The sequence below is a fragment of the Massilia aurea genome (genome assembly GCF_040790145.1).
GTDB lineage: Bacteria > Pseudomonadota > Gammaproteobacteria > Burkholderiales > Burkholderiaceae_D > Telluria > Telluria aurea_C.
The window spans coordinates 55449-113119 of the sequence record NZ_JBFMMP010000015.1 but is presented as its reverse complement, the minus strand read 5'-3'; the positions used below and the strand labels follow the sequence as shown (position 1 = coordinate 113119).

Below are 57671 nucleotides of genomic sequence, written 5' to 3'. Positions count from 1 at the left end.
TCAGATGAGGACCGGAATCACGACGAGCCAGCGGTGCGCCCTGCTCGCTCTCACCGCCACAGTGGCCGGCTGCGGGGGTGCCGCGCTCGCACCGCTGGCGGGTGTAGCGCTGGAAGCGGCTGGTTTGCGCAAGCCAGCCGCGCTGCCCGAATCGCAAAAGCCGCCGCGCAACGTGCCGCTGCGGATGCACGCGGCCACGCGCCTGAATCTGAACGAGCGCGGCCAGCCGCTGGCCCTCGCGGTGCGCCTGTACAAGCTGCGCCAGAAGGATGCGTTCGAGGGCGCGCCCTACGCCGCCTTCCTCGATCCGCAGCAAGAGCGCGAGCGCCTCGGCGCCGACCTGGTCGACGTGCGCGAAATCATGCTGGTGCCGGGCCAGCGCTACGAGATTACCGAAAAAGTCGCGCGCGAAGCGGGCCATGTCGGCATCGTGGCGCTGTTTCACAACCCGGCGGCCGGGCGCTGGCGCACGACGATCAGCAGCGCGGATGCCGAGCGCGACGGCGTCAACATCGGCTTGCACGCGTGTGCGATGAGCGTGGCGGGCGGACCCGTCAATGCATCGGCTGCGCTGGCGTCTGTGCGCTGTGAATAAATTCCAAAAACTTTCCTGCAAGCTAAACATTTTCGGACACCGAGCGAGGCCGACGTGAGCATGCCATCCAAGGTCTTATGGGACGAGGGATTGTTCCTGCGGCCCCAGCATTTCCAGCAGCAGGAGCGCTACCACGAAGCGCGCCTGAACCAGACCGCCTGCGCGCTGCACCCGTATTGCTGGGGCGTGCGCAAGATGACGGTCGATCTCGATGCGCTCAAGAGCGATGTGCTGCGCATCGAAGAGCTCTCGTTGCTGTTCCCCGACGGTGAGGTGTACCGGGCGCCCGATGGCGACATGCTGCCGCCGCAAGTACGCCTGGGCGACCTGCCGCCCGACCTGCAAACCGTGACCTACCACGCCGCCCTGCCCGCGCTGCGCAGCCATGGCGAGAACTGCGCGCCCGGTGTCGACGACGCGCCGGACGAGGTCGGGAGCGACCTGCGTTTCGCGCGCTTTGATCGCGAAACGCTTGACCTGTACAGCAGCGCGGCCGAAGCGCCGGTGACCTATCTGCGCAAGGCGCTGCGGCTGGTGGCCGACGGCGAAGCGCTCGAAGCGTACGAGAGTTTTCCGCTGCTGCGCCTGCGCCGCGTGGCCACCGGCGGCTTCGAACCAGACCCCTGCTTCATTCCACCGAGCCTGTCGATCGACGCGGTGTCCAGTCCCGGCGTCGGCCTGTATGGCGGACTGGCGCGGCTGATGGAAAAACTGCTGGCCAAGGTGGCGGCGCTGTACGGCGACCTGCGCGAGCCGAGCCGCAACGTGGTCGAGATTCGCGGCGGCGACGTCTCGTCGTTCTGGCTGCTGCACACGGCCAGCGCCGGCTATGCGGCGCTGGCCCATTACCTGCACCATCGCGATCTGCATCCCGAACGCCTGTATGGCGCGCTGCTGCACCTGGCCGGCGGGCTGATGACCTATTCGCGCAGCTACCGGCTGGAAGACCTGCCCTCCTACGTCCACGCCGACCCGGGCCCGCAGTTCGCGCGCCTGGACGGCATCATCCGTGACCTCCTCGACACCGTGATTTCTTCCCGCTACTTCACCATCGCCCTGCACCGCGACCGGCCGTCGTACTACCACGGCGCGCTCGACTCGGGCCGCATCAATGCCCAGACCACGCTGTACCTCGCGGTGGCCGCCGACCTGCCGGCGCTGCGCCTGGTCGAGGCGGTGCCGCTGCAATTCAAGGTCGGCTCGCCCGAAGACGTCGACAAGTTCGTGCTCTCGGCGCTACCGGGCGTGAAGCTGCTGCACGCGCCGCAGGTGCCCAGCGCGATTCCCGTGCGGCCCGATACCTACTACTTCGTGCTCGATGCGCGCGGTGCGCTGTACGAGGCGATGCTCAAGTCGCAGGCGATCTCGGTGTACGTCCCCAACGGGCTACGCGAACTGCGGCTCGAACTGATCGCGGTGTCGGCATGAGCGCGTTCATCGAACGCCGCGCCGCGGCCAAAAGCGACACCGGACAGCGCGCCGTTCGCACGCAGCGCCTCAGCGACATCATGTACGAGGGGTTCTATGCGCTGTTCCTGCTCAAGACCGGCTGCGGGCCGCAGGACAAGGGCGCCTTTGCCGACAACATGACCAGCTTCCTCGGGGACGTCGACCGCAACGCCAAGGCGCTGGGGATCGCCGCCGAGGATATCCTGGCCGCCAAGTACGCGTTCTGCTCGGCAGTCGACGAAATCATCCTGCGCTCGACCTTCGACGTGCGCGAGGCGTGGGAAACGCGGCCCCTGCAACTGCGCGTGTTCGGCGACCAGCTCGCCGGCGAGCACTTCTTCCACCGGCTGGAAGACCTGCGCGCGCGTGGCGAGAAACAGGTCGAGGCGCTCGAGGTCTTCCATATGTGCCTGCTGCTGGGCTTCCAGGGCCGGTATGCGCTTGACGGCAAGGACAAGCTGGATTACCTGGTGGCGCGCCTGGGCGACGAGATCGCCCGCATGCGTGGCCGCACGCGCGGCTTCGCGCCGCATGCCGGGCGGCCCGACCAGGTGGTCAACCGGTTGCGCAGCGACTTGTCGCTGTGGGTGCTGGGGGCGGTGTTCACGGTGGCCGGGCTGGGCGCATACGTGGGGTTCCGGACGGTGCTGGGCAACGACACCGCATACGCGCTGGCGCACTACAACGACCTGGTGAAGCTGCCGCCGAAAGCGGCGAATGTGACGATCACGTTGCCGTAGGATGGCCGGCAGCTTTGGCCTGCTGCCCTAAAACGTCGTTCCAGCGAAGGCTGGAACCCAAGTCCGGCGCGGGCCATAATAGCCTTTTCGGCCAGGCACTTAACTTGGGTTCCAGCCAAGGCGCCCGGCGAGGGCGGGAACGACGTGCTGATGGTACTGGCCGGCGTGTTGGCGCGCCTACTGGATCACCTTGAACTCGATGCGCCGGTTGCGCGCCTTGCCCTCCGGCGTGCGGTTATCGGCCACCGGCCGGTCGGGCCCTTCACCCGACACCGCGATCGACTCGGCCGCGATGCCCTGCCCCACCACGTATGACTTCACGGCCTCGGCCCGTGCCTGGCTCAGCGACAGGTTGCCGGCGCGCGAGCCGGCGTTGTCCGTATGGCCGATCACCTCCACCTTCACGCCCTTGAGCTTGTGCAGCGCCGCCGCCATCCCGTCCAGCACTGCCGTGCCACCAGGTGTCAGGGCCGCCTTGCCCGATTCGAATTCAATGATGCGGTCGGCCAGCGCCGCGTCGAGTACACCCTGCTGCGACGTCTGCACGCGCAAGCCGTTGTTGACCGTGTAGGTCGGGTTCAGGCTCGCCGCGATGTCGCCCGCGATCTGCTGGCGCTGGCCCTCGTTGGCCACGTCGCCGCGCAGGCTGACGTTGTTGCCGTCGACTTTCAGCTGGCCGCTTTTTACCAGGCGCAGGTTCGGGCCGATGAGGCGCGTGACGTAGGCGCTCCAGCTGGCAGGCGTCGACACGGTGCCAACCGACAGCTGGTCGACCACGCGCGCCGCGCCATACACGCCGCGCAGGCGTTCGAGCAGCGCCGCCTTGGTCGCTTCGTCAGCCACGGTGCCGGTGACCAGCACCGGCGCTTCGGTCTGGGCGTACGCCGCGCCATGCATCAGGCCCACGAATCCCAGCATTACGGTCAGGGTGCGAGGTGTCATGTCAGGCTCCGATAAAGGTTTTCATGAACAGCTCGCGCGCCAGCGCCAGCGGCAAGTCGGGCTGGGCCAGCTGGCTGGCCAGGGCGCGCACGTCGGCGTCGAACTGCAACGGCTCGTCGATCCAGGCCGTGTGATGCAGCCGCACCTGCAGTTCGGCGCCCACCAGCGGATCGATCATGGCACGCAGCGTCTCGGCCAGCGCGGCGCAAAAACCGACCACCAGCACCGGCTGCTCATCCTGGTGCGTGATGAACAGCGCCAGGTCGAAGCCGGCGCGGTGCAGGAACGGCGCGATCAACCCGAGCCAGAAGGCCGCTACCGGATAGCGCGCCGCCGCGTCCTGCGGCAGCGGCAGCACCAGAGACTTGTCGAGGGTGTTCGGCTGGCTGTGCATCACCGGCTGCAGCAGCAGGCCAAGCGCCAGCACCAGGCGCGACACACCACTGCCGCCACAGCCACCAAGGAGCGCGTCGAGCGAGCCGACCGTGCTGGCGTCGACCCAGCGCGCGTAGTCGTTCTCATCGCCCAGGCCGATCGCGCTGTCGGCGATCGCCTGCAGGTACGCAGCGGGATCGGGTTCGGCCAGCACTTTCGGGCAGATCTCTGCGAGGAACTCCCATAGTGGTGCGAATGCGACCGGACAATGCGCCACGAACGCGGCCGGGTCAGTCACGGCCAGCGTGCGCGTGGCCAAAAAGGGAAAGCGCCGGCCCGACTGGTCGTGGCTGGCCAGCAGGTGGCCGGCCACCGCGTGGTGGCGCGCCGGGCCGACCAGGGCAAACGAGAGTGGCGCCATGGCGTCGTAGTGAAAGCGCCAGCGCGCGTCCGACGGCAGCAGCGTCATCACCTGCGCCAGCCAGGCGTCGAGCATGCTGATCGCGGCCGGGTCGTGCGCCAGCTTGACGAAGTCGGCGCGGGCCGGCAGCTTGCCGAAATAACCGATCCGGTCGGGGCGCATCACTGGCCTCCCGTGCTGGCCAATGCCGGTGCAGCCGGCGCGGTCGGTGGCGTTGCATCGTAGCGGCCGACGATCGCCGGCGGCAGGCGCATGCCCCGGAAGCCCTGCCCCTGCGCCTGCCCGCTGCCGCCCGATTGCGCACTGCTGACGATCTTCAGGTCCACCGCCACCGTCACGTTATTGGCGCTCCAGCGCAGCTCGAACACGCCGCCCTCCTTGCGCGTGCGCTGGGCCGATTCGAACAGGCGCTGCAGCCCGAACTGGCCCGGCTGATTGAACAATTCCACCGTGCGGCCGTCGAACGTGACGGCCGAGACGCGCGCGCCCGACACGCCCTGCGGCCCCGGATGCACCATATTGCTCCAGCTGGGCGGCGTGTTGCGGTAACGGAGCTGCTGGCCGTCGATCTCCAGCGTGTATTCGAGCGTGCCGGGCGCCGTCAGTGGCAGCACCTGGAACACGGTCTGCGCCGCCGTGCCGGCCGCCACGCCATTGTTCGACAGCGGCGCGACCCAGGCCGGGAACGCCGCCACCGCCTGCGGCGCGAGCGAAATCCCGATGTCGGCCCAGGTGCGCGCGGCCAGCACGTCGCCGCGCCGCACCACGAGCGGTCCCATGGACGTATTGACGAACCTGGCTACCGCACCCTCGGGCCCGAACACCTGGCCGATCTCGCCCGGCGTGGCCTCGACGCTTGCCCCCTGCGCGAACGGATACTTGGTCGCCAGCGTGCGCGTGAACGGCTCCACGACCTGCGCCTGCCAGGTCTTGTTGATCTCGGCCTCGGACGGCAGCACGATCATCGCGAAGGTCTGCGTCAGCGGGCGCACCAGCAATGGCCGCAGCGCGCCCTTCTGGCTGTCGCTCATCCCGGTGAGCATCTGCTCGTCGACATAGCGCAGCGCCTCGGCCAGTTCCGAGCCGGTACCCTCGAGCGTCTGCTGCATGAACTGCTTGGCGCCCGGCCCCGGGTCGCCCTGGTTTTTCAGCGCGTTCAAACGCGTGCGCAGGCGCGACAGGGCATCGAGGTAACCGGTCATCAGGGACGCTTCCTTTTCTTTTGCGCCGACGAGGCGCGCCACGCCGGCGAACTCGCGCCCGATCGGCCCCGCGCTTTGCGGCCCTCCCATCAGCTGCGCGGGATCGATCGTGTCGGCCAACGTGCGCGCGTCGGCCGGCGCCTGGCGCAGGATCTTTTGCTTGATCCAGTCGGTGACGCCCCGTTCGGTCCTGGTTGCCGGTGCGCGCAGCCCGCCCGGATTGTCCCAGGCCGTCTCTTCGTAGATCGTGCGCAGCAGCTTGGCGATGGGCGAGGATTGCGGGTCGCCCAGGCGGTTCATGGCCTGTACGCTGCCGTCGAAGCCGCGCAGGTCGGTGATCGCCACGCCCTGCACGAACTTGACCCACTCGCGCGCGTAATCGGCCTTGTACAAATCCACCAGCGCTTTCTGGATCTGTTCCGGACTGCCCTCGAGCGTGAGGTCGTCGCGCGCCGTGGTCTTGAGCACCCAGTCGACGGTATTGAGTTCACGGTTCGAGGCGTCGCGGATCGCGCCCAGCACGAACTTGTCCCAGGCCGCGCGGGTGAATGCGCCGCTGACCGCATGGCTGCCGGCCACCAGGGGGCTATCCTGTTCGCCGACGATGCGCGCCACCGTCACCGCCGGGAAGCGCGTCGCGGCGCGTGTCTTGATGTCGGCGTACACGCGCTCGCGCGCCGGTGTGCCGCGCACCACGCGCCGCAGGTGCTCGCGGGTGGTGTCGAGCAGGCCCAGTTTGAGCGTCATCTGCGGCCAGGCCGGGTCGTTGATGTGGGCCAGGTGGAAAGTCAACAGGCGCTCGGCGCTGCGGATCATCTGCTCGCGCGGCATCGCGCCGCGGTTCGCCTCCAGCCAGCCGCGCCAGTAGCGCGTGAGCTGGTCGTTCAGGTGCCCCGGCTCGGCGTGGGTTTTATCGTCCAGCATCAGGTAGGTCTTGAGCGCGTTGTAGGCGTCGCCGACGTTCGAGGGCGACGCGTCCTGGTAGGGCTGGCCGGGTTTAGGCGCCGGCGTGGCGGCCTGGCGCGACGGGTCGAGGCTGGCCGCGTTGTTGTTCACTTCCGTGAGCATGGTCTCGAGGGCGCTCGTCACAGGTTCGACCATCACCGCGCGCACGCCGGCGAAGTATTCGTCGCGCAGCTTGCGCGCCAGCGCGTCGCCCTGGTACAGGCCGAAGCCCAGCGCCCACGGCTTGTCCTGGCTGTAGCCTTCGAGCTGCTCGATGCGGTCTTGCAGGATGTCGAGCGCTTCCAGGCGCGATTGCAGGTCGATGCGCCCGGCCTGCAATTTGCTCACCTTGTCGAGGTCGGCCTGTACATTGGCCACCAATTGGCGGTTGCCCATGTACGCCCACGACCAGCCGCCCATCGCGCAGCCGAGCAGGATGGTGGCGCCGAAGAACAGGCCCAGCTTCCAGCGCGCCGCCGACGGATTGGTGTAGCGCTTGACCAGGTCGCGGTCGGCGAAGATCACCTTGCGAAACAGGCCGAGCAGAAAGTAGCCCGACTGCTCGGCGGCCGGCTCGGCCACCGCGCCCTTGCGCTCAGCAAGGGCCAGGTCGAAGCGGCTGGCCACCCGCCGGCTCGACAGGTCTTGCACGCTGCCTTCCTGCAGCGCGCTGGTGAAGTAAAAGCCGCGAAACACGGGCTTGAACTGGTAGGTGTTTTCCTCGAACAGCGTGGCCAGGAACGCGCGCAGCGGCGTCTTGATCGCCGCGAATTCGAGCGGGAACGTAAATACCCCGGCGCGCAAGGTGGTGCTGCGGTTGGCGCCCATGCCGGCCAGGCTCATTTCCTTCAGGCCGTCGACCAGCTCCTCGAACTGCTCGTCGAAAAAGGCCAGCACGTCCTGCGGCGCGCTGCGGCGGTTGTAGCGCAGCGTGGCGCCCCAGATGCGTTCGCGCTCGGCCTGTTCGCTGCCATGAAAAAAGTCGAGGAAGCCGGCCACCAGGTCGACCTTGGTAAACACGACGTACACCGGCGGATGCACACCAAGGCGTTCGGTGAGTTCCTGCACGCGGGTGCGCAGGTTCTTGGCCAGTTCGTGCGATGCGGTGGCCGGGCCGGCGACCAGTTCGGCCACGCTCACGGCGATCAGGATGCCGTTGATCGGCGCGCGCTGGCGATGGCGGCGCAGCAGGTCGAGAAAGCCGAACCACTCGTCGCGGTCGTCGTCCTGCACCGAGTAGCGCCCCGCCGTATCGAGCAGGATGCCGTCGGTCGTGAAGAACCAGTCGCAGTTGCGCGTGCCGCCCACGCCCTGCAGCGCCTTGTTGCCGGGGATCGGGAACGTCAAGCCCGAACGCGCGATGGCACTGCTCTTGCCTGCCGCCGGATTGCCGATGACCATATACCACGGCAGTTCGTACAGCGCCGCCGCCCCGCGCGTCAGGCCCAGCTTGGACGTCTTGATCGTGCTGACCGCTTCGAGCAGGTGCTTGCGCAGCACGGCCACTTCGCCCTTGCCGGTATCGATCTTCGGATCGACCTCGGAGATCGCCGACGCCAGCCGGCTGCCTTCGCGCGCGCGCCAGGCGCGCCGGATCGTCCAGCCGATGCCCCAGCAGCCGAGCAAGGCCAGGCCAACGATGGCGGCCCACACGATGGCGATGTCCAGCGCCACGGCGCCGAGCACCAGCAGCGCCGCGACGGCGACGACACCGATCAGTATCAGCACGCGGCTGTCGGTTACGAACTTCCAGAATCGTGCCATGGCGGGGCCCAGGTCCGTTGAAAAAAGAGTCTCACAGGAAATGCTCGCATGCGCATCGCAGCCGTCGTTTGACAGGGCGCAACACGGTCCACATGGCTCACCTCTGCATTACCCCGCGCAGGCGTAGTTCAGTGTGGCCAAAATCCATCATCTTCCAGCGCCCGCCCCAGGTCAGCCCCAGCGACTCGGCCACCTGCCCGTACAGTTGATAGCCGCGCATGGCCCACGGATCCCGTTCCGAGATCACCAGCTTGCCGTCGCGCAGGAAAGCGCAATCGCCCGCCAGCCCGTACTGGTGCCAGCTCTGGAACGCGCGCGCATTGGTGACGTTGCTGCCGCTGGCCGCCAGCGCATCCTGGCGCGCCGGGCTTCGGTAGCCTTCGAGCAGCGCCATCTCGTAGCCGTGCTGCTCCCGCATGATCTTGAACGCCAGCAGCAGGCGCGCACTGAAATCGGGATGCAGCAAGCCCCAGTTGCGGCTGGCACCCACGAGCATCGGCCGCACCAGTTCGACTTCGGCAGTGGTAAATGTGTCGGGCGGCAGCGACACGGGCGGCACCAGCTGTTCGCCGGCCAACAAGGCTGCCACCTGCTCGTCGGGCATGGCGGCGCTGCCTTCGTACACCGGCAGCATGGCCGGATTGCTCAGCGCCAGCGCGAGCAGGGACGGAATCAGGATTACCGGCGCGCCGATGGCGACCAGCACCCGATGCCGGCGCACCGTGCACACCACGCGCTCGCGCACGGCCAGCGCGGCGGCGTCGCGCGCTGCGTGCAAGGCGCGCCCGCCCGCATGGCGCTTGGCGCCGGTACGCTGCGCCAGCGCGCGCAGGCCGCCGATGCTGCGCGCTGCCAATGCGCGACCCGTCGGGAAAAGTGCAAGCCAGATCAGGCCGGATGCGCCACAAACGTACAGAAGCGCGATAAAAATCAGCATCGGTACCTCCAGGATTGTTTCTAATCGGAACTAGAAAAATCCAATCTTAGGAGTGCTGCCGTGCGTCCACCCGACGAAAATCAAGCGAACCCCACAGAGCCGCACCTGCGGCCCAATCTGATGTCGTCGGCGCGGCGCGGGGGCAACGAGGACAGCATCCTGGCCAAGCTCGAGCGCGAGCCGGCGCGGCGCAGCGCAGCCGGCGCCAGCGGCGTGCGCCTGGCCTGGTACGGCGGCGCCGTCGCCCTCGCGATCGGACTGACGGGCGCCCTCGCCTGGCTCGCGGCCGGCCAGGACGGCCCGCCGCCGCTGGAGGTCGCGCGCGCCGAGATCGCGCCGCTCGTCCTTGCAGCCGACGAACCTGCCGCACCGATGGCGACCGCCACGATCGTCGATGCCGCGCCGGAGCCGCTGGCATATGCGGCGCCGCCGGTGACCACGGCCGACGTATTGCAGCACCCGGTGGCGCCGCCGCTGCGCCTGCTGAAACCGGCCGATGCCCGGCCAGCGGCGAGCAAGCCGGCCCGGCCTGCGGCGGCAGCCGAGCGCAGCGTGGCAAAAGCGCCACCCCGCGCCCGCGCACCCACGTCCCGCCAGGCGGCGCGAACCGCAAAAAATACCGGCCCGGCGCGTGCACCCGACACCCCCGACAGCGATGTCGCCCTGATCTCGGCCGTCATCTATCACGCCAATGGCCACGCCACGCCCGAGTTTGATGCCGGGCCGGAGCGCTGCGCCGACGACGCCTGTCGTCCCCGCCCAACCCGCTGACTATTAACGCCACGATCGCGCCGAAACTGCTGGATTCCTCGCCCGCCGGGGCTTATACTGTACATAAGCACAGTAAAGCAAGCGGTCATGATCAGGGTGTTGCCAAACGAGTTTTATTATCTGGACAATTTCCAGCGCGTTCTCGACTGGATCGGCGAACGCTATGCCGACCTGCTCGATGCGCACGAACGCGCCTTCCTGGCCGCCTTTCCCGCCCTGCCGCAGCCGGCGCGCGCGCTGTTCGTGCGCATGGTCATGCGAAAAGGCACGCTGTTCCGTGCCAGCAAACTGAACTATGCCGAGATCGGCTGCCCGGTCGAAGCGGCCGGCCACCTGCTCGGCACCGGCTGGATCGAAGCCGATCCCGCACTCTCGCTCGACGAACTGTTCGACCTGCTGTCCAAGCCCGAAGTGGCGCAGGCCTTTCCGCATCTGCGCCAGAAAAACGCGCGCAAGGGCGATCTGCTCGAAACCTTGCGCGCCGATGGTGCCGATGGTGCCGATGCTGCTTCTCTGCGCCGCTTTTCTCACTGGTATGGCGACTGCCCCGACGTCGCCTGGCGCATCCTCGTCAAGCCGCTGTGCGACCGCCTGCGCCTGGTTTTCTTCGGCAACCTGCGCCAGGGCTGGACCGATTTCGTGCTGTCCGACCTGGGTCTGTATCGCTACGAACAGATCGACATCTCCCCCGCCTCGCGCGGGTTTCGCCAGCGCGCCGACATCGACCACTACATCCTGCTGCATGCCTGTCGCGAGCGTTTCGCGGCCGGCGAAGCGGTCGAGGATGTCGTGCGCGACCTGCCCGAGCACGCGTTCGACAACGACTGGCTCGCCAGCCGCCGCGAAAAGCTCGTGTTCCAGATTGGCCAGCACTACGAAAAGCAGAAAGACTGGGATGGCGCTTTCGCCGCTTACGCGCGCTGCCGCTATCCCGGCGCGCGCGGCCGCGCCATCCGTGTACTGGAAAAACACGAGCGCTTCGACGACGCGTATGCCCTGTTGACCCAGGCCCAGGCCGCGCCCGAAAACGACGCAGAGCGCCAGCACCTGGCCCGCATCGCCCCGCGCCTGGCGCGCCGTCTCGGCCATGCGCGCCTTGGCCGCCTGCCGAAAGCCGACGTGCAGCGCATCGACCTGTGCCTGGCGCCCCCGAACGGCGAGCGCTGGGTCGAGGGCGCCGTGCGCGACCACCTGGCGCAAGAGCACGCGCCCGTGTTCTACGTCGAGAACGCGCTGGCCAATACACTGTTCGGCCTGCTGTGCTGGCGCGCCATCTTCGCCGCCATCCCCGGCGCCTTTTTTCACCCGTTCCACCGCGGCCCGGCCGACCTGTACAGCGCCGACTTTCATGCGCGCCGCCTGGCCGAATTTTCCGCCTGCTTCGCCGAGCTCGATTCCGGGGCCTATCGCGACACCATCCGCGCCACCTACCTTGCCAAGGCCGGCCTGCAGTCGCCGTTCGTGCACTGGGACGGCATCAGCCTCGAGCTGGTCGAGCTGGCCCTGGACTGCATCCCGGCCGCGCACCTGCGCAAATGGTGCGAGAGGATCCTGGCCGACGTGCGCGAAAACCGCACGGGCTTTCCCGACCTGATCCAGTTCTACCCGCGCGAACGCCGCTACACGATGATCGAAGTGAAGGGCCCGGGCGACCGCCTGCAAGATAACCAGCTGCGCTGGATCGAGTACTGCGCCGCGCACGCCATGCCGGTGACCATGTGCTACCTGGCGTGGGAGCTGGCGCCGGAGATGGCAGCCTAGTTTGTCCCTTGCCTACACCATCGCCGTGCGCGCCCTGTGCGAATTCACCGCCAAGGCCGGTGACCTCGACCTGCGCTTCACGCCCTCGCCCAGCGCCCAGGAAGGCATCGCCGGCCACGCCGTCGTCGCCGCGCGCCGTGGTGACGGCTATCGCGCCGAACTGCCGCTGTCGGGCGAATGGAACGGCCTGCGCGTGCGCGGGCGTGCCGACGGCTACGACGAGGGCGAAAACCTCATCGAAGAAATCAAGACCCACCGCGGCCGCCCCGAATCGATCCCCGACAACCACCGCCACCTGCACTGGGCGCAGGTGCGCGTCTATGGCCACCTGCTGTGCCAAGAGCGCGGGCTGGCCTCTGTGAACCTCGCCCTCGTCTACTACGACATCGGCAGCGGCGTCGAGACCGTGCTGCGCGAGCAGCGCGACAGCGCCTGGCTGCAAACGCATTTTGCCGGCCTGTGCGAACGGTTTTCCAGCTGGGCGGAGAAAGAAAGCGCGCACCGCGCCGCGCGCAACGACGCGCTGACCCACCTGCGCTTTCCGCACGCCGACTTCCGCCCCGGCCAGCGCCACCTGGCCGAGAGCATCTACCGCGCCAACACGAGCGGGCGCTGCCTGCTCGCGCAAGCCCCCACTGGCATCGGCAAGACGGTCGGCAGCCTGTTCCCGACCCTGAAAGCCATGCCGCAGCAAGGCATCGACAAGGTGTTCTTCCTGGCCGCGAAAACACCGGGCCGGCGCCTGGCGCTCGATGGCGCGGCCAGGCTGTGCGCCGCCACGGCCACGCCGCTGCGCGTGCTGGAACTGACCGCGCGCGACAAGGCGTGCGAGCACCCCGACAAGGCGTGCCACGGCGAAGCGTGTCCGCTGGCGAAGGGTTTCTATGACCGCCTGCCGGCCGCGCGCGCCGCTGCCGCCGAGGTGCTGGTGCTCGACCGCGAAGCGCTGCGCAGCGTGGCCCTTGAACACGACGTCTGTCCGTACTACCTGGGCAGCGAAATGACGCGCTGGGTCGATATGGTGGTCGGCGACTACAACTATTATTTCGACGGCGGCGCGATGCTGTACGCGCTGGCCCAGGCCAACGGCTGGAAGGCCAGCGTGCTGGTCGACGAAGCGCACAACCTGGTCAATCGCGCGCGCTCGATGTACAGCGCCGAACTGGATCGCGAGCTGCTGCGCGCCGCGCGCGCCGTCGCGCCGCCCGCGATCAAGAAGGCGCTCGAGCGCGTCGGCCGCGCCTGGACGAACGTCGACAAAGCCGCGCCGGCGCCGTACCAGCTGCTCGAATCGATGCCGTCGAAACTCGTCGACGCGCTGCAGGAAGCGTCCAGCAGCATCAACGAACACCTGGCCGCATTTCCCGGCCCGCTCGAACCGGACCTGCAGCGTTTTCACTTCGACGCCCTGCAGTTTGCGCGCCTGGCCGAGTCGTTCGGGCCGCACTCGCTGGTGGATCTGGCGCGCGACGCCGACCGCCCCACCCTGCGCGACTCGACGATCTGCATCCGCAACGTGGTGCCGGCGCCGTTTCTGGGCCCGCGCTTTGCCGCGTCGCATTCGAGCACGCTGTTTTCGGGCACGCTCGGCACCTGGCAGTACTGCACCGATACGCTTGGCCTGCCGGCCGACACGGCCTGGGTCGAGGTGGATTCGCCGTTCACGGCCAGCCAGCTCGACGTCCATATCGCGAAGGGCATCTCCACGCGGTACCAGGCACGCGCCGCGTCGGTCCAGCCGATCGCCGCACTGATCGCCCGCCAGTACCACGAACGCCCCGGCAACTACCTGGCCTTCTTCAGCAGCTTCGATTACATGGACCAGGTGGCGAGCGCACTGGCCAGGCTGGATCCGGGCGTGACAGCCTGGCGCCAGGAGCGCCGCATGAGCGAGACCGCGCGCCAGGGCTTCATCGACCGCTTCGTCGTCGGTGGGGCGGGCGTGGGCTTTGCGGTGCTGGGCGGCGCGTTCGGTGAAGGCGTCGACTTGCCGGGCGAGCGCCTGATCGGCGCGTTCGTCGCCACGCTCGGCCTGCCGCAGGTGAACCCCGTCAACGAGCAGCTGCGCGAACGGATGCAGACGCTGTTTGGCGCCGGCTACGACTACACCTATCTGTACCCGGGCATCCAGAAGGTGGTGCAGGCGGCCGGCCGCGTGATTCGCACCGAGCAGGATCGCGGCGTGGTGTGGCTGATCGACGACCGTTTCGCGCAGCCGGGCATCCGCGCGCTGATGCCGGCGTGGTGGGAGCTGGGTGCCCAGAATCTACGTTAGCAGCTCGCGGATGCGCTGGTACCCGCTGCGGCTGATCGGCAGCCTGACGCTGCTGCGCAGCACGGCGCAGTGGTTGTCCTTGCTGACCGGTTCGATGCGCGCGATCGCGCCCAGGTTGACGATGTGCGAACGATGAATGCGCACGAAGATGGCGGGATCGAGCTGCGCTTCCAGCTCCGCCAGGCTGCCATGCTTCAGATACTGCTTGCCTTCCGCGCACACAGCGACGTAGTCGTCCTGCGCCTCGATGTAGTCGACGCTGCCCGTTGCCACCACGTGCACGCGCGCGCCGTCGCGGATCAATATGCGCTCGATCGGGTTGTGGCGCGCCGCTGCCTCTTTCACCACCGCGCCGATCTGCGCCGGCTGTGGCGCCCGAGAGCGCGCCTGCGCCAGCGCTTCGTCCAGGCGCGCGCGTGAAAATGGCTTGAGCAGGTAATCGATCGCATGCACCTCGAACGCGCGCAGCGCGAACTGATCGTAGGCAGTGGCGAAGATGTAGTGCGGCTTGCTGCCGGCCAGTTCGACCACCTCGAAGCCGTCGAGCTTGGGCATCTGGATGTCCAGAAAAACCAGCGCGGGATCGAGTTCGGCGATTGCCTTGACCGCTTCAAAGCCGTTGGCGCATTCGCCCACGATCTCGACGTCCACGTGCGCCGTCAGGTATTCGCGCAGCACGGCGCGCGCCAGGTGTTCATCGTCCACGATCAAAACGCGCATCACCTTACTCTCCCATGTCTGCGGGCAGGATCAGGTCCACCCGGAATATCTCGCCCTCGCGTGTCGCATGCACGCTCGCTTCGATGCCATATGCAGCGTCCAGGCGCTGGCGTACATTCGCCAGGCCGACGCCGCCGCCCTTGCCTGCACCCGTGCTATCGGGATCGACATCGTTCTCGACCCGCAGTTTGAGTTGCGACCCGGCGCGCACTGCATGCACGCGCACCGCACCGCCCCCCGGTAACTGCCCGATGCCGTGCTTGACCGCGTTCTCCACCAGCGGCTGCAGGATCATCGGCGGCAGCAGGCAGCGCGCCGCATCGTCCTCTATCATGCATTCGAACGCCAGGCGCGGCCCGAAGCGCACCTGTTCGATCGCCAGGAAGCGCCGCGTCAGTTCGACTTCTTCGGCCAGCAGCACCTTGCGATGCGCCTCGAGTCCCAGCGTCTGACGAAAGAACCCCGCCAGTTGCAAGGTCATGTCGCGCGCCGCATCGGCATTGATGCTGGTGAGCGCGCTGATCGAATTGAGGCTGTTGAACAAAAAGTGCGGATCGATCTGGGTGCGCAGCATGCGCAGCTCGGCGTCCTGCGCCAGCAGTTTCAGTTCCAGTTCGCGCGTCTCGAGAACCCGCGCGCGCTCGAATTCCAGCGCCAGGTAATGCGCGCAGGCCGTGATCCCGTACAGCAGCACGCCCACGCCGAACATCACTGCCGTGACAGGCGGCGAGAGCGGTACGCCGCCCTGTGGCGCGAGCCAGCGCCACAGGGCGGCCCACGCCACCGCCGCCGCGCACCACAGCAGGGCCGCGCTGACGGCAGTGAGAAAGAACACCACCAGCACCGAGCGCAGCGACTTCTTCGCCAGCGGATACGCGCGGCACAGGTAATAACCCGAGAAGCCGCATACGCTGGCATACACCAGCATCAGCGGCAGCGCGAACAGCAGGCTGGCCGGCATGCCGGCGCCGGTGGTTGCATCGAGCAGGCCAGCGAGCATCAGGCCCAGCATCAGCCAGGCCGCCAGATACAGCGCGGCGCTGCGTCCCGCCCAGAACCCGCCGTCCATCAGTTACGGATTTCCACGCCGCCCATGATGGCGTAGCCGCGAATGACCAGGCGCTTGCTGCCATCGGGCGGCACCGCGGTCTTTTCTTCGAAGCCGCCCAGGATCGGGGTGCCAAGCAGGATCACGGTCCAGTCGGGCGGACACTTGATGGTCACGCCGCCCCAGAACGCGAACACATTGATCACCGCCTCGCCGTGGATCGAGGCGCTGCGCATATCGAGTTCGCACCCGCCCATCACCGCCGTGATCTCGCCGCCGCGAAAATCCTGCGTCGCCACGCGCCGCTCGTAGCCGCCCAGGATCGCCGTGATGTCGACTACCTCGCCGCTGCCTGTCCCATCGAGCATGCCGGCGCCTTCGCCTGCCGCGACGCCGCCCAGCATGCCACGGCTGCGCAGGGACTTGGACACCAGGTACCCGCCCAGGCCGATCAGCACCAGCGGCCACAAGGTGCGTACGCTGAAGTCGATGATGTCCAGCCGGTCGAGCATCAGCAGGATGCCCACGCCCACCAGGCCCGCGCCGAGCAGCGTGCCGCCCTGGCTGCGCGTGTCGCACAGCTTGACCGTGCCGACGATCACGAACAGCATTGGCCAGAACGAGAAGGCGCGGTGCATGTCGACCAGACCGAGATTATCGAGCAAGAACAACAGGCCCATCGCGATGACCAGAAGGCCAAGCACCACCTGCGCCGTCACGCCTTTGTGTTGCACGTTATTTTTCATGGCGGTTCACCTTCTGGTTGTTGATGAAGCGGCGCGCGATGAATGGATCGAGCACCAGCTTGATGCCCCACATCAGGATGAACAGCGGCCAGCTGTTGCGGAACGTGAGGCCAAAGGCATTTTCGAGCACCGCGAACAGCCACAGGCCGGTGAACGCCGTCCACAAACCGTTGCCGAATTCCTTCGGGCTCGGGTAGCCGATCGTCTGGCTGATGCCGGCGGCGACCAGCAACAGCGGTGCGTAATGCCAGTAATCGCGGGCGTTGATGTAGTACAGCCGGTCGAGCAGCACGACGGCGCCGACGACGATCAACAGCAAGCCCCAGACGATCTGCTTGCGCCAGCGATAGGATTCTTCGGATTGCATGGTGCGGACCTCCTTGTTATCGAACTGCGATCACGATAGCAAGACCGGGCGCGATGACGGAAGCGGTTTTCGGCGAATGGCGAATCCGGACCGGTGAGTGGCGAAGAAAGAGATATGGCGAGGCGAAAAAAAACCCGCCATGGCGGCGGGTCGGTTCTGCAGCAGGCGCCCGATCAGGCCGCGCTGGCGGCTTCCTGGCGTTTGAGCTGGCCTTTTGGCACATTGCGGTACCTGGCGCGGGCTTCGGCCTGGCGCACGGCTTCGCGCGCGATATTGGTACGCTTGGTCTCGAGGCGTTCTGCCTTGCCGCGATGCTGGGCAATGTGCTTGCTGCCGATTCGTTTGGTCATGACTGTCTCCTTGGGTGAACTATGCGCCGCGTCCTTGTCAGGACGTCGACGCGAAAACGTGTGCGAAGGCTAGTTGCGGGTCGGTACGATCTTGAGCGCCGCCGGGATCAGCATCGCCCAGCCAAGCTGGCGCCGGATTTCTTCGGGTGCCGGTGGCGGCTTCGGATCGCGCGAGCGACGCGCGAGATATTCGCGCACCAGGTGCTTGGGTGGATGTTTGACATCGTACACGGCAACCTCCGCTTCCTTGCTGACCGGCGCTGGCGCAGGGCCTGCGCCGGTCATGAAATTGGTGCCGATCCTCGAGGCGACCGGCTAACCTGTTGAGGTGTCGGATGGCTGCGAATTACTTCGCGCGTTCCTCACTCAGACAGGAGCATCTTAACGGCTGCGCCCGAACTTCACCGTTAGATGCCGCACACTTTACGCGTCAATACTGCCGAGTTATTCAACGACGCCCGATCAGAACTTGTAGCGCAGGTTCAGATAATACTGGCGACCGCTGACATCAAGCTTTTGCTGCTCTTCTTCGCTGTAGCGATACTGGGCGCGCTTGGCATTGGTCAGGTTGGTCGCGCTGAACGCGAGCTCCAGGTTGTCGGTGAAGTAGTAGTTGGCCGACAGCGCCAGCGTCGTCACCGCGTCGGCGTACGTCGGCGCGGTCGGCATGGCCACGCCGTTGATGACCGTCAGGCCCTGGCTGTTGGCGGTCGGCGCCGGCGCGGTGGTGCTGTTGACGTACTCGCCGCGGTAGTTCGCCACCAGGCGCGCCGACAGCTTGCGATCTTCGTAATACAGACCCAGGTTGCCGGTCCATTCGGATGCACCCACCATCGGCCGGCCGTCGTCGACCTTCGTCTTCGCGCGGCTGACGTTCGACGTGAAGCCGAAGTTGGTCTTGCCGAACGGCTGCTCGTACTGCAGCTCGATGCCGTTGATCTTCGCGCCCTGTTGCGAGGCCGTGTTGATGAAGAAGGACTTGACGGTCTGGTCGCGCGGATCTTGCAGGTCGATCGTGGTGCTGCCCACGGCGCCCGTCTTCGGATAGCCGTCGATCGACGAATGGAATACGCTCAGCGCCACGATCGAGCGCGGTGCGAAATACCACGACCACGACAGATCCAGGTTGTCCGCCGTTTGCGGTTCGAGGTCGGGATTCGGCCCCGTGACGCGGCAGCCGTTGGCGTCGCAACCCGGCGTGCCGAAGCCGCTGCCCAGCAGGTTGTAGTTCTGGCGCCCGATCGTGCGGCTCACGCCAAAACGCGCCAGCATGTCGTTGCCCATGTCGTAGCGCAGGTTCAGGCTCGGAAGCCAGTTGTCGAACGTGCGCTTGGTCGGCGTCTTGTAGTACATGACGCCGGCCGATGGATTGAAGGCGGTGCCGTCATAGAACGGGGTCGCGTCGCCGGCATCGGTGATCGCGCCCGGATATGCGGCGCAGGTGGTGGCCGGCTGGCCCGGCGCCACGCGCTGGCAGGCGCCGACGGGAATCGGCGTGGCGATATTGGCCTTGACTTCGGTGCGCGTGAAACGCACGCCCACATTGCCCGACCAGCGGTCGCGTTCCAGGTTGGCCATCACATAGGCTGCGCTCTGGCGTTCCTGCATGTCGATCTCGGAACTCACGCGGCGCTCGAACGCGTCGCTCGTGACCTTGGTGTTGGCGGCGATGTAGTCCTTGATCGCTTCCGGCGTGTACGTAAAGCCCGTGTTGTCCCAGCCGGCCGGACCGTCCAGGCCATCGCCGAAGTCACCGGGGAAGGCTTGCCAGCCAGTGGCTGGCGTCGGTGTGTTCGACGTCACGCGGCCCGTCACCGGATCGACCGTGATGGCGTTGCGGAAGGCCGGGCCGCGGCGCGCGCTGGTGCGCTTGTGGTCCGAGAAACGTACGCCGCTTTCCAGCGACTGGAAAATGCCGCGGTCGACGCGGTACTCGGCGTCGAACTGCGCGCTCCATTCCTTGTCGACGGTGCGCACGCCCGAGGCGGCGCGATCGACGATGGTGTAGCCGCTGCCGTCGGCGTTCAGGCCCGGCTGGTTGCTGCCGGCGTTCTGGTACTGGACGAACGGCGCGTCGTGCAGGCCGCCGAGCGCATACGAGATGCCGGTGCCGTAGCGGGCCAGCGTCAGGCCCTGATCGAGTTCGGTCGTGCCCACGCCGCGCGTGCTCGACAGCAGCGTCTTGACCGTGAGGTCATCGTTGACGCGGTACTTGGCGTCCAGGTCGAGGAACGAGCTTTCGGCCTTGGCGCCGTCGCGGAAGAACCCTTCCGAATTGCCGACGTATTGCGGCGTGGTCCCGTCGGGGAACACGATGTCGGCCGCCTTGAGCACCTTGAGCTGGTTACCGTAGATGGTGGTCTCGTTGACGATGACCGGGTTGCGGATCTGCGCGAACACCTGCTGTCCGTTCGAATTGGTGTTGGCGGCGCCGGCCACGGTGGAACCCAGCGGCGCGTTTTTACCGAGCAGCATCGAGTAGATCGCGCTCGAGGTCAGGCGGCCGTGGTTGTCGGCATCCATCGACGAATGAAAGCCCGTGAGCGTCACGTCGAGATCGCGGTTCGGCTTGAACTGCAGCGACAGCATGCCGCCCTTGCGGTCGCGCACCGATTCGACGAACTCGGAACTCATCGAACCAGGCAGGCGCACACCGTTCAGGTCCGCCGCCGTGTAGCCGGTGCCGGCCAGCGACGCATCGGTGATGCCTTTCATGGTGCTGGTATTGATCACGTCCCAGCCGCTGTTGGTGCCGTAGGCGAAGCGCGATACCGAATCGCGCCGCACATAGCGCTTTTCGGCAAACAGCGCGGCCAGCACGCCGAAGGTGCCGGCCTCGTTCTTCCAGTTGACCGAGCCGTTCATGTCCGGCGCGTAGCGGCCCGGCAGGTCGGCATAGCTGGCGCCGACGCTGACCACGCCCGAGAAATTCTCTTTCGCCGACAACGGCTTGCGCGTCGAGACATTGATGGTGCCGGCCAGGCCGCCGTCGACGATATTCGCCTGGGAGGATTTATAAACGACAGCCTGCTGCAGCACGTGCGACGGCATCAGCGACAGGCTGGTCGAGCGCGAGCTGGAGCCCTGGTCGGACACGTACCAGTCGGCGCTGCTGACGGCGTGGCCGTTGAAGATGATCAGCGACATGTCGGGATTGGTGCCGCGCATCGACACCTTCTCGGCCTCGTCGTAGTCGGTGCGCACCGCCACGCCGGCCAGGCGCTGCAGCGAATCGGCCAGGTTCTTGTCCGGCATCTTGCCGACGTCTTCGGCCGTGATCACCTCGACGTTGGCCGACGCATCGCGCTTGACCGCCAGCGAGCGGGCCAGCGAGGCGCGGATGCCCGTCACTTCCACGGTCTGCATCGGCACTGCGGCCGCGGCCTCCTGGGCCTGTGCCTGCTCTTGCGCCAAGGCCGGCAATGCGGCAAGGCTCCACACGGCCATCGATACGGCCGCGGCAAGCGGCTTCTGCTTGAACATCATCTCTCTCCCGGGAATGGTGCGACACTGGGTCACTGCTGTAAATTCACGATTGCTGGTGGCGAGTATTGATGATGGATTGCCATCATGAATAATCACTTGTGATCGCTTTCATATAACTCGAAGGAATGCGCGTTTGCAATGGTTCGCCCAGGTTATGGGCGGCTGCGCAGAATTCATTGGCCGCGTCGCGCGCAACGGATTAGCGTGACCCTTTTCCTCCTCACCTGATGAACGCCATGCGCCTCGCCTGCCTGCTTCTTGCCAGCGCCGTCCTGACCGGCTGCGCCAGTTCCCCCGCCTCGAAGGCCCCGATCCCCGGCGCCCCACCGCCGCCGACGCCGCTGGCGGCGCTGCTGGCCAAGCCGATCTACACCATGACGCCATTCGAGGCCGGCCAGTACATCCCGCATATGCACGGCGCCCAGCCCGACCTGCGCAAGCGGATCGCCGCGATCGGGCGCCAGAACAGCGGCCAGCCGTATTCTCTGAACCTGCTGGGCGAGTTCCCGTTCGAGATCCACGACAGCCTGCCGATGTACAGCCTCGAACAAAGCGATTGTGTCGTGTTTGCGGAACATACCTACGCCATGGCGCTGTCGCAATCGTGGGAAGAATTTTTCTGGATGCTGCAGCGGATACGCTACCGTGACGGCGTGATCGGCGTGGCCACGCGCAACCACTACACCGAGCTCGACTGGAACGTGGCCAACCGCTGGCTGCTCACCGACATCAGCGCCGAGCTGGCCGGCTCGACCGGCCCCGGCTACGACATGCGGGTCGACCGCGCGCGCTTCTTGCGCACGCGCCACAACACGGTGCGCGACATCCCGGTTGAAACGAGCCGCCAGACGTATGTGCCGAAAGACGGCGTGGCGGCCATCGTCGATCAATTGCAAGAAGGCGACTTCGTCAACGTGATCTCGACCCGCGACGGCGAGTACTGGGCCTCGCACGTGGGCCTGGTGGTACTCGGGCCGAACGGCGAGCGGCACTTCCTGCATTCGTCCGCGCCGAAAGTGCGCGAAGAAACGTTTGACGCGTATATGGCAAGGGTGCTCGCGCGCGAAGCGGACAATGCGCGCGCCGGCAAGCCCGGGCAACGCCTGGCCGGCTTCAAGTTCCTGCGCCTGAACGACGCGATCACGGTGCCGCCAATGGCGCCGCAACCACGGCCCGGCCGTCCGGGCGCATAAAATAGTGCATCAGGTTTCCGGCTTGCCGGGTCGGAAACGTCAATCCTCGTTTTATTCTGCAATTAAGAAATAGGGAATTGGAAATTACATTCCTGATCTCACTTCTATTTCTCTGCACTGCCATTCAGTTACGCTTTCGCTGTTTAGATCCCTGATCGCTGTTGAGTGACCTCAAGCCTGCCATGCAATCCGGATCGGATAATAAATTTTCAAATAACGGTTAATCAATTCAATGAAATCCTCTTCACGAGGCGCTGCTCGAATGGCATGTTGAATTCGACCGTGTCGTGAATACATTTCTTCGATTGCAGCACCCCGTTGTGGATTATTTCAGCGAGAAACTGATTGCCATGTCAATTCAACGTGTCCGCCGGTCCAGCCAGCTCTGTGCACGCATCATTTCGATGCATCGCACGACCAAGGTTGGCCTCACGATCATGGCAGACCTGATTGCACTGCCAATCTGTTTTTTAATCGCAATGATATTGCGCGGCGGCGATTTACATCTGGCAAATCAATTCGGCGTCGATTCATATTTACTGGTCGCCATATTGACCATCGGCGCATTCTGGCTATCCGACTTGTACCGCGCCGTCATTCGCTTCATCGACCACCGCTTATTAACGCTGACCGGCCTGGCGCTCGCCGTCGCCATATTATGTGCCTATCTCACGCTGCTCATTCTCGATGAGGCGCGCTTTCCGCGCAGCGCGCTGGCGATTTACTGGTTCATCGCATTTTCGTATGTCGTGGTGTCGCGCATCGGCGTGCGCAAGATCCTGCGCAGCCAGCGCGGGCCGTGCGCCGACAACGCGCTCCCCATCGCCATCTTCGGGGCTGGCGAAGCCGGCGCGCGGCTGGCCCAGACCATGCGCGACGGCGACGACTACCGCCCCCTGTGCTTCTTCGACGACAAGCGGGCGCTGAACGACCGCACCGTGGCCGGACTGCGCGTGTTCCACACCTCGCGCCTGAGCGAACTGGGCGCCGCGCTGGGCATCCGCACGATCGTCATCGCGCTGCCCGCCGTCGCGCCAGAACGCCTGCGCGAGCTGATGCAGCGCCTGGGCCAGGCCGGGCTGACCATCAAGATCCTCACGCGCCTGGTCGACCTGGCCGACGACAAGGCCGACGACAAGACGGGTCTGCGCGACGCGATCCGCGAGATCAAATTCGAAGACCTTCTTGGCCGCCCGCCGGTGCCGCCCCGCCTCGACCTGTTCGCCCGCTGCGTGCGCGGCAAGGGTGTGCTTGTCACCGGCGCCGGGGGCTCCATCGGCGCCGAACTGTGCCGCCAGATCGTCACGCTCAGTCCCGCCCGCCTGCACCTGATCGACCACTCCGAATACGCGCTCTACACCATCCGCCAAGAACTCGCGGCGCGCTTTCCCGCCCTGCCCATCCACGCCCACCTGGGTTCGGTCTGCAACGCCGACCTGATCGAGCGTGTGCTGGCCGGCGGTGGCATCGACACCATTTATCACGCCGCCGCCTACAAGCACGTGCCGCTGGTCGAAAGCAATATCGTCGAAGGCTTGCGCAACAATGTCCTGGGCGCGCAAATCATCGCCGCCGGCGCAGCGCGCCACGCAGTGCAGACCTGCGTGCTGATCTCCAGCGACAAGGCGGTGCGCCCGACCAACATCATGGGCGCCAGCAAGCGCATTGCCGAACTCATCTTCCAGGCCGCCGCCGCGCGTGGCGGGGCGAGCGCCACAGACCGTGGCGCGCCCGGGACTATCGCCGGCAGCAACAAGGGTGCCAATGCCGGCACCACCTTCTGCATGGTTCGCTTCGGTAATGTGCTCGGCTCATCCGGCTCCGTCATTCCGCTGTTCCAGCGCCAGATCGCGCGCGGTGGGCCCATCACCATCACCCATCCCGACGTCACGCGCTACTTCATGCTGATCCCCGAGGCGGCCCAGCTCGTGATCCAGGCCGGCGCCATGGCCAAAGGCGGCGACGTGTTCGTGCTCGATATGGGCGAGCCGGTCCGCATCGTCGACCTGGCGCGCACCATGATCGCGATGCACGGCCTGAGCGAACGCACCCTGCAACTGCCGCGCGGCGACATCGCTATCCAGTTCGTCGGCCTGTTCCCCGGCGAAAAACTGCACGAAGAACTGCTCACCGAAGGCACCGTCTTCCCGAGCGAACACCCGCGCATCATGCGCATGAAAGAAAGTGCACTGCGCCCCAGCGTGCTCGAAACCTGCATCACCTGCCTGATGATGGCCTGCGACACCCACGAACGCGGGCCGATCGAATCGATGGTCAAGGCGATCGTGTCCGAGTACCTGCCGTCGCCCCCGCCGCCCCTGCCGCAGCCGCCGCCGGAGACGCCAGAGACGCCCGCCCCGGCGCCGGCGGGCCTGGGCCGCAAGTTCGTGCCGTTCCGAATCTGATCACGCCGACGATGTACCCCGGCCAGGACAGCGGCGCAGGCGCGCCGCGGCGTGCCGACCAGTCAGCCCCTTTGTCATTGTCGTTGTCCTTGTCTTTTTCACTGTCACTGTAACCGTCACTGCCACTGTCGAGGAACCCATGCGAGACGAGAACCAATCAGTTCACCTGGAGCAGCTGCTGGCCAGGCTACGCGACCGCCACGCCGTGATCGGCATCATCGGCCTTGGCTACGTCGGGCTGCCGCTTGCGCTACGCTTCGCGGCAGAAGGCTTTCACGTGCTGGGAATCGACATCGACGCCGACAAGGTCAACCAGCTCAACCGTGGCGAGAGCTACATCGCCCACATCAAGGGCGCGGCGATCGAGGCGGCGCGCGCCAGCGGCCTGGTCGCCAGCAGCGATTTTTCGCGCGTGGTCGAAGCCGATGCGCTGATCATCTGCGTCCCGACGCCACTGACTGCGTACCGCGAACCCGACCTCTCGTACGTGATCGGCACCGTCGAGTCGCTGCTGCCCCATATGCGGCCCGGCCAGTTGCTCTCGCTCGAAAGCACCACCTATCCCGGCACCACCGAAGAAGAACTGCGGCCGCGCCTGGAAGCGCGCGGCCTGCGCGTCGGCCACGACGTGTTCCTCGTGTTCTCGCCCGAACGCGAAGACCCGGGCAACCCCGACTTCAACACGCGCACCATCCCCAAGATCTGCGGCGGCACGACCGATGCCTGCCTCGAAGCCGGGCTGGCCCTGTACCGGCAGGCGATCGATACCGTGGTCCCGGTCAGCTCGACGCGCGCGGCCGAACTGACCAAGCTGCTCGAGAACATCCACCGCGCCGTCAACATCGGCCTGGTCAACGAAATGAAAATCATCGCCGACCGCATGGGGATCGATATCCACGAGGTCATCCGGGCCGCCGCCACCAAGCCGTTCGGCTTCACCGCCTACTATCCCGGCCCGGGGCTGGGCGGGCACTGCATCCCGATCGACCCGTTCTATCTCACCTGGAAGGCGCGCCAGTTCGGCCTGCACACCCGGTTCATCGAACTGGCCGGCGAAATCAACAGCGACATGCCAGCCTGGGTCATCGCCAAAGTCGCCGACGCCCTCAACACCCGTGGCCGCGCCGTGATGGGCAGCCGCATCCTGGTGCTGGGCATCGCCTACAAAAAAGACGTCGAAGACATGCGCGAGTCGCCCTCGGTGGCGCTGATGGAGCTATTGCGCGCACGCGGCGCGGCGGTCGAGTATTCCGACCCCCACGTGCCGGTGTTCCCGCGCATGCGCGAACACCGCTTCGAGCTCGTCAGCGTCGAACTCACGCCGTCGTCGCTCGCGTCATATGACGTGGTGCTGCTGGCCACCGGCCACAGCGCCTTCGATTACGAGCTGGTGCGCCAATACGCCAACCTCATCGTCGATACGCGCGGCATCTACCCGAACCGCCTGCCGAACGTCGTGCAGGCTTGACGCGGCCACTTACCGGAGACCCCATGCGCCATTACCCTCCCCCTATCCTCGACCGCAAGATCCGCTTCGCCCTGGTCGGCTGCGGCCGCATCGCACAAAACCACATGCAGGCCATGCGCGAGCATGCCGGGCGCTGCGAGCTGGTCGGGGTGTGCGACGTCGACCCGCGCGCCCGCGAAGAAGCCGCCAACACTACCGGTGCGCGGCCTTACGTCAATCTCGAGCAGATGCTCACGAAGGTCGAGGCCGACGCGTTCGTGCTGGCCACACCGTCCGGCCTGCACCCGGCCCAGGCGATCCGCATCGCGCAGGCCGGGCGCCACGTGATCACCGAAAAGCCGATGGCCACGCGCTGGGAAGACGGCAAGCGCATGGTCGCCGCGGCCGACGATGCGGGCGTGCGCCTGTTCGTCGTCAAGCAGAACCGGCGCAACGCCACGCTGCAACTGCTCAAGCGTGCGGTCGAGAAAAAGCGCTTCGGGCGCATCTATATGGTCAACCTGAACGTGTTCTGGTCACGCCCGCCCGAGTACTACACCAGCGCCCGCTGGCGCGGCACCTGGGAATACGATGGCGGCGCCTTCATGAACCAGGCCAGCCACTACGTCGACCTGGTCGACTGGATCGTCGGCCCGGTCGAAAGCCTGCAAGCCTACACGGCCACGCTGGCGCGCGACATCGAAGTCGAAGACACCGGCGTGATCAGCCTGCGCTGGCGCAACGGCGCACTGGGCTCGCTGAACGTCACGATGCTGACTTGGCCGCGCAACCTGGAAGGCTCGATCACCATCCTCGGCGAACACGGCACGGTGCGCATCGGCGGCGTGGCCGTCAACGAGGTGCAGCACTGGGACTTCGCCACGCCCGACCCGGACGACGCGCTCGTCAAGGACGCCAGCTACCAGACCACGTCGGTCTATGGCTTTGGCCACCCGCTGTACTACGACAACGTCATCAAGGTGCTGCGCGGCGAAGCCGAACCCGAGACCGACGGGCGCGAAGGCTTGAAATCGCTCGAAGTGCTGGTGGCGGCCTACCGCTCGGCGCGCGACGGCAAGCGCGTCGCACTGCCGCTGGAGTACTGATCGTGGCCGTCGTCATCCATGCCAGCGCCATCGTCGACTGCGGCGCCACGCTCGGCGACGGCAGCCATGTGTGGCACTTCGCGCATGTCTGCGCCGGCGCGCGCATTGGCGCCGATTGCTCGCTGGGCCAGAACGTGTATGTCGGCAATGACGTGACCATCGGTGCACGCGTCAAGGTCCAGAACAATGTCTCCATCTACGACGCCGTCACGCTCGAGGACGACGTGTTCTGCGGGCCCAGCATGGTATTTACCAATGTCTACAACCCCCGCGCGGCGGTCGCGCGCAAGCACGAATACCGCCGCACGCTGGTGCGCCGCGGCGCCACGATCGGCGCCAACGCCACCATCGTCTGCGGTGTGACGATCGGCGCCCATGCCTTCGTCGGCGCTGGCGCTGTCGTCAACCGGGATATCGCCCCGTTCGCGCTGGTCGCCGGTGTGCCGGCGCGCCAGATCGGCTGGATCAGCCGCGCCGGTGAACGCCTGGCCCTGCCGCTCGAGGGCGACGGCGAAGCGCGCTGCCCCGACACCGGCGAGCTATACGTCCTGCGCGACGGCGCCTGCGTCGCAACCACCCGTGAACAAGGATAGATCATGGAATTCATCGACCTGAAATCGCAATACGACACGTCGCGCAACGTGATCAACAACCGCATCCAGGCCGTGCTCGACCACGGCCAGTACATCATGGGCCCTGAAGTCGCCGAGCTCGAGCAGCGTCTGGCCGACTATACCGGCGCGCGCCATTGCATCACCGTGGCGTCCGGCACCGAGGCCCTGGTGATCGCCCTGATGGCGCTGGGCGTCGGGCCTGGCAACGAGGTCATCACCACGCCGTTTTCCTTCATCGCCACCGCCGAAGCGATACTTCTGGTGGGCGCCAGGCCGGTGTTCGTCGACATCGAGCGCACCACCTGCAATCTCGATCCACGCCTGATCGAAGACGCCATCACGCCAGCGACACGCGCCATCATCCCGGTCTCGCTGTACGGCCAGCCGCCCGACATGGACGCCATCAACAGCGTCGCTGCCCGCCATGGCCTGGCGGTGATCGAAGATGGCGCGCAGAGTTTCGGCGCCACCTATCGGGGCCGCCAGAGCGGCAATCTGTCGACGATCGGCTGCACCAGCTTTTTCCCGAGCAAGCCTCTCGGCTGCTACGGCGATGGCGGCGCCCTGTTCACGAGCGACGACCTGCTCGCCGGCGCGATGCGCGAGATCCGCGTACACGGCCAGTCGCGCCGCTATGTGCATACCCGCCTCGGCGTTGGCGGGCGCATGGACACGCTGCAATGCGCGATCGCGCTGGCCAAGCTCGAACGCTTCGATTGGGAGCTCAAGCAGCGGCGCCGCGTCGCGGCCGCGTACGACGAAATGCTGTATCCCCACCTGCCGCTCGTTGCATGCCGGTCCGACCGTACCAGCGTTCATGCCCAGTACACCGTGCTGGTCGAAGGGCGCGATCAGGTTCGCGCCGTCCTGGACGCCGCCGGCATCCCGACCGCCGTGCACTACCCGCTGCCGATGCACCAGCAGCCCGCCTATGCACACCTGGCGCCCGGCGCGCGTTACCCGGTGACCGAGGCGATGGCCGCGCGTGTACTGAGCCTGCCGATGGGACCTTACCTGGCGGCGCCCGACGCCCGCCATGTCGCCCAGAGCCTGCTGCGCGCGACGAAACCGGCGCAATCGCGTGGCGTGGAGGCCGTCGAACTGCTGGAGTGAAGCGATAGACATTGCAGACAAATGTCGTCCGGCTTGACGGTCATCAGTTGATGTGCAACGTCGGCCGACGTCAACCGCACGGAGCGGTCGAACATATCCAGCCCCCGTCCACTACGGGCAGCAGCAAGCTCAACGATAGGTTTTCTTCCATGTGCAAGGTCGTTCATCTCACGTCTGCCCACCCGCGCAACGACATTCGCATCTTCATCAAAGAGTGCCGCACGCTCGCGGCGCAGGGCTATGACGTCACGCTGGTGGTGGCCGACGGCAAAGGCAACGCCCATACCGATGGGGTCGCCATCGTCGACGCGGGCCATCTGCCGGGGCGGCTCAACCGCATCTTCAAGACCACCCGGCGCGTGTTCGCGCAAGCTGTCGCACTCGACGCTGCCATCTACCAGTTCCACGACCCCGAATTGATACCGGTCGGGCTCAAGCTCAAACGCCTGGGCAAGACCGTCATCTTCGATGCCCACGAAGACACCGCGCGCCAGCTGGTGGGCAAGCCGTATTTCGACCCGCTGTCGCGCCGTGTGCTGCCGGCCCTGTTTTCCGCTTACGAACGTTTCGCCTGCGCCCGTTTCGACGGCATCATCGCGGCCACACCCAGCATTCGCGACCTGTACCTGGGCATCAACCCGGTCACGGTCGCCATCAACAATTTTCCCATCCTGGGCGAGTTCGATGCCAGCGTGCCGTGGTCGATGAAACGCCCGCAGGTCTGCTACGTCGGCGCCATCAGCGGCATCCGTGGCATCCGTCACATAGTCCAGGCCGCCACGCTGCTCAAGTCGGGCGCCCGCCTGCAGTTGGCCGGCCAGTTCTTTGACCCGGCGGCCGAGGCGCATGTCCGCGCCCATCCGGGCTGGCAGCGCGTCGCCGACCTCGGTGTTCTCGATCGCGCCGGGGTGCGCGGCCTGCTGGCGCATTCGGTTGCAGGGCTGGTTACGCTGTTGCCGCTGCCAAACCACGTCGACTCCCTGCCGACCAAGATGTTCGAATACATGTCAGCAGGCATTCCCGTGATCGCCTCGAACTTCCCGTTGTGGCGCGAAATCATCGAAGGCAATGGGTGCGGCATCTGCGTCGATCCGCACGATGCGGGCGCCATCGCGGCCGCCATCGACTATCTCGTGGCGCACCCCGACGTCGCGCAGACCATGGGCGAACGCGGCCGCCACGCGGTGCGGGCCAGGTACAACTGGGCCGCCGAGGCGAGGCGCCTGACCGAATTCTACGGAGCACGCTCACATGCCAAACAAGCTATCGCAACTGTTTAACCAGGTACTGGCCATCGCCCGGCTGCCGGTGGTGCGGCTGCAGTTCCATCTCGTCCTCAATCCCGAGAACGTCGAAAAGACCTACCGCTATTACACCAAGCGCCATCCGCGCTACAAGCTTTTCCAGAACAAATCGGTGGGCGCGGCCCTGGTCGACCTGACCCGGTTTCCCAGCAGCGACGACTACGCGCAAGTGCTGAAGGCGCGCAAGGATGTTGGCCGTTACGTCAAGCGCGCCAAAGGCAAGGGCTACGCGGTCATCGAGATCGACCGCAACGAATTCATCGACGACATCTTCGAGATCAACACCTCGGTCGACATCCGCCAGGGTAGGCCGATGGACCCCGATTATCGCAACAAGAAGACCAGTTACCACTCCGAGGTCAATTTCAAGTGTTACGGCGTCGTCAACGCGAATGGCAAATTGATGGGCTACGGCGAGGTGGCCTTCTTCGGCAACTTCGCCGCCTTCAACCGGGTGATCGGCGTGCGTAACAACGACGGCATCATGCACCTGATGGTGGCCGAAATCATCAAGCGACTGATCGAAGCGCGCACCTACGATTACCTCATGTACGACACCTACTTCGGCGCGAGCCCCGGCTTGAAGGCATTCAAGAACATGCTCGGCTTCAAACCTTATCGCGCAAAATATTCCATCCAATGACTACCCTATTCGGTCGCCTGTATTGCGACTATCTGATGCCGTCCCAGCTCGCCGCCTACGAAGCTGTGGTGCGCCAGGCGCATCAGGCTGGCTACACGCAGACGTCCGTGCGCGGCTACACCGACCTGGTGCGCGATGGCCGCAGCTTGCCAGAGCGGGTGCTCGTCCATCGCCACGATATCGACACCGACCTGCGCACTACGCGCAAACTGTTCGATCTCGAGAAAAAGCACGGCATCCATTCGAGTTTCTATTTCCGGCTCTCCACGCTGGACTTTCACCTGATGCGCGAGATCGAGGAATACGGCAGCGAAGCGAGCTACCACTACGAAGAACTGGCGACATACGCCAAAGAGAACAGGATCAAGGACGCCGCCACGCTGCGCGGACGAATGCCAGAAATCCGTGCGAGATTTCGCGCCAATTTCTCGTACATCGAAGGACGCCTCGGCACCAAGCTGCACACCGTCGCCAGCCATGGCGACTTCGTTAATCGCCGTCTCAAAGTGACCAATACCGAAATTCTCGACGATGCACAATTGCGCGCCGCCTGCGGCATCGTCCACGAAGCCTATGACCGCGCGCTGCTCGACCAGTTCGACATCTACATCTCCGACCGCCCCGCGCCGCAGTACTACTACCCGAGCGCGCCTGTGGACGCGATCCATGGCCATCGCCGCATCTGCCTGGTCACCCATCCACGCCAGGTTGAGACCAACTGGAGCGCCAATACCAAAGACAATCTTTACCGCTTTTACGAAGGGTTGGTCTGGTAGGCCGCATGGCCAGTGCCCACGCCGGATGCCCTCTGACGCTCTCGAGATCGCCCATGACACGCCAAATACATCCATCTACGCCAGCCAGTTCGCTGCGAACGGCCCGTTCTGGCCAGTCGCACGCCGGGCACGGCGCGCCGCCGCGGGTGACGCTGTTCTCACTCCAGGTTCTGCTGTGCGCCATCCTGCACCTGGCCGTCACATCCTGCGCCAGCACCAGCAGCAACCATCTCTACGTATCGACCGTCGGCGCCGACACCAACCCGGGAACCCGGAATGCCCCGTTCGCGACCATCGCACAGGCCGACGCCGTGGCGACTCCCGGCGCGACCATCCACGTGGCCCCTGGTGTCTACCGGATAGTCGCGCCATTGCTCCGCAGCGCGGGCATCCGCACCACCAAGAACGGCACGCCCACCGCCCGCATCAAATTCGTCTCCGACATCAAATGGGGCGCCAGGATCATATTTTCGGGCGCCGGCATGGCATGGCATTCAAAGGGCACCCATGTCGATATCGACGGCTTCGACATTTCCGGCGCCGGGCGCATTGGCATCCTGGCCGAGGGTGGTCATGCAACCATCACCAATAACGTCATCCATGACCTGGCCATCAGTGGCGGCTGCAACGGCAGCGGCGGCGCGGCGATCGATGCCTGGGGACCGGCAGGCGGCGCCGTCATCGATTCGAACGTGGTGCGCAATATCGGCGTGCAATGGCTTGCGGGGCGCACCTGCAACACCGTGCAGGGCATCTATGTCACCAACCAGAACGCCCGGGTGTCCAACAACGTCATCTCGGGTGTCGCCTCGGTCGGCATCAACAGCTGGCATGGCGCGACGGCCGCCACGATCGTCAACAACACCATCTTCAACTCAAAGGTGGGCATCGTGATCGGTCAAGGCGACAGCGGCGCGTCCAGCGCCGGCACCAGTCACAACTACGTGGCCAACAACATTGTCTATCGCAATGGCTACGGCATCACCGAGATGGGCCAGGTCGGCACCGACAACCGGTATGTCAATAATCTCGTCCATGCCAACGACACCGATTGGCGCGTGCAGGGTCTGGTCACCGGCACGATTTCTGCCGATCCCCAGTTTGTCGATTACCAGAACAACGGCGCCGGCGACTACCGCCTGCAGGACGACTCCCCAGCTGCCGGTATTGGCGCTCGGCGCCATCTGCACGGCGCGGCCCCCCCTGAACCCCAGTCGCCGCAGACCGGGGAGCCAGTACCAGGGCCTGTTACTGCGAACAAGGACTGAACGTCGCTGAACACCACTGACCATCACTGAACCTCGCCAGATACCGGATCCCTGAATGAATATCCTGCTGATCAATCACTACGCGGGCTCGCCGCGCCATGGCATGGCATACCGCCCCTACTACCTGGCGCGCGAATGGGTGCGTCTTGGCCATCGGGTCCACATCCTTGCCGCAAACCACTCGCATATCCGGACCATCCAGCCGGCGCTGACGGGCGCGGCACGTCTCGATGAACGCATCGACGGCATCGATTACAGCTGGTTCCGTACGCCAGGCTATGACGGCAATGGCGTCGGGCGCGTGCGCAATATGGGCGCGTTTGTCGCCGCCTTGTATCGCAATGCGCATCAACTTGCACGCACGATCACGCCCGACGTGGTCATCGCATCGAGCACCTATCCGATGGATATCTGGCCGGCGCACCGCATCGCGAAGCAGGCGGGCGCGCAGTTGCTGTTCGAGGTGCATGATCTGTGGCCGTTGTCGCCCATCGAACTTGGCGGCATGTCCAGGTGGCACCCATTCATCATGCTGGTTCAGCAAGCCGAAGATTACGCCTACCGCCATGCCAACAGCGTGGTATCGATGCTACCCAAGGTCCGCGACTACATGGTCTCGCGCGGCCTCAATCCAGAGAAATTGCACTTCGTGCCCAACGGGATTGATCCGGATGAATGGCGTGGTGACAGCCCCGGCTTGCCCGAGGCGGCAGCGACACTGTTGCGCGGGCTGCGCGAGGCGGGCATCGCCATCGTCGGGTACGCCGGGACCCATGGGGTATCGAATGCGCTCGAGACTGTTCTGGCCGCCGCAGCGCTGATGCGCGGGGAGAACGTTGCGTTCGTGCTGGTCGGCGGCGGGCCGGCCAAGGCCAGCCTGCACGCGCGCGCCATTCGCGAAGGGCTGGACAGCCTCCATTTTCTCGAGCCTGTCGAAAAAAGCCGGGTGCCTGCCCTGCTGCAATGCTTCGACATCGCCTACATCGGCTGGCACCGGCATCCGCTGTATCGGTTTGGCATTGCCCCGAACAAGCTCATGGACTACATGATGGCGGCCCGGCCGGTCCTGCACGCGGTCGATGCTGGCAATGATCCGGTACGTGAGGCCGCGTGCGGCATCACGGTCGCGCCGGACGACGCCCATGCGGTGGCCGAGGGAATCCGCGTCCTGCTGGCCCTGCCCGACGAAGAACGCGCGGCCATGGGGCGGCGGGGACAAGCGTTCGTGCTCGAGCACCTGACCTATCCGGTGCTGGGACAACGTTTTCTGGCCGCGTGCGGCGCCAGAACCGATCCGAGCAACCGCACGAGCACGACAATGAGCATATGAGGTCCGCATGTCTACTCTTCAATTTTTTTGGAAAAAATTATTTGGCAACCTGTTCGCGGAGATCGCCGGGCGCCGGGCGTGGTCGCATACGCTGCGCAGCGTCAGCAAGCGTGTGCTCGACCTGTTGCTGGGCCTGGCGGCAGCGGCAATCTTCTTGCTTCCCCTGCTGTTGCTTGCCATCCTGGTAAAGCTGACCTCGAAAGGCCCTGCACTGTACTGGTCGCATCGGGTCGGCCGCAACAACACGCTGTTTGCAATGCCGAAATTACGTACGATGCGCGTGGGAACCGAAGTCGTCGCCACGCACCTGCTACAAGATCCCGCTTACTGCCTGACACCCGTTGGTGGTTTCCTGCGCACATCCAGCCTGGATGAGTTGCCGCAACTCTGGTGCATCCTGCGCGGCCAGATGAGTATCGTCGGTCCAAGGCCAGCGCTGTTCAACCAGCAAAACCTGATCCAGATGCGCACCGAGGGCGGCGTACACGTGATGCGGCCGGGCCTGACCGGCTGGGCGCAGATCAACGGCCGCGACACGTTGCCGATACCGGACAAGGTGGCCTTGGACCTGTACTACGTACGTCACCAGTCATTGGCGCTCGACGTGCGAATCATCGCGCGCACGGTATTGAAAGTCGTGCGCCGCGACGGCGTCACGCATTGAGTTCGCGTGGCCCACACCAGGCGCGGCGAACGCTGCCGTTACCCCTTCAACGGTGCGCGCGCCTTGCACACCAGGTTGCTGGGCCACGCAACGGGGCGCTCCCGCCCTGACAGGTGCAAAGCGACATCGTCCAGTTTGTGGCTGATCACGGATGGCTTGAGGGCAAACACCAGCGCGAAGACCAGCATCCCGCATGGGATTGACGCCCGATTGGTCCGTGGCGCCGGCATGGTGCCGGCGGTCTGCAGATAACCAAGACTGATCGCCATGCCCAGGATGAACGTGGCGATGGCTTCGGACGCCGTGTGGAAATCGAAGTACACGATCAGCATACCCAGTGCAACGCTGGCCGCGACGCCCGATCCGACCGCAGCCGCGCGCCAGGCTGCCGGCGCCCGATGTGCGAGGACGTGACAGAACACGGGCAGCACCACGCTTGCACATAGGACGTGGCCGCTGAGCGCCTTGAATCCAAGCGCCGGTATGCCCGTCGCCCAGCCAAGGAAGGCAACTTTCGAGAACGCCACCAAGCTGACGCCGGCAACGAACATGACGCACCATACCAGCGCCCTCTTCCATGCGCCCGCAGCCAGCAACCATCCTGCAATGGCCGCCGCCAGCGGCAGCATGATGGCGGTATGGCCGATATCGATGATGGATTTCCAGATAATCATGATTCAGTGTGGTTGCATGCAAGGGTCGGCATGATGGCAAGCCGCGCCGGGTCAGCCCGGAGCCCGGTTTCGCGTGACGTACTGATAATGGGCGAACGCACCCAATGCGGCCCCGAAGCTCATATCCGGGACAGCCTTGGCCGTCAACGCCCACAGAATCGCAATGCAGCAGAACGAGAACGCCAGCACAAACTCACGCGATGCCGTTCTCAGGAAATATCCGTTGATGAACAGCCTCACCGCTGGCAAGAGCAGCATCGCGACAAAGAAAATGACACCGATCAGTCCGAAGTCGACCCAGCCGCACAGTATATTGTGTGCATAGTGCCCATCGGGGTAACTGCCAAAATCGCCGAGAATGGGGTGTTGGGTAATCGTGCGCCATGCGTCGGTCGACAGTTGCTCACGGGCCTCGCCGGAACTTGAATGCGACAAATCGAATAACTGCAAGATCCTTGTTTCCGGCAGCATGCCAAGGATGGCATCGGCGTTTGCTGCCAGCCATATTGCCAGGAAGAACGCCAGCGTCACGAGGTACAGCTTGTACCTCGTGTGATACAGCTCGATGATCGGGACAATGAACAGCACCGCCGAGAATTCACTGCGCGCGCCATTGAGAAACAGGCTCGCAACCGCCAGGCCGTACAGCAGAAAGCGGCCGCCCACCGATTGGATGATCGCGACCACGACGAGGAAAGTGAAGATATACGAACGGGCGAAGCCCTGGTAAGTCGCCAGGCTCTCCGGATTTCTCGCCTCGTCGAGCGAGCGCAGATAAAAGAAGCCGTCGATCGAAAAGTAAAAGGTGATGGCCGACATGAGCAGCAATGAGACTGTCGCGGACAGGATGAACAACCGGTCGCGCAGATCGATCAGCCTGAAAATGGTATAGACGTCCACGCTGAAAATCAGGACCAAGGCGTACCGTTGCACAATCGATGCATGCGAGCCACCCGCATAGTTCGCTGCCAGTACACTGGAATAGTAAGCAGCGAACAAGATGAAATAAAAGTCCGTTTTTTGAAAAAAACTTCTATTTAATTTCACGGCCGCGAAATAATACCAGAGCAGCGGCAGTAGAAAAGCAAAAGCCACGACGGAAAAATAGCCGCCCAGATAGGCGCGAATCACCCCCACGCCCAACAATGTCTGATAAAAGAAGAAGCCGGGAAATAAAAAAATGAGTGCCAGATGCGCGGTCAGCTTTCCGTTGATCGATCCATACACGCGATCGGACTGTAGGTTGATAGCGTGCATGATTATGCGATGAGTGACCACATCGGTTTCATTATCGACTGCCCCCGACGAATTCCCGGTTTTAAATAAACAGCCTCAAGACATGGCATTCTGTGCAAACCGATGCGAAAGATAGAGATAAATTACGTATAGAACAGACCGACTGATCGTGTAGTGCCACAGGATGTCGGTCAACGAAAATGGGGTGAGAAAGACGGTGATTGTCGTGATGAACAAGGCAATTTGCCACACAAATTCAACCTTCTGTTTACCGGCGACAAAAAACACATAACTGAGCGGACTGGCGACAAAATTCAGAAAATACAGGGGCGCGAGAATGCGGGCGAAGTCGCCTGCACCACGCCATGGTTCGCCAAATACCCAGGCACAGAAATCAGGTGCGAATGCAAAAATGAACAAGGCTGGGCCGCAGCCGAGCAGCACCAGGGCCATGAATGTGCTTCGATACGCCTTGCTGCAATTTCCCGCTGTCTGGAAGTCGTGCACGGCCTCTCGCTTGAACACCTCGAGCACTGACGCGGCAAGCAGCGAGACCGGCGCGGTCAGCACCCGTTCAGTCAGCGCGAACAGGCCTGCTGCCACCAGGCCGTACTTCGCACCGATCAAAAACAGCGGGAATTTTCCCGCTGCTATATTCAGCAAACCCGCCGGCAAAGAATATCGCCAGAACGATTCATGCTTTCGCAGATAGCTGCGCTGCGCGCTCGTCGGGGCAAGTGTGATGGTGGGCTGCGGTGGCGACAACAACATGATCGCAGCCAGCATGCCAATCCCGAGCCCGAAAATATGTCCTGCGAACAGCGCGGCGCCATGGACGCCGACCAGTAACAGGGCGACCTGCCCCAGTGCAATTGCACCTGCGCCATACACCTTGACCATCGCGGCTTTTCCGAACGCGCAGTAGGACGTTGCGTAGGCACTTGCCGTATGGTTGTAGGCAGTCACCCAAGTGCCGATGCCAATTGTCAGCAGCGCAAACCAGGACAGGTTTTGCACCTGAGCCACGCCAGCCTCGCGCGCCAGCACGGCGGCCAGAGTGATGACGATCGCCAGCAGGGTGGAGAAATAAGCCACCACGCTGAAGCAGGTTTGCTGGGCGCTGGGTTCATGATCGAGGATCATCGCGGCTTCGAGCCGCAAGGTTGCCACGGTCGACGCAATCGCGATGACACCCAGCCAGATGCTGAATTCGCCAAGATCGCCCGGTGAGCACAATCGGGTAATCAGGGGCGCAACCAACAATGGTAACGCCTGCGCGGCAACCGTACCTGAGAGTACCGTGACGGCATGTCGCCAAAACACAGGCAAAGTAGCGAGCATAGGTGATTTAAGTGGTTTCTTAAATAATGCAATTTGCCGATATTCCTTGGCAATATCTTCAAGCTGTGGAGCAATCAATATCACCAGCATCTCCACCCAGATTGTCTGGCCAATCGATTTTTTCAGATTGATGAGTATCAGTATTCACCTGCGCACAATACAATCTGGAGGAACGCCAACAATGTTTAGCGTGAGCTGCATTCCTGAGAAACATTTGTACGCCGCATGGCACACCAAGATGTGGATGGCATCCAATTTATCTACAAAAATAATGCAAGCAGATTTGGTGAAAATTATCGCATCAGAAATCTCTATTTTGCGTCACTTCAATACAGTGATATCTCAACTCGATATTGTCGGGATATCTAATTCTGGTGGCTGATTGGTTTTAATATGAGCAAGGATTCACATGCGGATCATTAACGTGCCAGTACTAACGTTGCAACTTCAGGGTCAGCTTGGCGATAATTACTGGCATTCGATTATTATTTCGGTAATGCGTGGTCTGGCCGCATTGGTCGTCGCGGCGGCGCACCTGCGTGCCGAGATGTATCCTGGCCTGCGCACGATTGCTGAACCTTCGATATGGTTCCAGATATTCGCGTTCTTCACCGGTTTCGCCCACCAGGCTGTACTGGTATTTTTCGTCATCAGTGGCTGGCTGGTAGGTGGCAGTCTGATCAACAAGATGGGGCAAGCAGGCGCCGTGCGCAACTATGCGATCGATCGCATCACACGGCTATGGACAGTGTTGATCCCGACCTTTGCGTTGACCCTGGTACTCGGCATCGCGGCGGGCGTCGTGCATCCTGGGAGCATCGACTTCTCCCCCGCCAACGAATTTTCCGGGGTCGCGTTTCTTGGCAATCTACTCGGATTGCAAGGCATCGTGCTGGCTGACTTTGGCGGCAACTATGCCCTCTGGAGCCTCGCCAACGAAACCTGGTACTACGTCATGTTCCCCGTGCTGCTGCTGGTTTTTACAGCGCGCCGCGTCGCGTCGCGCGTCGCCAGCGGCGCAGTGCTCGCACTGGCGGCCATCTTGCTGCCGGTCGAGATCATCACCTACTTCGCGATCTGGCTTCTTGGCGTAGCATTTTCACGTGTCCGAATCGATTGCAGACGCTGGATGAGAGTCGTGTGGCTCGTTCCCCTTGTGGCGGCCAGCGCCTATTTTCGGCTCACGGCGGACAATGACAAGTTCGACCAGACCACGCTGGGCATGGATCTGCTGCTGAGCCTAATGTTCCTGGCTTTACTATCGAGCCTGCAATTCAAAGCGTCGCCGACCTCGATCATGGCGCAGCCACTGACGCGGGCGGGCACGTTCTTCGCTAATTTCTCGTTCAGTCTGTACGTGCTGCATCTGCCGATGATTTTCCTGTTCAAGCACCTGGCGTCGACCCAGCTAGGGCTGCGCCAATTGGCACCCGACGAGCCACTGCACTTCGCCCTGTATCTGTCCATGTTGATCTGTTCGCTGCTGGGCGCCTATGTTTCATATCTGCTGTTCGAATCGCAAACTTTCCGCATCCGTCGCGTCGTAAAACGCCTGGTGGCACGGCGCGCAGTGCCACCAGTTTCCGCCCCGGCCACGGCGGCGGCGGCGTCCGCCAAACGCTGGCACTGATGTCGCTCTGACCGTCCACGCGCGTCAATCAATCCAACAGGTGAAAGCATGAACACGATCGCGGTGATAGGGGCGACGGGCGAAGTAGGATTCAGGCTGATCCATGCTTTACATGACTCCTGGAGGATCGTTGCCATTATCCGTAATCGCAGCAAGCGCGACTTCGGCCCGTATCCAGGCGTGGAGATTCGTCAGGTTGCAGACATCACGGACGTCGACAGTCTTGCCCGGGCGCTCGAAGACTGCGATGCCATCATCAACACGGGCTATATCTGGTTTGCCGAATACATCCATCAAGCTATGCAGAAATGCGGCGCGCCGGTGCGCCATATCGTGTTTACCGGGTCGACCGGCATTTTCACGCAATTGTCTTCGCCAAGCGCTGACCGCAAGCGCCACGCAGAACGCTTTATTCTCGAGCACTACGGCTGTCCGTGGACGATCATTCGGCCAACGATGATTTATGGACACAAGGACGACCGCAACCTGTCCCGTCTCATTCGGGCGGTTGCACGTTACCCCGTCATACCGCTGATCGGCGATGGTGGCAGCCTGATCCAGCCGGTGTTCATCCTCGACCTGATCAAGGCATTTCGAACCGCGCTGCTCAATCCACGATACTTCAACAAGGCCTACAACATCGGCGCCCGCAAGGCCTGCTCGAATCGCGCTCTGATCGCTTGCGCCGCGTCGAGCCTGGGCCTCAGGGCAAGGCTGATCCCGCTTCCCGCCTCGCTGGTGCAAGGTGGCGTGGCGTTGCTGTCGATGCTGGGTCTGAGTCCGATTTCCCGGGAGCAGGTGTATCGATTCCAGGAGAACAAGCATATCGACCTGCAGGCGTTCATCACGGATTTCGAGTTTGTGCCCGTAGATATCGAGCATGGATTGCGAGTGCTGGTCCGCGACCTGCAAGAGCACGGACTACTTCGTTGATCCTGTTTTCCAGTTCATGGCGGATGCTGAACGTCCGCTGAACATCAGTCTCCCAACCATCTCCTGGTTATCACACTGCGCGGATCCCACGCCAGCGACGCTGCGCGCTGAAGTTGCCCCTCCTCACGTCGCGATTGCCTTTTCCTGGGTGGACCGCGCCCAAATCCCCAAAAAAATTTCCTTAATGCATTGATACCGCGAGGAAAATTTTTCCCAAAAACATTGAACTTAGGCAGTTTCCTACGCTCAAAGCTTACTCATTCACTTTGCATGATAGGGTAAGTTCAGATGAAACAATTCGCTACCGCAGCCTCGAATCTCCGCACCAACCACCTCCTGGGCGCCAGCCTGGCCATGCTGTTTGCCGCTGGTGGCAACGCCATCGCCGCCAACCCTGTGGAACCTGCCTACGATTCGCCTGCAGCGACCGTCGCCTCCGCCGCGCAACTTGCCGCCGATGCGTCCAACCGTGCCACGCCTGCGGCCACTGCCGCTGCCACGGCCACCACCGGCAAGCACCTGTATGTTGCCACCACCGGTTCGGACGCGAACCCGGGCACGCAGGCCAAGCCAGTCAAGACCATCGCCCGCGCCGATGCGCTGGCCAGCGCCGGCTACACCATCCACGTCGCGCCAGGCGTGTATAAAGTTGCCGCACCATCGACCGGCAGCGTCGGTATCCGCACCACCAAGAGCGGCACCGCGGTGGCCCGCATCAAGTTCGTCTCGGACGTGAAATGGGGCGCCAAGATTGTCTTCTCGGGCACCGGCATGGCGTGGAACTCGAAAGGCGCGTATGTCGATATCGAAGGTTTTGACATTTCCGGCACCGGTCGCATCGGCATCCTGGCCGAAGGCGGCAAGGAAAACATCACCAAGAACTTCATCCACGACCTGACGGTGACCGGCGGCTGCGATGGCGGCGGCGGCGCCGGCATCGATGCCTGGGGTCCGGGCGGCGGCGCGGTGATCGACTCGAACGTCGTGCGCAATATTGGTCTGCAATGGGTGGCCGGCCGGACTTGCAACACCGTGCAGGGCATCTACGTCACCAACCAGAACAACCGCATTTCAAACAATGTGATTTCGGGCGTGGCTTCCGTTGGCATCAACAGCTGGCACGGCGCGACGGCTTCGACGATCGTCAACAACACCATTTTCAACTCGAAAATGGGTATCGTGATCGGTCACGGCGACAGCGGCGCCACCGCTGCCGGCACCAGCAACAATTACGTGGCCAATAACATCGTGTACGGCAATGGCTACGGCATCACCGAGATGGGCACGGTCGGCGGCAACAACCGTTATCCGAACAACCTCGTGTTCAACACGGGCCGTAGCTGGCTGGTCAAGGGCGCTGTCACTGGCACCGTGGCAGCCGAGCCGCAATTCGTGAACTACCAGATCAACGGCACTGGCGACTACCGCCTCAAGAGCACCTCGCCAGCGATCAACAAAGGCACGGCAACATCGGCGCCAACGGTCGATATCGCCGGGGTGGCACGTCCTCGTGGCGGCGCGGCCGACATCGGCGCCTACGAGTTCTAATTGAGCGACCTGCCCCGGCGTGCTGCCGGGGTGCAGCCCCGGGAAGTCGGACTTGCGTCTGGCTTCCCGAGGCTTTTTCTTGACTGCGACGCCCTGGCGGATGTCGCGCGCGTCCAAAGGTGTCCAGGTGATAGATCTCAACTGAAAAACTTCAGATGCCCGATCGGCCCCGTTTGAAACGGTGCATATGAGCGACCGATCCTGGGACTGATGTTATTGAACAGCACCCCTTGTGGTGACAGACCCGCGTGGTTCAGCCGCTTCACCGATTCGGTGATCTCAGCATCGGTCGTCACGCGCGCCCGCGCAAGCAGGAACACTGCGCCGGCCCTGGTGCCGATCACGAGCGCGTCGGCCGCTTGCAACAGGGGCGGAGTGTCGATCAGGATCAGGTCGTACTTGGCGCTCAGGGTATCAAGCACCGTGCTGAAATTCAGGTGCAGGAGGAAATCGGAACGATTCGGCGGCAGCGTCCCCGTTGGGATGAAGTCCAGATTGTCGATCACATTGTGATGGATGACATCGTCGACCGGCGTCGCACCGCTGACCGCCTTCGACAAGCCCTGATCGCGGCTGAGACCGAAGTAACGGTGCAGGCGCCCGTTGCGCAGATCGGCGTCGATCAGCAGCACGCGCCTGCCGCTGGCGGCCATGACGGCGGCGAAATTCACCGTCACGAAGGTTTTGCCGACGCCGGGCGTCGGCCCTGCGAACATCACGATATTGTTCCTGAAGTGCGGCATCGAAAACTGCAGCGCCGCGCGGAAGCTGCGCAGGCTTTCCACCGCCGGGTCTTCCGGCAGGATCTGCGCCAACAGCGGCAAGACGCCGTCGGGTTTTACTTTGTTCATCAATTTGTCTTCGTTGACGCTGTGCGGAATAGTGGCGTACACCACCTTGGCGCGCAGCAGCCGTTCGACCTTGGCAGGATCATCGATTCCGCCCCGCATCGCCTGGCGCGTAAACGCGATCAGGGTGCCCAGGAACAGGCCGGTAACGACAGCCAGGGCGACAATCAGCGGACGATTGGGCTTGACCGGTTTCTCGGGCGCGATCGGCTCGTCGATCAGGCGCACATTGCTGACGCGGCCAACCGAGATCAGCCGCAGTTGCTGCGCCGTGTTCGACAGCGCCGTGTACAGGTCGGTCTTGACCTTGATGTCGCGCGTCAGGCGCGCTTCATCCTGTTCCATGACCGGCAACGTGCGGATGCGCGACGCGACGGCCTCGATCTCGGCGTCGATTTCCTTGCGCTGGCGATTGATCGCCATCACCACCGGATGGTCTTCGGTAAAGCGCGCCAGAAGCTCGGTCTTTTTCTGCATCAGCTCGATGCCTCGCGTGCGCGCCGCCGCCGCCTGCGTCAGGCTCATGCGCGCCTCTTCGCGCAGGTCGACCGTGCCGTGCGCGTTGCGAAACTGGTTGTAGCGGTCTTCGGATTGCTCGAGCTGGCGTTTGAGGATGGGCAATTGCTGGTTGAGGAAGGCGAGCGACTTTTCGGCTTCTTCGGTTTTGCGCGCCAGGTTCTGGCGCATGTACTCGCGACCAATTTCACTCAGCAAGCCGTAGGTGTGTTCGGCGTTTCCGCCCTGGAGCTTGACCTGGATGACGCCCGACTGCTTGCCCTGTTCGGTAATCACCAGTGCGCCCTGGATCGCCTGGATGGTGCCGAGGCGCGAGTTGCGCTTGACACGGAACTGCGCGCCGGCATTGCCGCGCAGGCTGTCCACCTTGATCTCGACGACGCCGTCCGGTGTCGGCACCCGGTAGCGCTGGCCGACCGTGGCGTCGAACGCGATTGGCTGGCCGCCGCCCGAGAACCGGTAGCGATCGCCCGCGCGCGCCGTGATGACGAACTCGCGCTTGAGCCAGGGTTCGGGCACGTCGAACACCGACACCTCGATGTTCTCGCCACCCCAGACATAGCCGCCCTGCCCGAACAAGCCCGGTTGGGACAGCGCCTCGCCGTTGCGGCTGGCGATCCAGGCGCCGATCACGGGCAAGTAGTTCGGCCCGGCCTCGATGTACATCTGCAGGTTGTCGACCGCACGCGAGACCACCATGCGCGAGCGCAGCAGTTCCATTTCGGCGATGGCGGCCTTCTTGGTCTCGAACAGCGATGACGCTTCGCTCAGGATATTTTTGGATGCAGTGGGACTTTCTTCCTCAACGTGGATCATGAGGTTCGCTTCGTAGACGGGTTTGGCCAGCAAGGCGTACAGGACCGCGACCACGGTGATGATGCCGGTGATGGCGCCGATCAGCCAGCGGCTGTCGTATAGCGTGTTGATGTAGCCATTGACATCAACGGCCGGCTCTTCTGACAGCGGCTCGGCCGGACGCGGGTCGAAGGGCACCGACAGCACCGGCGGGACGTGGTACATCGGGCTCAGCGGATGCGGCTGGGGATCGTGCGGCGTGCTCATGACGGGTGCCTCCGCTCAGGGCCGGGTGGTGACGCCAACGGCGGAGGTCAGCGCGCCCGGGAACAGCAAACTCAGGTGCCGGTTCCAGCTGGCCAGCGCCGAGGCGGCGACGTAGACGACATCCTTCGGCCGCAGTTCGAACGATTCGGCCATCGCAAGGGCGCCGCTGTCACGCGCATCGAGCCGGAAGACCCGCGTGCGGTCAAGCGTCTTGCGCACGACGTAGACTTGGCGCGCATCGCCGCTCAGGGGACTGATGCCGCCCGTCTCGCCCAGCGCTTCGTTGAGCGTGAGCCGGCCGTTGTGCATGGTGAGGGCTCTTGGCGTGATGACCTCGCCCGACACGAAGACCTTGCTTTCATCGCGCGAATGCACACGCACGACGTCGCCATGCGCGAGCAGGATGGTGCCCGGGTTGACGCCCTTGAGCACCAGCTCGCGCAGGTTGACGCTGTAGCGCGTGTTACCGCGCTCGACCACGATGCGGCTCTGGTCGGCATTGGGCTGCATGCCGCCGGCCCGGTTGAGCGCCTCGACCAGCGTCATGGGGATGTCATCGATGGCCTGCAGGCCCGGTGTACGTACTTCGCCGTCGACGTACACGCGGCGGCTGCGGTAGGCCTGTACCCGCAGCGTGATGTTCGGCCGGGCAATGTAGCGCGCCAGCTTTTGCGTGATCAGCGCGCGTGCCTGCTCTTCGGTCAGGCGGGCGAGCATGAGCAGGCCGATCAGGGGAAACTGGATGCGGCCCTGGTGGTCGACCACGAAACCCGGCGGTGTGGCATACGGCTGGACGGTGGCGGTGTCGATATTGGCCGCCGCTGCGGCCATGCCGCTGGCGGCGAGCTCGGGGTGATCCCAGACCACGATCGACAGGATGTCGCCGCGCCCGATGGTGTACGGCGGTGGTTGCGCCACGATGAGTGGCGACAGGTCTTGCCTGGCCGCGCTCTCGGAGGCAGCGCGCTCGGCGTCGATCAGGTTTTCGGTGATCAGTTCGGTGGAGGGCGCCGAGGCGCTGCGACCGGGGCCGGGCCCCTCGCGGAAGCCGACGCCGGTGGTGCAGCCGCCGAGCGCCAACGCCAATGCCGATGCCAACGCCAGTGCCAGGAGTGGTAGCCACGACGGCAGCTGCGCGGCGACGATCGGTACGCCCCGGCCAGATGACGATGGGCGCGCAAAACCTTTTATTGCAACCGAACTCAGCCAAGCCATGATTGTTGCCTATCAATAATAGTCGGAGTAATCGAACGTTTCAGTTCAGGTTACGGCGTCCATCGGGCTTGACTTTGCAGCGCATCAAACGGGGCACGGCGACGGCGATTGCGATCGATCTGGTTGGCGACGACGTGGCGACGTTCGCACACGAGGGCGTCAACGCATCTCTTCGACGAGCTTGAGCCCGTCAGTAAGGCGCCAGATGCGGCGGATTTCGATGACGTCGAATTGCGCCGCGACATTCGGCGGGAACGCGGCGTAGCGGGCGTTCAGGCGCACGAAGCGGCGCACCGCGTCATCCATCTCGGCGCGGCCGCTCGAACGCACGATGGTGATCTCGTCGATACTGCCGTCGCTGCGCAGCGAGATACTCACCAGAGGATCGATGCGCACGTCGCGCTGCGACAGGCGTGCGCCGCCGAGCACGGCATTGCGCTCGAGTTTCTGGCGCACGCTGTCGACGTACAGGCGCAGCGGTGCGTCGCGCTCGCCGCCGTCGGCCAGCACGCGGCGGTCGTTGGCCGGCCGCCCGCGCGGCAAGCCGGAGGCGTCCACGTTGGGGATCGTCACGCCGCGCAGCAATTCACGTGCGCGGTTGCCGGGCAGGCCGGTCAGTGCGCCCGGCCCCGCTCCGATGCCCGGACCGCTGCCCAGGCCCGCGCCCGCGCCATCCGCGCGCGTCGCTGTCGGCCCGGCACCGGGCGCTGGTCCCGCAGTGGGTCCGGAGGCCTGCGCCTGCAGCCGCTGCGCCGCTGCTTGCCGCGCCGCTTCTTCGGCCGCGCCGCTCGCCAGCCGCTCGGCATCCAGGCGCGCCTGCTCGGCGGCTTGCTGGCGTGCCCGCTCCTCGGCCAGCCTGCGCTGGGCCAGTTGATCGATGCGCTGCCGTTCGGCGGCTTCCTGCGCCACGCGCCGGGCATCATCCTCGGCGCGCTGGCGTGCTTGCAACTGCGCCTGCACCATGGCCTGCTGCGTTGCAGCCTCTTGCGCCACGCGCTGCGCCGCCAGTTCACGCGCCATGGCTGCCTGCTGTTCACGCTGCCGCAGCAGCGCCTCATGATCGCGCTCGGCTTGCTGCTGCACTTGCCGCTGCTCCGCGAGCCTGCGTGCCTCGGCGGCGTCGCGTTGCGCCTGCGCCAGCCGTGCTTGCTCCTGCTCCTGCTTCTGTTCCCTCTCCTGCTTCTGTTCCTTTTCCTGCTCCTGCTCGCGCTGCAAAGCAAGCTTTTGCAGGAGTGCCTGCTCACGTGCATCGTCGGCGGCGCGCAGCGCCAACGCTTCCTGCGCCGCGCGCTCCGCCTCATCATCCACGACGGGCTCCGGTTCCACAGGCGTCTCGCTGGCCACCAGCTCTTCGGGCGCGTCGATTGCATCGGCAACGGTCGGGGTCGGATCGGCTTCGAACTCGGGCAATGGCACCGCCACGGCGAATTCGGACTCGAGGTCCGGTGCTGTGGCGATCACGGGCGTGGCTACCTCGCGCAGACCGCGCTTGGGCCCGGCTGGCGCCGGGCGACGCAGGCTCGTCTTCGGCGCTGGCGCAATCTTCGCTACCGGCGGCGCCGGTGGCGGTGGCGGCAGATCCACGAGACGCATGGCACGCGCAGGTTCGGGCGCCGGAGGGACAGGCGCAACAGGCGCGGCAGACGAAGGCAGGACAGGTACAGGCAGAACAGGTACAGGCAACGCCGGCGTCGGCGTCGGCGTCGGCGTCGGCGTCAGCAACGCAGCGTCCTTCGTGGCCGACAAGGGCGTCGGCGCAAGCACAATGCTGATCGGCCCGCCACCACCGGCATCGCCACCCCGCACGCCGAACTGGAGCGACAACAACAAGCCATGCAACAGCACTGAGACGACAATGCCACCGACCAGGCGCCGGTTGCTGCGGGAATGGCCATGGCGTCGCGTGCTGGCGGTCGCAGGATGCATGTGGTCGCTTGGGTGTCTTGTCAGGCTGGCATCTTAACGTTAACGCGACCGTATGGCGATCAAGCCGCCTTGGCAGGCGTGCGGATAGTCGACGTGCCAGGCATGCCGCCCACCAGTGCCGCCAGGCCGGCCCGTGCCTGACACCAGGGCGTGCCTTCCAGTTTCTGGCGGCAGTCGGGACATTCTTCCAGTGGATTACAGTCGTGTTCGAGTGCCACGTAGTTGATCCCGACCACGGTTTTGCCTTGATAGCTATCGACCCGGCCAGCACCTGGCTTTGCGGCAGGCCTGACTGGCGCTCCTGCCGAGGCCGAGGCTGATGCAGAAGCAGATGCCGAGGCAGATGCGGCGTCGATCCACTTGGCAAACGGCTCGGTGGCGACGCCATCGGCCACATACCAGCGGCGGCGGGTCGGGTTCCAGCGGGCGCCAAGCGCCTTGGCGGCGTCCTTTTCGGCGTAGGGGACAGTGAGAAAGACCATGTGCGAACTGCTCCGGGATCGATATGCTTGCGGTTTGCTATTCTACCGCGCCAGGCTGGTGGCGGGACTGTGCCGGTAGCGTGGCCCCGAGGCCTGGCTTACGGTTCCTTCTGACGCCGGGCCCAGGCGGCGTCGCTGTCGCGCTGCTCGCGCCGGTCCTTGCGCCAGGTGTACAGCAGGTTGCCGAGCGTGCTCAGCAAGGCGCTGACCATGCCGATCAAGGCGCCGATATCCGCCAGCGTCAGCCCGGTGGCCACGCCCGTCAGGTTGGCGTCCATCAGACGCTGCAATGTTTCGATGATCATCGTGTCTCCCCTGTGCTTGCGGCGGAACCCTGCTCCGGGAAGCCCACGCTGTCCCTGCGCCACGTCAATACGATTGATGAAAGTATAGGAAAACTATACCACAGCAGTAAAGAAAAGCTATACTTCAATGTATAGATTTCCTTTACTATGTGAATATGGACTTACAGACAATGATTGCCGGCTGGGTGAAAGAGGCGCGCACCACGGCGGGCTTGTCGGGCACCGCGCTGGGCGCCCGTCTCGCGCTCGAGCTCGGAACAGACCGCGGCCATACCAAGGCCAATATCTCGCATTGGGAAAATGAAAAGCACAGTCCCAACCTGAAGCAGCTGCTGGCCATTTCCCGGGTCACCGGTTGCCGGTTGCCGGCCGAGATCCTGGCGCCGCTGGCGGCCAGCCCGGCCAATGACAGCAGTGCCCTGCCCGGCGTGCCCGGGCTGCCCGGATTGCAGAACGCGCTGCGCGTGGTGGCCGAAGGTGACGACGATGCCTTCGTGCCGATTCCCATGGTCAAGCTACGCCTGTCAGCCGGCATCACCGGGTACCAGGCCGAGCCGGAGGCGCGTGATGGGGGCACGCTCGGCATGCGCCGCACCTGGCTCGAACGCAACCAGTACAGCCCGTCGCACCTGATCGCGATCTACGTCAAGGGCGAGAGCATGGAACCGTCGCTATTCGCCGGCGATATCGTCGTCATCAACACGCTCGACACCAAGCCAGTCGACGGCGCCGTATTCGCGTTCAATTATGAGGGCGAAGCCGTCGTCAAGCGCCTGGTGCGCGATGCCGCCCAATGGTGGCTCACGTCCGACAACCCAGACCAGCGCAAATACCACCGCAAGCTGTGCCAGGGCGGCGAGTGCATTGTGATCGGCCGCGTCGTGCGCAAGGAAAGCGACCGCATCTGAGGCGTTTGCCCGCCATAGGCCGACCATCAGGCAAACACGTGGGGCGCCCGCTCCAGGATGCGCCGCAGCGCCGGATGATGCACCCGGCGCTCGACCGTCACGGCATAGATCTGCTCGACGATGGCGTCGATCTCCCCCACCGGTTCCAGCCCGTACTGTGCGCACAGTGATTGCGCAAGCACGGTCGGCGCCGCCATGAAGCCCGCGCCGGCGCCGGCAAATGCGCCGAGCAGCGCGCCATCATCGAATTCACCGACCACGATCGGGCGCAAGCCTTGCGCTTCGAGCCAGGCCATCAGCTGGCTGTGCAGTGCCGCGTCCTGGCCCGGCATCAAGAATGGCGCGCCCTTCAGACGCTGGGGAAAATCGCCGGCCCAGCGCCGGCACACATCCGGGTGCGCCACCACCGTCACCGTGCTCGAGCCGAGCAGGTGACTATGCCCGCGCACCGCGCCGCCGGGCGGCAAGCCCTGGTCCGAAATCAAGAGGTCGAGCCGGTGCGCGCTGAGATCTTCCATCAGGTCGCCAAACCGCCCTTCCCGGCACACCAGGTGCATGGCGAGGCCTGCGTCGCGCGCGGGTTGCAGCAGCCGGAAGGCCATCGTCTTGGCGATCACGTCGCACAGGCCGACGCGCAGTGTTTCGGTCTCGGTGAACAGCCCGCGCCGTACGGCTTGCTCGAGTTCATTCCCGAGGCTGAAGATCTGCCCGGTGTAGCGCAGGACAGTCTTGCCGGCTTCGGTCAGCACCAGCCCTCGCCCCTTCTTGCGCAATAGCTCCTCGCCAAATTGGTCTTCCAACAATTGCAACTGCGTGCTGATCGCTTGCGCCGAGACGTGCAATTGCTCGGCCGCACGCACGACGCTGCCGGCCGTCGCGACGGCATGGAAGTACTGCAGGTGCTTGTAGTTCATCCCTCGTTACCACCAAAAATATTGAGCATTGCTAAAGATTATTCGATTTTACTTTACGATGGCGCAACCGTATATTGGTCACTCAGTTCACACGAAGCGAGGAAGCAATGAGAAGTTACCCGACCGACAGTCCCAAAGCCATGAGCCGCCTGCTGGCCCTGGCCATGATCGCCGACGGCCGCCTGACGCCGCAAGAGCTCAAGACGCTGCACCGCAGCGGTGTACTCGAGGTGCTGGGCGTGAGCGAAGACACGTTCGACGACGCCGCTGGCGAGCTGACCCAGGATTTGTTGGCCCACAGCACCAACCGTGCAGCCGGTATGGTCGAGATCGAACCGGCAACGATCGATGCGCTGCTGGGCGAAGTGAATCATCCTGCCCTGCGCGCGCTGGTGCTCAAAGGCATGCTCGAGATCGTGCGGGCCGACCACATGATCGACCACCGCGAACGCCGTCTGCTGCGCCGCGCGCTGGCCGCGTGGGGCGGCGATGGTGAAGCGTTCCCGGCTGCGGCGTAAAGAACCCGTGACAGCGCGCTTACAAAGCGTAACCATGTCGACACATTGGCGGATATTGCCAGACCTATAATCGGGGCATCCCATTGCCCGAGGCCTGCCATGTCCGCCTATCCCACCCTCGATTACCTGAGCGACCTGACCCGGGCCGACATGGACTGGGCCTGGCGCCTCGAACTCGACCCCGTCCGGGATCCCGAGCTCGGCCAGTATTACGGCCGCACCGCGCGCTACAGCACGCTTGATCCGTATGCGGGCGACGATGACATCTTCGTGTTCCACGCCACCGCCGGCATGGGCTACACGGTCCAGAGCGGCAGCTACTACGATCCATTTTTGCTGCGCATCCATGACGATGCCGGCAACGCCATTGCCGCCGACGACGGCGGCGGCGCTCACGGCTACGACTACGCGGCATTCACGGCGCCCTACACCGGCTGGTATTACATTAATGCGTCGTGGGACCAGGATTACTACGACAGCTACGCCAGCGTGAACGTGTACGAGAGCCGCACGCCGACGACCAACCGGATCGTCGGCACGGACGCGCACGACACCTTGTATGGCACGCGCACGAACGACGACGTCGATGGCGGCGCCGGCGTCGATACCTTCGTACTGGAAGGCCGCCGCGATGAATATACCGTCAGTCTGCGCGATGGCGCGATCACGGTCACCGACCTGGTCGGCTACGACGGCGCCGATGTGCTGCGCAGCGTCGAGCGACTGTCGTTCGACGATGGCGTCTTCATCTCGTATGAAACGCAGGGCTTTCCCGCCGAGGTCTACCGCTTGTTCCAGACTGCGTTCGATCGCACGCCCGACGCGGGCGGCCTGGGGTACTGGATCGGACAGATGAGCCAGGGGCAGGCATTGAGTGCGGTCGCGCAGGCCTTCGTCGACTCGCCTGAATTCAAGAGCAAGTATGGCGCGGCTGCCACCGATGCCGAGCTCATCACCGCGCTGTATGCCAATGTGCTGGACCGGGCGCCGGATACCGGCGGCTTCGCGCACTGGCTCGGCGCGCTGGAGCGCGACGCGATCACGATGGCCGACCTGGTCGTGCAATTTAGTGAGAGCGCGGAAAACCAGGCGCAGGTCGTCGGCTCGCTGCAGGCGGGCTACGAGTTCATCGTGACGTGAGAGAGATGGAACGAAGAAGATGATGCGAGGAGTGGCCCGCCCTGAGGGAATCGAACCCCCGACCCACAGCTTAGAAGGCTGTTGCTCTATCCGACTGAGCTAAGGGCGGTGCAAAACTGCGAGATCGGAAAACAAAACAGGCCGTCGATGACGGCCTGTTCTGATGATTCTTTGGTCGGAGTACAAGGATTCGAACCTTGGACCCCCTGGTCCCAAACCAGGTGCGCTACCGGGCTGCGCTACACTCCGCCGTGGGCAACATTATATGCCAATCATTCGTGAAGCGCCAGCCCCGTCAGGTGCAATTCCAGCGCCGCACGCAGACTGATTACGCCGACAACTTCGCCGCGATCCGGCGCGCCAGGCTGTCGGCCAGTTCCGCCTCTTTCGCCTCGACCATTACCCGGATCAATGGCTCGGTGCCCGATGCGCGGATCAGCACGCGCCCGTTGTCGCCCAGTTCGCGCTCGACCGCTTCTTTCTCGGCGACCATTGCCGCATCGGCCGTCCAGTCGAAGCCCGGTGCGACTTTCTTGTTGATCAGCGTTTGCGGGAACAGTTTGAGTTCGTTGCAGCACTCGGCCAGCGACTTGTTGCCGCGCACTAGTGCCGACAGCACTTGCAAGGCCGAAACGATGCCGTCGCCGGTGCTGTGCTTGTCCAGTGCCAACAAGTGGCCCGAGCCTTCACCGCCAAACAGCCAGCCGCGCTCTTTCATCACTTCGAGCACGTAGCGGTCGCCCACCTTGGCACGCGCGAAGCCGATGCCCATTTCCTTGAACGCCACTTCGAGCGCCATATTCGTCATCAGGGTGCCCACGGCGCCGGCCACCGGACCGGTGCTCATGCGATCGCGCACCATCACGTACAAGAGTTCGTCGCCGTTGTAGACGCGGCCGGTGGCATCGACCATGATCAGGCGGTCGGCGTCGCCGTCGAGGGCGATGCCGAGGTCGGCCTTGTTGGCCACGACGGCTTCGGACAGCGCCTGCGGCGCGGTGGCGCCAAAGCCGGCGTTGATGTTGAAGCCGTCCGGCTGGGCGCCGATGGAAATGACCTCGGCGCCGAGCTCATGGAACACGTGCGGGGCAATGTTGTAGGCGGCGCCGTGGGCGCTGTCGACGACGATCTTCAGGCCGCGCAGGTCGAGCTCGTTCGGGAACGTGCTCTTGCAGAATTCGATGTAGCGCCCCTGGGCATCGCGCAGGCGCGACACGCGGCCGAGTTTGTCCGACGACACACAGCCCATCGGCTGGTCGATCGCGTCTTCGATTTCCAGTTCAACGGCATCCGGCAGCTTGGTGCCGTGGCCGGAGAAGAATTTGATGCCATTGTCCTGAAACGGATTATGCGAGGCCGAGATCACGACGCCGGCCTGCAGGCGCAGCGCGCGCGTCAGGTAGGCGATTGCCGGCGTGGGCATCGGCCCGGCCAGCATCACGTCGACGCCGGCAGCCGAGAAGCCCGATTCCAGCGCCGCCTCGAGCATATAGCCCGAGATGCGGGTGTCTTTGCCGATCAGCACGACAGGACGGCCGCTGCTCGATTTTTTACCTTTTGCCAGGACGGTGCCGGCGGCGTAGCCCAGGCGCATGACGAAATCAGGGGTGATTGGCGCTGCGCCCACCAGCCCGCGAATGCCGTCGGTGCCGAAATATTTCCGTGCCATCTAGTTCTCTTTTCTCTTATTGAAACGTGTTTTTATGGATGCATGGCCGCGCGCCATACCTTCAGCGCATCGACCGTCTCCGCAACATCATGCACACGCACGATTCTAGCGCCATGCGCTGTCGCAGCCAATGCCGCGCCGATACTGCCGGCGATGCGCTGCTCGACCGGCCGCCCGGTGACGGCGCCGATCATCGACTTGCGCGACATGCCAGCCAGCACCGGCAAGCCGAGTTCATCCCGGATGCGGCCCAGGCCGCGCAGCAAGGCGTAGTTGTGCTCGACCGTCTTGCCAAAGCCGAAGCCCGGATCGACGCAGATACGTGCACGGTCGATGCTGGCCGCCGTCATTGCGGCGATGCGTTCGGCCAGAAACGCGATCACGTCGCCCACCACGTCATCATACCGGGGCGCCTGCTGCATGGTCTCGGGCGTCGCTTGCATGTGCATCACGCACAGCCCGCAATCGCTGTCGAGAACAGCCTCCAGCGCGCCGGGCGCGCGAAAGCCGTTGACGTCGTTGATCATGTCGGCGCCGGCGATCAGCGCTTCGCGCATGACTTCTGGCTTGGTGGTGTCGACCGACAGCGCGACATCGAGCGTGCGCAGCGCGTACAGGGTCGGCATCACGCGGCGCAGCTCTTCATCGAGCGGCACGCTTGGCGAGCCGGGCCGGGTGGATTCGCCGCCAATATCGATCATGGTGGCGCCATCGCGGATCATCGCTTCGGCATGCGTCAGCGCAAATTCGAGGCCCTGGTAGCGGCCGCCATCGGAGAATGAATCCGGCGTGACGTTCAGGATGCCCATCACAACGGGGTCGAGGGATGCGGCGCCATCCAGCGCGAAGCTGAACTGGCCGCATTGCAGTGTCTTGGTCATAAAATCAATCGGGACGGGCGCTGCTCGGGAGTGTGGCAATCGAGTGCCGCACACACGTACCGCAAGCGGGCGCCATCAACAAAAAAGGCACCCTTGCGGGTGCCTTCGTGGGGTAGCGCGAGCGTCAGGCCGGTGCGGTGGCGTTTGGCGCCACACCGCCAGGGCCGCTGTCGCCCGGCGGCGTACGCTTGGTCAGCACCGTCGTCGGCTTGCGTGGCTCTTGCCCGGCCATGATGTCGTTGATCTGGTCGGCGTCGATGGTTTCCCAGTCGAGCAGCGCCTTCGTCATCATTTCAACCTTGTCGCGGTTCTCTTCCAGCAGGCGACGCGACAGGGCGTACTGCGTGTCGAGGATCGCGCGGATCTCGGCGTCGACCTTTTGCTGGGTCGCTTCCGAAATGGTCTTGGTGGCGCCGCCGAAGAAGCCTTCGTTCTCGCTGTCTTCGTAGACCATCACGCCCATGCTGTCGGACATGCCGAAGCGGGTCACCATCGAGCGCGCCAGCTTGGTGGCACGCGAGAAGTCGTTCGACGCGCCGGTGGACATCTGACCGACGAAAATCTCTTCGGCGATACGGCCACCGAACAGGATCGAGATTTCTTCGAGCATCTTGTCTTTGTAGCCAGACAGCGCATCGTGCTCAGGCAGCTGCCAGGTCAGGCCCAGCGCATAACCGCGCGGCATGATCGTGACCTTGTGCACGGGATCGGCCTTCGGCAACAGCTTGGCGATGACCGCGTGGCCCGACTCGTGGTAGGCCGTGTTGCGGCGTTCTTCCTCGCGGATGACCATCGACTTGCGTTCTGGACCCATGTAGATCTTGTCCTTGGCATCTTCAAAGTCGATCATCTCGACCAGGCGCTTGCTGCGACGGGCTGCGAACAGCGCTGCTTCGTTGACCAGGTTGGCCAGGTCGGCGCCCGAGAAACCAGGCGTGCCGCGGGCCAGGATGTCGGCCTTGACGTCGGTGCCGATTGGCACTTTGCGCATGTGCACGTTCAGGATCTGTTCGCGGCCGCGGATGTCCGGCAGGCCCACTTGCACCTGGCGGTCGAAACGGCCCGGACGCAGCAGCGCTTTGTCGAGCACGTCGGCGCGGTTGGTGGCGGCGATGACGATCACGCCCGATTGCGCTTCGAAGCCATCCATCTCGACCAGCAGCTGGTTCAGCGTCTGTTCGCGTTCATCGTTGCCGCCGCCCATGCCGGCGCCGCGGTGACGACCGACGGCGTCGATCTCATCGATGAAGATGATGCATGGCGAATGCTTCTTGGCATTCTCGAACATATCGCGCACGCGGCTGGCGCCGACGCCGACGAACATCTCGACGAAATCGGAGCCCGAGATCGAGAAGAACGGCACCTTGGCTTCGCCGGCGATGGCGCGGGCCAGCAGCGTTTTACCGGTGCCGGGCGGCCCGACCATCAGCACGCCGCGCGGGATACGGCCGCCCAGTTTCTGGAACTTGGTTGGATCGCGCAGGAAGTCCACGATTTCGGAGACTTCTTCTTTGGCTTCATCGCAACCGGCGACGTCCGAGAACGTCACGGTGTTGTTGGTCTCGTCGAGCATGCGCGCCTTCGATTTGCCGAAGGAGAACGCGCCGCCCTTGCCGCCGCCCTGCATCTGGCGCATGAAGAACACCCACACGCCGATGAGCAACAGCATCGGGAACCACGAGATGAAGACCTGTTGCAGGAACGATGGCTCTTCAGGTGGTTTGACGTCGAAGCGCACGCCGTTTTCGCGCAGGTCGCCGATCAAACCACGGTCGAGACCGGTGGCAGTGGCGCGCACCTTGGTGTCGTCAGCGCGCGTGGCGGTGATGTTGGTGCCTTCAATCAGGACTTCCTTGATGCGGCGCGCCTTCACTTCATCGAGCAACTCGGAATAAGCGATGGTCTTGCTGCCGCCAGCGACGCTGTGGGTGTCGAACTGCTTGAACAGCATGAACAACAGCAGCGCGACGACCACCCAGATGGCGGATTTGGAAAACATATTATTCACGAGCACTCCTCCGATGCGTACGCATCTCTACCGATTTCAGTATCCTGATTTTACTCGCAATAAGCCAACGCTGCCACGCAACTCCGGCCGTAGTGTCGAAATACCATCGAATGACTGTCTTATTCATTCCCGCCGCTGCAAACCGCCCCAAATGGCAGTCGCAACACAAGGGATCACGCGGCTGATGTGGTGGCCGCGCGAAGGGATTTCAAGGGGCAATCTGTCGCCGGGCGCGATTTACGCGCCCGGATGTTTCAAACCGCGCCCCAGCAGGAAAATCTCGGACGATTTATCGCGGCTGGCCTTTGGTTTGATTTGCTTCACGGTGGTGAACTCGAGCCGGAATTTCTCCAGGATTTGCGTGAAACCCATGTCTTTGAAACACTTCACCAGTAGTGCACCACCCGGCTTTAAATGGGCTTGCGAGAATTCGATCGCCAGATCGATCAAATGTTCCATGCGGGCGGCGTCGGCATGGCCGATGCCCGACAGGTTGGGCGCCATATCCGACAGCACCACGTCGACCCTGCGCTCGGCCAGCACCACCGCAAGCTGGTTCAGCACCTCTTCTTCACGGAAGTCGCCCTGGATATATTGAACATCGGCCACCGGCTCCATGGGCAGGATATCCAGCCCGATAATGGTGCCGTGGATGCCGCCGCCGTCCTTGCCGGCGAGCTTGCGCCGGGTGTACTGGGCCCAGCTGCCCGGGGTGCAGCCAAGGTCGACGACGACATTGCCCGACTTGATGAGTTTCTCGGACTCGTCGATTTCTTTCAGCTTGTAGGCGGCGCGGGCACGATAGCCCTCTTTTTGCGCGAGTTTGACGTAGGGATCGTTAATATGGTCGTGTAACCAGTTTTTGTTTAATTTGTTCTTGGCCATTCGCGTAGAATACTGCTTTTATAGGTCCATCAAAAATTTATTATGCTTAAACTCACACCGGCCGAGCGCAGTGCTCTGCGCGCAGAAGCCCACGGGCTCAATCCTGTTGTCATGATCGGCGCCGACGGGCTGACCGAATCCGTGATGAAGGAAGTCGCCAACAGCCTCGACTCGCACGGCCTGATCAAGGTGCGCGTGTTCGGCGACGACCGCGAAGCGCGCGTTGCCATGTACGACAAGATCAGCGCCGACCTCGACGCGGCCCAGGTCCAGCA

Annotated in this window: 49 protein-coding genes and 2 tRNA genes (1 of these 51 only partly in view); 25 read left to right on the top strand and 26 right to left on the bottom strand. The window is 64.2% G+C overall.

The features are described 5' to 3' along the window. Positions 1 to 4: 4 nt before the first annotated feature. Genes tssJ through icmH form a run of 3 tightly spaced genes read left to right on the top strand, consistent with a single transcriptional unit; the run spans position 5 to position 2784 of the window. A complete protein-coding gene (tssJ, locus tag AB2N08_RS18620; protein ID WP_367612384.1) occupies positions 5 to 595 on the top strand; it encodes a type VI secretion system lipoprotein TssJ in 591 nt (196 codons plus the stop codon). A gap of 54 nt (positions 596 to 649) precedes the next feature. Further along, positions 650 to 2023 (top strand): type VI secretion system baseplate subunit TssK, encoded by a 1374-nt coding sequence (gene tssK, locus AB2N08_RS18615; RefSeq protein WP_367612383.1) that lies wholly within the window; start codon positions 650 to 652, stop codon positions 2021 to 2023. After that, positions 2020 to 2784, top strand: coding sequence for a type IVB secretion system protein IcmH/DotU (icmH, locus tag AB2N08_RS18610; protein ID WP_367612382.1), 765 nt, complete (start codon positions 2020 to 2022; stop codon positions 2782 to 2784). The genes tssK and icmH overlap by 4 nt, the downstream gene beginning before the upstream one ends. A gap of 177 nt (positions 2785 to 2961) precedes the next feature. Here the strand turns inward: icmH and AB2N08_RS18605 are convergent, their stop codons facing one another. From AB2N08_RS18605 to AB2N08_RS18590, 4 genes are all read right to left on the bottom strand, one after another. Further along, positions 2962 to 3726 (bottom strand): OmpA family protein, encoded by a 765-nt coding sequence (locus AB2N08_RS18605; RefSeq protein WP_370662437.1) that lies wholly within the window; start codon positions 3724 to 3726, stop codon positions 2962 to 2964. A gap of 1 nt (position 3727) precedes the next feature. Further along, complete coding sequence (tagF, locus tag AB2N08_RS18600; RefSeq protein WP_367612381.1) at positions 3728 to 4684, bottom strand: type VI secretion system-associated protein TagF; 957 nt, start codon at positions 4682 to 4684, stop codon at positions 3728 to 3730. Further along, positions 4684 to 8433, bottom strand: coding sequence for a type VI secretion system membrane subunit TssM (gene tssM / locus AB2N08_RS18595; protein WP_367612380.1), 3750 nt, complete (start codon positions 8431 to 8433; stop codon positions 4684 to 4686). Before tssM ends, tagF begins: the two co-directional genes overlap by 1 nt. Positions 8434 to 8530: 97 nt before the next feature. Then, positions 8531 to 9370, bottom strand: coding sequence for a M15 family metallopeptidase (locus AB2N08_RS18590; RefSeq protein WP_367612379.1), 840 nt, complete (start codon positions 9368 to 9370; stop codon positions 8531 to 8533). A gap of 60 nt (positions 9371 to 9430) precedes the next feature. Between AB2N08_RS18590 and AB2N08_RS18585 the strand changes: the two genes are divergently transcribed. From AB2N08_RS18585 to AB2N08_RS18575, 3 genes are all read left to right on the top strand, one after another. Continuing rightward, complete coding sequence (locus AB2N08_RS18585; protein WP_367612378.1) at positions 9431 to 10141, top strand: hypothetical protein; 711 nt, start codon at positions 9431 to 9433, stop codon at positions 10139 to 10141. An 87-nt stretch (positions 10142 to 10228) separates the two neighbouring features. Further along, positions 10229 to 11902, top strand: coding sequence for a VRR-NUC domain-containing protein (locus AB2N08_RS18580; protein WP_367612377.1), 1674 nt, complete (start codon positions 10229 to 10231; stop codon positions 11900 to 11902). Between the two features lies 1 nt (position 11903). Beyond that, positions 11904 to 14177, top strand: coding sequence for a helicase C-terminal domain-containing protein (locus tag AB2N08_RS18575; protein WP_367612376.1), 2274 nt, complete (start codon positions 11904 to 11906; stop codon positions 14175 to 14177). Here AB2N08_RS18575 and AB2N08_RS18570 read toward each other — a convergent pair. The 7 genes from AB2N08_RS18570 to AB2N08_RS18540 all read right to left on the bottom strand — a co-directional run bounded on the left by AB2N08_RS18570 (position 14169) and on the right by AB2N08_RS18540 (position 20891). Then, complete coding sequence (locus tag AB2N08_RS18570) at positions 14169 to 14897, bottom strand: LytR/AlgR family response regulator transcription factor (RefSeq protein WP_367612375.1); 729 nt, start codon at positions 14895 to 14897, stop codon at positions 14169 to 14171. The two genes, AB2N08_RS18575 and AB2N08_RS18570, sit on opposite strands and share 9 nt — an antisense overlap. Before the next feature lie 4 nt (positions 14898 to 14901). Continuing rightward, entirely contained in the window at positions 14902 to 15966 is a 1065-nt protein-coding gene (locus tag AB2N08_RS18565) for a sensor histidine kinase (RefSeq protein ID WP_367612374.1), read from the bottom strand. Then, positions 15966 to 16691: a LiaI-LiaF-like domain-containing protein gene (locus AB2N08_RS18560; RefSeq protein WP_367612373.1), complete on the bottom strand. Its 726-nt coding sequence runs from the start codon at positions 16689 to 16691 to the stop codon at positions 15966 to 15968. Before AB2N08_RS18560 ends, AB2N08_RS18565 begins: the two co-directional genes overlap by 1 nt. Then, entirely contained in the window at positions 16681 to 17058 is a 378-nt protein-coding gene (locus AB2N08_RS18555; RefSeq protein ID WP_367612372.1) for a LiaI-LiaF-like domain-containing protein, read from the bottom strand. Before AB2N08_RS18555 ends, AB2N08_RS18560 begins: the two co-directional genes overlap by 11 nt. A 173-nt stretch (positions 17059 to 17231) precedes the next feature. Beyond that, the gene (locus tag AB2N08_RS18550; protein ID WP_367612371.1) at positions 17232 to 17408 is read right to left on the bottom strand and encodes a hypothetical protein; all 177 of its coding nucleotides are present in this window, start codon (positions 17406 to 17408) and stop codon (positions 17232 to 17234) included. Between the two features lie 69 nt (positions 17409 to 17477). After that, a complete protein-coding gene (locus AB2N08_RS18545) occupies positions 17478 to 17693 on the bottom strand; it encodes a hypothetical protein (protein WP_367612370.1) in 216 nt (71 codons plus the stop codon). Positions 17694 to 17870: 177 nt separating this feature from the next. After that, entirely contained in the window at positions 17871 to 20891 is a 3021-nt protein-coding gene (locus AB2N08_RS18540) for a TonB-dependent receptor (protein ID WP_367612369.1), read from the bottom strand. A 239-nt stretch (positions 20892 to 21130) separates the two neighbouring features. On the opposite strand from AB2N08_RS18540, the gene AB2N08_RS18535 reads away from it, so the two are divergent. The 12 genes from AB2N08_RS18535 (at position 21131) to AB2N08_RS18480 (ending at position 34757) form a co-directional block, all read left to right on the top strand. Beyond that, a complete protein-coding gene (locus AB2N08_RS18535) occupies positions 21131 to 22087 on the top strand; it encodes an N-acetylmuramoyl-L-alanine amidase-like domain-containing protein (RefSeq protein WP_367612368.1) in 957 nt (318 codons plus the stop codon). Between the two features lie 404 nt (positions 22088 to 22491). Next, positions 22492 to 24492: a polysaccharide biosynthesis protein gene (locus AB2N08_RS18530; RefSeq protein WP_370662436.1), complete on the top strand. Its 2001-nt coding sequence runs from the start codon at positions 22492 to 22494 to the stop codon at positions 24490 to 24492. A gap of 139 nt (positions 24493 to 24631) precedes the next feature. After that, the gene (locus AB2N08_RS18525; protein ID WP_367612366.1) at positions 24632 to 25960 is read left to right on the top strand and encodes a nucleotide sugar dehydrogenase; all 1329 of its coding nucleotides are present in this window, start codon (positions 24632 to 24634) and stop codon (positions 25958 to 25960) included. A gap of 23 nt (positions 25961 to 25983) precedes the next feature. Further along, the gene (locus tag AB2N08_RS18520) at positions 25984 to 27045 is read left to right on the top strand and encodes a Gfo/Idh/MocA family protein (RefSeq protein ID WP_367612365.1); all 1062 of its coding nucleotides are present in this window, start codon (positions 25984 to 25986) and stop codon (positions 27043 to 27045) included. 2 nt (positions 27046 to 27047) lie between these two features. Continuing rightward, entirely contained in the window at positions 27048 to 27638 is a 591-nt protein-coding gene (locus tag AB2N08_RS18515) for an acyltransferase (protein ID WP_367612364.1), read from the top strand. 3 nt (positions 27639 to 27641) lie between these two features. Continuing rightward, positions 27642 to 28772: a DegT/DnrJ/EryC1/StrS family aminotransferase gene (locus tag AB2N08_RS18510; protein WP_367612363.1), complete on the top strand. Its 1131-nt coding sequence runs from the start codon at positions 27642 to 27644 to the stop codon at positions 28770 to 28772. Positions 28773 to 28921: 149 nt separating this feature from the next. Continuing rightward, positions 28922 to 30052 carry a glycosyltransferase gene (locus AB2N08_RS18505; protein ID WP_367612362.1) on the top strand — a complete coding sequence of 377 codons (1131 nt, stop codon included), beginning with the start codon at positions 28922 to 28924 and terminating at the stop codon, positions 30050 to 30052. Next, entirely contained in the window at positions 30024 to 30719 is a 696-nt protein-coding gene (locus tag AB2N08_RS18500) for a hypothetical protein (RefSeq protein ID WP_367612361.1), read from the top strand. The genes AB2N08_RS18505 and AB2N08_RS18500 overlap by 29 nt, the downstream gene beginning before the upstream one ends. After that, the gene (locus AB2N08_RS18495; protein ID WP_367612360.1) at positions 30716 to 31495 is read left to right on the top strand and encodes a hypothetical protein; all 780 of its coding nucleotides are present in this window, start codon (positions 30716 to 30718) and stop codon (positions 31493 to 31495) included. The genes AB2N08_RS18500 and AB2N08_RS18495 overlap by 4 nt, the downstream gene beginning before the upstream one ends. A 53-nt stretch (positions 31496 to 31548) precedes the next feature. Then, positions 31549 to 32763, top strand: coding sequence for a DUF1565 domain-containing protein (locus AB2N08_RS18490; protein ID WP_367612358.1), 1215 nt, complete (start codon positions 31549 to 31551; stop codon positions 32761 to 32763). A 55-nt stretch (positions 32764 to 32818) separates the two neighbouring features. Then, positions 32819 to 34093 carry a glycosyltransferase family 4 protein gene (locus AB2N08_RS18485; RefSeq protein WP_367612357.1) on the top strand — a complete coding sequence of 425 codons (1275 nt, stop codon included), beginning with the start codon at positions 32819 to 32821 and terminating at the stop codon, positions 34091 to 34093. Positions 34094 to 34100: 7 nt separating this feature from the next. Further along, positions 34101 to 34757: a sugar transferase gene (locus AB2N08_RS18480; protein ID WP_367612356.1), complete on the top strand. Its 657-nt coding sequence runs from the start codon at positions 34101 to 34103 to the stop codon at positions 34755 to 34757. 38 nt (positions 34758 to 34795) lie between these two features. Here the strand turns inward: AB2N08_RS18480 and AB2N08_RS18475 are convergent, their stop codons facing one another. From AB2N08_RS18475 to AB2N08_RS18465, 3 genes are all read right to left on the bottom strand, one after another. Next, positions 34796 to 35431 (bottom strand): hypothetical protein, encoded by a 636-nt coding sequence (locus tag AB2N08_RS18475; RefSeq protein WP_367612355.1) that lies wholly within the window; start codon positions 35429 to 35431, stop codon positions 34796 to 34798. A gap of 51 nt (positions 35432 to 35482) precedes the next feature. Next, a complete protein-coding gene (locus AB2N08_RS18470; protein ID WP_367612354.1) occupies positions 35483 to 36688 on the bottom strand; it encodes a hypothetical protein in 1206 nt (401 codons plus the stop codon). Between the two features lie 75 nt (positions 36689 to 36763). After that, entirely contained in the window at positions 36764 to 38092 is a 1329-nt protein-coding gene (locus tag AB2N08_RS18465; protein ID WP_367612353.1) for an oligosaccharide flippase family protein, read from the bottom strand. 325 nt (positions 38093 to 38417) lie between these two features. Between AB2N08_RS18465 and AB2N08_RS18460 the strand changes: the two genes are divergently transcribed. The 3 genes from AB2N08_RS18460 (at position 38418) to AB2N08_RS18450 (ending at position 42119) form a co-directional block, all read left to right on the top strand. Continuing rightward, complete coding sequence (locus AB2N08_RS18460) at positions 38418 to 39638, top strand: acyltransferase family protein (protein ID WP_367612352.1); 1221 nt, start codon at positions 38418 to 38420, stop codon at positions 39636 to 39638. 48 nt (positions 39639 to 39686) lie between these two features. Next, positions 39687 to 40571 carry an NAD-dependent epimerase/dehydratase family protein gene (locus tag AB2N08_RS18455; protein ID WP_367612351.1) on the top strand — a complete coding sequence of 295 codons (885 nt, stop codon included), beginning with the start codon at positions 39687 to 39689 and terminating at the stop codon, positions 40569 to 40571. Positions 40572 to 40859: 288 nt separating this feature from the next. After that, positions 40860 to 42119 (top strand): choice-of-anchor Q domain-containing protein, encoded by a 1260-nt coding sequence (locus AB2N08_RS18450; RefSeq protein ID WP_367612350.1) that lies wholly within the window; start codon positions 40860 to 40862, stop codon positions 42117 to 42119. 137 nt (positions 42120 to 42256) lie between these two features. On the opposite strand, the gene AB2N08_RS18445 is transcribed toward AB2N08_RS18450, so the two are convergent. The 5 genes from AB2N08_RS18445 to AB2N08_RS18425 form a co-directional block, all read right to left on the bottom strand. Then, positions 42257 to 44545, bottom strand: coding sequence for a polysaccharide biosynthesis tyrosine autokinase (locus tag AB2N08_RS18445; RefSeq protein WP_367612349.1), 2289 nt, complete (start codon positions 44543 to 44545; stop codon positions 42257 to 42259). Between the two features lie 15 nt (positions 44546 to 44560). Further along, positions 44561 to 45760, bottom strand: a complete 1200-nt coding sequence (locus AB2N08_RS18440) for a polysaccharide biosynthesis/export family protein (protein WP_367612348.1) — start codon at positions 45758 to 45760, stop codon at positions 44561 to 44563. 159 nt (positions 45761 to 45919) lie between these two features. Beyond that, positions 45920 to 47686, bottom strand: coding sequence for an energy transducer TonB (locus AB2N08_RS18435; protein ID WP_367612347.1), 1767 nt, complete (start codon positions 47684 to 47686; stop codon positions 45920 to 45922). Between the two features lie 59 nt (positions 47687 to 47745). After that, a complete protein-coding gene (locus AB2N08_RS18430) occupies positions 47746 to 48168 on the bottom strand; it encodes a DUF5710 domain-containing protein (RefSeq protein ID WP_367612346.1) in 423 nt (140 codons plus the stop codon). Positions 48169 to 48266: 98 nt separating this feature from the next. Next, entirely contained in the window at positions 48267 to 48473 is a 207-nt protein-coding gene (locus tag AB2N08_RS18425) for a hypothetical protein (RefSeq protein WP_367612345.1), read from the bottom strand. 155 nt (positions 48474 to 48628) lie between these two features. On the opposite strand from AB2N08_RS18425, the gene AB2N08_RS18420 reads away from it, so the two are divergent. After that, positions 48629 to 49381, top strand: coding sequence for a S24 family peptidase (locus AB2N08_RS18420; RefSeq protein WP_367612344.1), 753 nt, complete (start codon positions 48629 to 48631; stop codon positions 49379 to 49381). A gap of 26 nt (positions 49382 to 49407) precedes the next feature. On the opposite strand, the gene AB2N08_RS18415 is transcribed toward AB2N08_RS18420, so the two are convergent. Beyond that, the gene (locus AB2N08_RS18415; protein ID WP_367612343.1) at positions 49408 to 50295 is read right to left on the bottom strand and encodes a LysR family transcriptional regulator; all 888 of its coding nucleotides are present in this window, start codon (positions 50293 to 50295) and stop codon (positions 49408 to 49410) included. A gap of 107 nt (positions 50296 to 50402) precedes the next feature. Between AB2N08_RS18415 and AB2N08_RS18410 the strand changes: the two genes are divergently transcribed. Both AB2N08_RS18410 and AB2N08_RS18405 read left to right on the top strand, forming a co-directional pair. Further along, positions 50403 to 50813, top strand: a complete 411-nt coding sequence (locus AB2N08_RS18410) for a TerB family tellurite resistance protein (protein ID WP_367612342.1) — start codon at positions 50403 to 50405, stop codon at positions 50811 to 50813. Between the two features lie 99 nt (positions 50814 to 50912). Next, the gene (locus AB2N08_RS18405) at positions 50913 to 51953 is read left to right on the top strand and encodes a DUF4214 domain-containing protein (protein ID WP_367612341.1); all 1041 of its coding nucleotides are present in this window, start codon (positions 50913 to 50915) and stop codon (positions 51951 to 51953) included. Between the two features lie 32 nt (positions 51954 to 51985). Here the strand turns inward: AB2N08_RS18405 and AB2N08_RS18400 are convergent. The 6 genes from AB2N08_RS18400 to AB2N08_RS18375 all read right to left on the bottom strand — a co-directional run bounded on the left by AB2N08_RS18400 (position 51986) and on the right by AB2N08_RS18375 (position 57396). After that, a tRNA-Arg gene (locus tag AB2N08_RS18400) sits at positions 51986 to 52062 on the bottom strand. 63 nt (positions 52063 to 52125) lie between these two features. Continuing rightward, positions 52126 to 52202, bottom strand: a tRNA-Pro gene (locus AB2N08_RS18395). Positions 52203 to 52281: 79 nt separating this feature from the next. Further along, complete coding sequence (gene glmM, locus AB2N08_RS18390; RefSeq protein WP_367612340.1) at positions 52282 to 53622, bottom strand: phosphoglucosamine mutase; 1341 nt, start codon at positions 53620 to 53622, stop codon at positions 52282 to 52284. 32 nt (positions 53623 to 53654) lie between these two features. Continuing rightward, positions 53655 to 54503 (bottom strand): dihydropteroate synthase, encoded by an 849-nt coding sequence (gene folP / locus AB2N08_RS18385; protein WP_367612339.1) that lies wholly within the window; start codon positions 54501 to 54503, stop codon positions 53655 to 53657. Between the two features lie 124 nt (positions 54504 to 54627). Continuing rightward, the gene (ftsH, locus tag AB2N08_RS18380; RefSeq protein WP_367612338.1) at positions 54628 to 56511 is read right to left on the bottom strand and encodes an ATP-dependent zinc metalloprotease FtsH; all 1884 of its coding nucleotides are present in this window, start codon (positions 56509 to 56511) and stop codon (positions 54628 to 54630) included. A 237-nt stretch (positions 56512 to 56748) separates the two neighbouring features. After that, positions 56749 to 57396, bottom strand: coding sequence for an RlmE family RNA methyltransferase (locus AB2N08_RS18375; protein WP_367612337.1), 648 nt, complete (start codon positions 57394 to 57396; stop codon positions 56749 to 56751). Positions 57397 to 57438: 42 nt separating this feature from the next. Here AB2N08_RS18375 and yhbY point away from each other — a divergent pair, with 42 nt between their 5' ends. Then, positions 57439 to 57671: the beginning of a ribosome assembly RNA-binding protein YhbY gene (yhbY, locus tag AB2N08_RS18370; protein WP_183551125.1), read on the top strand. Its footprint extends 238 nt past the window's final position; 233 of the gene's 471 nt are visible here — the first part of the coding sequence; it begins with the start codon at positions 57439 to 57441; its stop codon lies beyond the right edge, outside the window.

What these genes read in the sequence shown, in the direction of transcription:
- AB2N08_RS18405 (WP_367612341.1), top strand. Translation starts at nt 50,913, where the DNA reads ATGTCCGCCTATCCCACCCTCGATTACCTGAGCGACCTGACCCGGGCC.
- AB2N08_RS18445 (WP_367612349.1), bottom strand. Translation starts at nt 44,545, where the DNA reads ATGAGCACGCCGCACGATCCCCAGCCGCATCCGCTGAGCCCGATGTAC.
- AB2N08_RS18430 (WP_367612346.1), bottom strand. Translation starts at nt 48,168, where the DNA reads ATGGTCTTTCTCACTGTCCCCTACGCCGAAAAGGACGCCGCCAAGGCG.
- tagF (WP_367612381.1), bottom strand. Translation starts at nt 4,684, where the DNA reads ATGCGCCCCGACCGGATCGGTTATTTCGGCAAGCTGCCGGCCCGCGCC.
- folP (WP_367612339.1), bottom strand. Translation starts at nt 54,503, where the DNA reads ATGACCAAGACACTGCAATGCGGCCAGTTCAGCTTCGCGCTGGATGGC.
- AB2N08_RS18435 (WP_367612347.1), bottom strand. Translation starts at nt 47,686, where the DNA reads ATGCATCCTGCGACCGCCAGCACGCGACGCCATGGCCATTCCCGCAGC.
- AB2N08_RS18420 (WP_367612344.1), top strand. Translation starts at nt 48,629, where the DNA reads ATGGACTTACAGACAATGATTGCCGGCTGGGTGAAAGAGGCGCGCACC.
- AB2N08_RS18480 (WP_367612356.1), top strand. Translation starts at nt 34,101, where the DNA reads ATGTCTACTCTTCAATTTTTTTGGAAAAAATTATTTGGCAACCTGTTC.
- tssM (WP_367612380.1), bottom strand. Translation starts at nt 8,433, where the DNA reads ATGGCACGATTCTGGAAGTTCGTAACCGACAGCCGCGTGCTGATACTG.
- AB2N08_RS18425 (WP_367612345.1), bottom strand. Translation starts at nt 48,473, where the DNA reads ATGATCATCGAAACATTGCAGCGTCTGATGGACGCCAACCTGACGGGC.
- AB2N08_RS18510 (WP_367612363.1), top strand. Translation starts at nt 27,642, where the DNA reads ATGGAATTCATCGACCTGAAATCGCAATACGACACGTCGCGCAACGTG.
- AB2N08_RS18495 (WP_367612360.1), top strand. Translation starts at nt 30,716, where the DNA reads ATGACTACCCTATTCGGTCGCCTGTATTGCGACTATCTGATGCCGTCC.
- AB2N08_RS18440 (WP_367612348.1), bottom strand. Translation starts at nt 45,760, where the DNA reads ATGGCTTGGCTGAGTTCGGTTGCAATAAAAGGTTTTGCGCGCCCATCG.
- AB2N08_RS18525 (WP_367612366.1), top strand. Translation starts at nt 24,632, where the DNA reads ATGCGAGACGAGAACCAATCAGTTCACCTGGAGCAGCTGCTGGCCAGG.
- AB2N08_RS18580 (WP_367612377.1), top strand. Translation starts at nt 10,229, where the DNA reads ATGATCAGGGTGTTGCCAAACGAGTTTTATTATCTGGACAATTTCCAG.
- AB2N08_RS18560 (WP_367612373.1), bottom strand. Translation starts at nt 16,691, where the DNA reads ATGAAAAATAACGTGCAACACAAAGGCGTGACGGCGCAGGTGGTGCTT.
- AB2N08_RS18520 (WP_367612365.1), top strand. Translation starts at nt 25,984, where the DNA reads ATGCGCCATTACCCTCCCCCTATCCTCGACCGCAAGATCCGCTTCGCC.
- AB2N08_RS18470 (WP_367612354.1), bottom strand. Translation starts at nt 36,688, where the DNA reads ATGCACGCTATCAACCTACAGTCCGATCGCGTGTATGGATCGATCAAC.
- AB2N08_RS18500 (WP_367612361.1), top strand. Translation starts at nt 30,024, where the DNA reads ATGCCAAACAAGCTATCGCAACTGTTTAACCAGGTACTGGCCATCGCC.
- AB2N08_RS18545 (WP_367612370.1), bottom strand. Translation starts at nt 17,693, where the DNA reads ATGACCGGCGCAGGCCCTGCGCCAGCGCCGGTCAGCAAGGAAGCGGAG.
- AB2N08_RS18450 (WP_367612350.1), top strand. Translation starts at nt 40,860, where the DNA reads ATGAAACAATTCGCTACCGCAGCCTCGAATCTCCGCACCAACCACCTC.
- AB2N08_RS18540 (WP_367612369.1), bottom strand. Translation starts at nt 20,891, where the DNA reads ATGTTCAAGCAGAAGCCGCTTGCCGCGGCCGTATCGATGGCCGTGTGG.
- AB2N08_RS18505 (WP_367612362.1), top strand. Translation starts at nt 28,922, where the DNA reads ATGTGCAAGGTCGTTCATCTCACGTCTGCCCACCCGCGCAACGACATT.
- AB2N08_RS18460 (WP_367612352.1), top strand. Translation starts at nt 38,418, where the DNA reads ATGCGGATCATTAACGTGCCAGTACTAACGTTGCAACTTCAGGGTCAG.
- AB2N08_RS18455 (WP_367612351.1), top strand. Translation starts at nt 39,687, where the DNA reads ATGAACACGATCGCGGTGATAGGGGCGACGGGCGAAGTAGGATTCAGG.
- AB2N08_RS18530 (WP_370662436.1), top strand. Translation starts at nt 22,492, where the DNA reads ATGCATCGCACGACCAAGGTTGGCCTCACGATCATGGCAGACCTGATT.
- AB2N08_RS18605 (WP_370662437.1), bottom strand. Translation starts at nt 3,726, where the DNA reads ATGACACCTCGCACCCTGACCGTAATGCTGGGATTCGTGGGCCTGATG.
- AB2N08_RS18490 (WP_367612358.1), top strand. Translation starts at nt 31,549, where the DNA reads ATGACACGCCAAATACATCCATCTACGCCAGCCAGTTCGCTGCGAACG.
- AB2N08_RS18410 (WP_367612342.1), top strand. Translation starts at nt 50,403, where the DNA reads ATGAGAAGTTACCCGACCGACAGTCCCAAAGCCATGAGCCGCCTGCTG.
- AB2N08_RS18555 (WP_367612372.1), bottom strand. Translation starts at nt 17,058, where the DNA reads ATGCAATCCGAAGAATCCTATCGCTGGCGCAAGCAGATCGTCTGGGGC.
- AB2N08_RS18415 (WP_367612343.1), bottom strand. Translation starts at nt 50,295, where the DNA reads ATGAACTACAAGCACCTGCAGTACTTCCATGCCGTCGCGACGGCCGGC.
- AB2N08_RS18570 (WP_367612375.1), bottom strand. Translation starts at nt 14,897, where the DNA reads ATGCGCGTTTTGATCGTGGACGATGAACACCTGGCGCGCGCCGTGCTG.
- AB2N08_RS18550 (WP_367612371.1), bottom strand. Translation starts at nt 17,408, where the DNA reads ATGACCAAACGAATCGGCAGCAAGCACATTGCCCAGCATCGCGGCAAG.
- AB2N08_RS18375 (WP_367612337.1), bottom strand. Translation starts at nt 57,396, where the DNA reads ATGGCCAAGAACAAATTAAACAAAAACTGGTTACACGACCATATTAAC.
- AB2N08_RS18475 (WP_367612355.1), bottom strand. Translation starts at nt 35,431, where the DNA reads ATGATTATCTGGAAATCCATCATCGATATCGGCCATACCGCCATCATG.
- glmM (WP_367612340.1), bottom strand. Translation starts at nt 53,622, where the DNA reads ATGGCACGGAAATATTTCGGCACCGACGGCATTCGCGGGCTGGTGGGC.
- AB2N08_RS18535 (WP_367612368.1), top strand. Translation starts at nt 21,131, where the DNA reads ATGCGCCTCGCCTGCCTGCTTCTTGCCAGCGCCGTCCTGACCGGCTGC.
- AB2N08_RS18485 (WP_367612357.1), top strand. Translation starts at nt 32,819, where the DNA reads ATGAATATCCTGCTGATCAATCACTACGCGGGCTCGCCGCGCCATGGC.
- icmH (WP_367612382.1), top strand. Translation starts at nt 2,020, where the DNA reads ATGAGCGCGTTCATCGAACGCCGCGCCGCGGCCAAAAGCGACACCGGA.
- AB2N08_RS18565 (WP_367612374.1), bottom strand. Translation starts at nt 15,966, where the DNA reads ATGGACGGCGGGTTCTGGGCGGGACGCAGCGCCGCGCTGTATCTGGCG.
- tssJ (WP_367612384.1), top strand. Translation starts at nt 5, where the DNA reads ATGAGGACCGGAATCACGACGAGCCAGCGGTGCGCCCTGCTCGCTCTC.
- AB2N08_RS18590 (WP_367612379.1), bottom strand. Translation starts at nt 9,370, where the DNA reads ATGCTGATTTTTATCGCGCTTCTGTACGTTTGTGGCGCATCCGGCCTG.